General features: G+C 33.5%; 55 protein-coding genes (1 of these 55 running past the window's edge). 25 read left to right on the top strand and 30 right to left on the bottom strand.

Annotated features, from left to right (window positions below):
- Window positions 1–67: 67 nt before the first annotated feature.
- Together GXM17_RS16375 and GXM17_RS16380 are read right to left on the bottom strand one after the other, a co-directional pair.
- Complete coding sequence (locus GXM17_RS16375) at window positions 68–250, bottom strand: hypothetical protein (RefSeq protein ID WP_163400459.1); 183 nt, start codon at window positions 248–250, stop codon at window positions 68–70.
- A gap of 144 nt (window positions 251–394) precedes the next feature.
- Window positions 395–1,231 (bottom strand): DUF6929 family protein, encoded by an 837-nt coding sequence (locus GXM17_RS16380; RefSeq protein ID WP_163400460.1) that lies wholly within the window; start codon window positions 1,229–1,231, stop codon window positions 395–397.
- Between the two features lie 231 nt (window positions 1,232–1,462).
- On the opposite strand from GXM17_RS16380, the gene GXM17_RS16385 reads away from it, so the two are divergent.
- A complete protein-coding gene (locus GXM17_RS16385) occupies window positions 1,463–2,341 on the top strand; it encodes a PPK2 family polyphosphate kinase (RefSeq protein WP_163400461.1) in 879 nt (292 codons plus the stop codon).
- 92 nt (window positions 2,342–2,433) lie between these two features.
- Here GXM17_RS16385 and GXM17_RS16390 read toward each other — a convergent pair whose 3' ends face one another.
- Window positions 2,434–2,949, bottom strand: coding sequence for a hypothetical protein (locus GXM17_RS16390; RefSeq protein ID WP_163400462.1), 516 nt, complete (start codon window positions 2,947–2,949; stop codon window positions 2,434–2,436).
- Window positions 2,950–3,272: 323 nt separating this feature from the next.
- On the opposite strand from GXM17_RS16390, the gene GXM17_RS16395 reads away from it, so the two are divergent.
- From GXM17_RS16395 to GXM17_RS16405, 3 genes are all read left to right on the top strand, one after another.
- The gene (locus GXM17_RS16395; RefSeq protein WP_163400551.1) at window positions 3,273–4,643 is read left to right on the top strand and encodes an MATE family efflux transporter; all 1,371 of its coding nucleotides are present in this window, start codon (window positions 3,273–3,275) and stop codon (window positions 4,641–4,643) included.
- A gap of 41 nt (window positions 4,644–4,684) precedes the next feature.
- Entirely contained in the window at window positions 4,685–4,912 is a 228-nt protein-coding gene (locus GXM17_RS16400) for a hypothetical protein (RefSeq protein WP_026984926.1), read from the top strand.
- 341 nt (window positions 4,913–5,253) lie between these two features.
- A complete protein-coding gene (locus GXM17_RS16405; protein WP_163400463.1) occupies window positions 5,254–5,481 on the top strand; it encodes a hypothetical protein in 228 nt (75 codons plus the stop codon).
- Window positions 5,482–5,516: 35 nt separating this feature from the next.
- Here GXM17_RS16405 and meaB read toward each other — a convergent pair whose 3' ends face one another.
- From meaB to GXM17_RS16420, 3 genes are all read right to left on the bottom strand, one after another.
- The gene (meaB, locus tag GXM17_RS16410; protein WP_163400464.1) at window positions 5,517–6,605 is read right to left on the bottom strand and encodes a methylmalonyl Co-A mutase-associated GTPase MeaB; all 1,089 of its coding nucleotides are present in this window, start codon (window positions 6,603–6,605) and stop codon (window positions 5,517–5,519) included.
- 267 nt (window positions 6,606–6,872) lie between these two features.
- Complete coding sequence (locus GXM17_RS16415) at window positions 6,873–7,514, bottom strand: NAD(P)-dependent oxidoreductase (RefSeq protein ID WP_163400465.1); 642 nt, start codon at window positions 7,512–7,514, stop codon at window positions 6,873–6,875.
- Between the two features lie 58 nt (window positions 7,515–7,572).
- Window positions 7,573–7,980 (bottom strand): RrF2 family transcriptional regulator, encoded by a 408-nt coding sequence (locus GXM17_RS16420; RefSeq protein WP_163400466.1) that lies wholly within the window; start codon window positions 7,978–7,980, stop codon window positions 7,573–7,575.
- A gap of 298 nt (window positions 7,981–8,278) precedes the next feature.
- Between GXM17_RS16420 and GXM17_RS16425 the strand changes: the two genes are divergently transcribed.
- Together GXM17_RS16425 and GXM17_RS16430 are read left to right on the top strand one after the other, a co-directional pair.
- Window positions 8,279–9,199, top strand: a complete 921-nt coding sequence (locus tag GXM17_RS16425; protein WP_163400467.1) for an AEC family transporter — start codon at window positions 8,279–8,281, stop codon at window positions 9,197–9,199.
- A gap of 98 nt (window positions 9,200–9,297) precedes the next feature.
- Window positions 9,298–9,936 carry a peroxiredoxin gene (locus GXM17_RS16430; RefSeq protein WP_163400468.1) on the top strand — a complete coding sequence of 213 codons (639 nt, stop codon included), beginning with the start codon at window positions 9,298–9,300 and terminating at the stop codon, window positions 9,934–9,936.
- Between the two features lie 85 nt (window positions 9,937–10,021).
- On the opposite strand, the gene GXM17_RS16435 is transcribed toward GXM17_RS16430, so the two are convergent.
- The 6 genes from GXM17_RS16435 to GXM17_RS16460 form a co-directional block, all read right to left on the bottom strand.
- Window positions 10,022–12,256: a cation:proton antiporter domain-containing protein gene (locus GXM17_RS16435; RefSeq protein WP_163400552.1), complete on the bottom strand. Its 2,235-nt coding sequence runs from the start codon at window positions 12,254–12,256 to the stop codon at window positions 10,022–10,024.
- Between the two features lie 19 nt (window positions 12,257–12,275).
- Window positions 12,276–12,476: a hypothetical protein gene (locus GXM17_RS16440; RefSeq protein WP_163400469.1), complete on the bottom strand. Its 201-nt coding sequence runs from the start codon at window positions 12,474–12,476 to the stop codon at window positions 12,276–12,278.
- 17 nt (window positions 12,477–12,493) lie between these two features.
- On the bottom strand, window positions 12,494–13,840 hold the full coding sequence (purB, locus tag GXM17_RS16445; protein ID WP_163400470.1) for an adenylosuccinate lyase: 1,347 nt from the start codon (window positions 13,838–13,840) through the stop codon (window positions 12,494–12,496).
- 69 nt (window positions 13,841–13,909) lie between these two features.
- Complete coding sequence (locus tag GXM17_RS16450) at window positions 13,910–14,602, bottom strand: sterol desaturase family protein (protein WP_163400471.1); 693 nt, start codon at window positions 14,600–14,602, stop codon at window positions 13,910–13,912.
- Window positions 14,599–15,300, bottom strand: coding sequence for an SIR2 family NAD-dependent protein deacylase (locus tag GXM17_RS16455; protein WP_163400472.1), 702 nt, complete (start codon window positions 15,298–15,300; stop codon window positions 14,599–14,601). Before GXM17_RS16455 ends, GXM17_RS16450 begins: the two co-directional genes overlap by 4 nt.
- 12 nt (window positions 15,301–15,312) lie before the next feature.
- Entirely contained in the window at window positions 15,313–16,623 is a 1,311-nt protein-coding gene (locus GXM17_RS16460) for a BNR repeat-containing protein (protein ID WP_163400473.1), read from the bottom strand.
- Window positions 16,624–16,786: 163 nt separating this feature from the next.
- Here GXM17_RS16460 and GXM17_RS16465 point away from each other — a divergent pair, with 163 nt between their 5' ends.
- Complete coding sequence (locus tag GXM17_RS16465; RefSeq protein WP_163400474.1) at window positions 16,787–17,449, top strand: TrmH family RNA methyltransferase; 663 nt, start codon at window positions 16,787–16,789, stop codon at window positions 17,447–17,449.
- A 107-nt stretch (window positions 17,450–17,556) separates the two neighbouring features.
- Here the strand turns inward: GXM17_RS16465 and GXM17_RS16470 are convergent, their stop codons facing one another.
- The 13 genes from GXM17_RS16470 to GXM17_RS16530 all read right to left on the bottom strand — a co-directional run bounded on the left by GXM17_RS16470 (window position 17,557) and on the right by GXM17_RS16530 (window position 33,158).
- Window positions 17,557–19,155, bottom strand: coding sequence for a PepSY-associated TM helix domain-containing protein (locus tag GXM17_RS16470; RefSeq protein WP_163400475.1), 1,599 nt, complete (start codon window positions 19,153–19,155; stop codon window positions 17,557–17,559).
- Window positions 19,156–19,296: 141 nt separating this feature from the next.
- Complete coding sequence (locus tag GXM17_RS16475) at window positions 19,297–21,459, bottom strand: TonB-dependent receptor (protein ID WP_163400476.1); 2,163 nt, start codon at window positions 21,457–21,459, stop codon at window positions 19,297–19,299.
- Window positions 21,460–21,553: 94 nt separating this feature from the next.
- Window positions 21,554–21,802, bottom strand: coding sequence for a hypothetical protein (locus GXM17_RS16480; protein ID WP_244307421.1), 249 nt, complete (start codon window positions 21,800–21,802; stop codon window positions 21,554–21,556).
- Between the two features lie 165 nt (window positions 21,803–21,967).
- A complete protein-coding gene (locus GXM17_RS16485) occupies window positions 21,968–22,987 on the bottom strand; it encodes a cytochrome c peroxidase (RefSeq protein ID WP_163400477.1) in 1,020 nt (339 codons plus the stop codon).
- Between the two features lie 59 nt (window positions 22,988–23,046).
- Window positions 23,047–23,910 (bottom strand): MbnP family protein, encoded by an 864-nt coding sequence (locus GXM17_RS16490; protein ID WP_163400478.1) that lies wholly within the window; start codon window positions 23,908–23,910, stop codon window positions 23,047–23,049.
- A 210-nt stretch (window positions 23,911–24,120) separates the two neighbouring features.
- A complete protein-coding gene (locus tag GXM17_RS16495) occupies window positions 24,121–24,333 on the bottom strand; it encodes a hypothetical protein (RefSeq protein ID WP_163400479.1) in 213 nt (70 codons plus the stop codon).
- 4 nt (window positions 24,334–24,337) lie between these two features.
- Window positions 24,338–26,317 carry a TonB-dependent receptor plug domain-containing protein gene (locus GXM17_RS16500; protein WP_163400480.1) on the bottom strand — a complete coding sequence of 660 codons (1,980 nt, stop codon included), beginning with the start codon at window positions 26,315–26,317 and terminating at the stop codon, window positions 24,338–24,340.
- 4 nt (window positions 26,318–26,321) lie between these two features.
- The gene (locus GXM17_RS16505) at window positions 26,322–27,200 is read right to left on the bottom strand and encodes a hypothetical protein (RefSeq protein WP_244307422.1); all 879 of its coding nucleotides are present in this window, start codon (window positions 27,198–27,200) and stop codon (window positions 26,322–26,324) included.
- Between the two features lie 253 nt (window positions 27,201–27,453).
- Window positions 27,454–27,831: a hypothetical protein gene (locus tag GXM17_RS16510; RefSeq protein WP_244307423.1), complete on the bottom strand. Its 378-nt coding sequence runs from the start codon at window positions 27,829–27,831 to the stop codon at window positions 27,454–27,456.
- 133 nt (window positions 27,832–27,964) lie between these two features.
- Entirely contained in the window at window positions 27,965–31,309 is a 3,345-nt protein-coding gene (secA, locus tag GXM17_RS16515; RefSeq protein WP_163400482.1) for a preprotein translocase subunit SecA, read from the bottom strand.
- An 87-nt stretch (window positions 31,310–31,396) separates the two neighbouring features.
- Window positions 31,397–31,618, bottom strand: coding sequence for a DUF2795 domain-containing protein (locus GXM17_RS16520; RefSeq protein ID WP_007138072.1), 222 nt, complete (start codon window positions 31,616–31,618; stop codon window positions 31,397–31,399).
- Between the two features lie 205 nt (window positions 31,619–31,823).
- Window positions 31,824–32,393, bottom strand: coding sequence for a cob(I)yrinic acid a,c-diamide adenosyltransferase (locus GXM17_RS16525; RefSeq protein WP_163400483.1), 570 nt, complete (start codon window positions 32,391–32,393; stop codon window positions 31,824–31,826).
- A gap of 78 nt (window positions 32,394–32,471) precedes the next feature.
- Window positions 32,472–33,158 (bottom strand): ABC transporter ATP-binding protein, encoded by a 687-nt coding sequence (locus GXM17_RS16530; RefSeq protein ID WP_163400484.1) that lies wholly within the window; start codon window positions 33,156–33,158, stop codon window positions 32,472–32,474.
- Window positions 33,159–33,444: 286 nt separating this feature from the next.
- Between GXM17_RS16530 and GXM17_RS16535 the strand changes: the two genes are divergently transcribed.
- Complete coding sequence (locus GXM17_RS16535) at window positions 33,445–34,101, top strand: DUF6565 domain-containing protein (protein ID WP_163400485.1); 657 nt, start codon at window positions 33,445–33,447, stop codon at window positions 34,099–34,101.
- Between the two features lie 55 nt (window positions 34,102–34,156).
- Here GXM17_RS16535 and GXM17_RS16540 read toward each other — a convergent pair whose 3' ends face one another.
- The 4 genes from GXM17_RS16540 to GXM17_RS16555 all read right to left on the bottom strand — a co-directional run bounded on the left by GXM17_RS16540 (window position 34,157) and on the right by GXM17_RS16555 (window position 38,442).
- Window positions 34,157–34,939, bottom strand: a complete 783-nt coding sequence (locus GXM17_RS16540; RefSeq protein WP_163400486.1) for an O-methyltransferase — start codon at window positions 34,937–34,939, stop codon at window positions 34,157–34,159.
- Between the two features lie 52 nt (window positions 34,940–34,991).
- A complete protein-coding gene (locus GXM17_RS16545; RefSeq protein ID WP_163400487.1) occupies window positions 34,992–35,462 on the bottom strand; it encodes an FKBP-type peptidyl-prolyl cis-trans isomerase in 471 nt (156 codons plus the stop codon).
- Window positions 35,463–35,520: 58 nt separating this feature from the next.
- A complete protein-coding gene (locus GXM17_RS16550) occupies window positions 35,521–37,383 on the bottom strand; it encodes an ABC-F family ATP-binding cassette domain-containing protein (RefSeq protein WP_163400488.1) in 1,863 nt (620 codons plus the stop codon).
- A 93-nt stretch (window positions 37,384–37,476) separates the two neighbouring features.
- Window positions 37,477–38,442 carry a T9SS C-terminal target domain-containing protein gene (locus GXM17_RS16555; RefSeq protein ID WP_163400489.1) on the bottom strand — a complete coding sequence of 322 codons (966 nt, stop codon included), beginning with the start codon at window positions 38,440–38,442 and terminating at the stop codon, window positions 37,477–37,479.
- Between the two features lie 517 nt (window positions 38,443–38,959).
- Here GXM17_RS16555 and GXM17_RS16560 point away from each other — a divergent pair.
- The 16 genes from GXM17_RS16560 (at window position 38,960) to GXM17_RS16635 (ending at window position 55,916) form a co-directional block, all read left to right on the top strand.
- On the top strand, window positions 38,960–39,577 hold the full coding sequence (locus GXM17_RS16560; RefSeq protein WP_163400490.1) for a hypothetical protein: 618 nt from the start codon (window positions 38,960–38,962) through the stop codon (window positions 39,575–39,577).
- Between the two features lie 36 nt (window positions 39,578–39,613).
- Window positions 39,614–40,039, top strand: a complete 426-nt coding sequence (locus GXM17_RS16565; protein ID WP_163400491.1) for an adenylyltransferase/cytidyltransferase family protein — start codon at window positions 39,614–39,616, stop codon at window positions 40,037–40,039.
- Between the two features lie 6 nt (window positions 40,040–40,045).
- Complete coding sequence (locus GXM17_RS16570; RefSeq protein WP_163400492.1) at window positions 40,046–40,996, top strand: GDP-L-fucose synthase family protein; 951 nt, start codon at window positions 40,046–40,048, stop codon at window positions 40,994–40,996.
- A gap of 77 nt (window positions 40,997–41,073) precedes the next feature.
- The gene (gene gmd / locus GXM17_RS16575; RefSeq protein WP_163400493.1) at window positions 41,074–42,156 is read left to right on the top strand and encodes a GDP-mannose 4,6-dehydratase; all 1,083 of its coding nucleotides are present in this window, start codon (window positions 41,074–41,076) and stop codon (window positions 42,154–42,156) included.
- Window positions 42,157–42,159: 3 nt separating this feature from the next.
- Complete coding sequence (locus GXM17_RS16580) at window positions 42,160–43,449, top strand: oligosaccharide flippase family protein (protein ID WP_163400494.1); 1,290 nt, start codon at window positions 42,160–42,162, stop codon at window positions 43,447–43,449.
- Window positions 43,446–44,783: an O-antigen polymerase gene (locus GXM17_RS16585; RefSeq protein ID WP_163400495.1), complete on the top strand. Its 1,338-nt coding sequence runs from the start codon at window positions 43,446–43,448 to the stop codon at window positions 44,781–44,783. Before GXM17_RS16580 ends, GXM17_RS16585 begins: the two co-directional genes overlap by 4 nt.
- A complete protein-coding gene (locus GXM17_RS16590; protein ID WP_163400496.1) occupies window positions 44,783–45,745 on the top strand; it encodes a glycosyltransferase in 963 nt (320 codons plus the stop codon). The genes GXM17_RS16585 and GXM17_RS16590 overlap by 1 nt, the downstream gene beginning before the upstream one ends.
- Window positions 45,742–46,407: an acyltransferase gene (locus GXM17_RS16595; protein ID WP_163400497.1), complete on the top strand. Its 666-nt coding sequence runs from the start codon at window positions 45,742–45,744 to the stop codon at window positions 46,405–46,407. The genes GXM17_RS16590 and GXM17_RS16595 overlap by 4 nt, the downstream gene beginning before the upstream one ends.
- Window positions 46,408–46,425: 18 nt before the next feature.
- Window positions 46,426–47,523: a polysaccharide pyruvyl transferase family protein gene (locus tag GXM17_RS16600; protein ID WP_163400498.1), complete on the top strand. Its 1,098-nt coding sequence runs from the start codon at window positions 46,426–46,428 to the stop codon at window positions 47,521–47,523.
- A complete protein-coding gene (locus tag GXM17_RS16605) occupies window positions 47,510–48,505 on the top strand; it encodes a glycosyltransferase family 2 protein (RefSeq protein ID WP_163400499.1) in 996 nt (331 codons plus the stop codon). The genes GXM17_RS16600 and GXM17_RS16605 overlap by 14 nt, the downstream gene beginning before the upstream one ends.
- Before the next feature lie 206 nt (window positions 48,506–48,711).
- On the top strand, window positions 48,712–49,809 hold the full coding sequence (locus tag GXM17_RS16610; RefSeq protein WP_163400500.1) for a glycosyltransferase family 4 protein: 1,098 nt from the start codon (window positions 48,712–48,714) through the stop codon (window positions 49,807–49,809).
- The gene (locus tag GXM17_RS16615) at window positions 49,806–50,354 is read left to right on the top strand and encodes a WcaF family extracellular polysaccharide biosynthesis acetyltransferase (protein WP_163400501.1); all 549 of its coding nucleotides are present in this window, start codon (window positions 49,806–49,808) and stop codon (window positions 50,352–50,354) included. The genes GXM17_RS16610 and GXM17_RS16615 overlap by 4 nt, the downstream gene beginning before the upstream one ends.
- Window positions 50,355–50,367: 13 nt before the next feature.
- Window positions 50,368–51,114 (top strand): glycosyltransferase family 2 protein, encoded by a 747-nt coding sequence (locus GXM17_RS16620; RefSeq protein WP_163400502.1) that lies wholly within the window; start codon window positions 50,368–50,370, stop codon window positions 51,112–51,114.
- 41 nt (window positions 51,115–51,155) lie between these two features.
- Window positions 51,156–52,574 (top strand): undecaprenyl-phosphate glucose phosphotransferase, encoded by a 1,419-nt coding sequence (locus GXM17_RS16625; protein ID WP_163400503.1) that lies wholly within the window; start codon window positions 51,156–51,158, stop codon window positions 52,572–52,574.
- Between the two features lie 183 nt (window positions 52,575–52,757).
- Window positions 52,758–53,504 (top strand): polysaccharide biosynthesis/export family protein, encoded by a 747-nt coding sequence (locus GXM17_RS16630; RefSeq protein ID WP_244307424.1) that lies wholly within the window; start codon window positions 52,758–52,760, stop codon window positions 53,502–53,504.
- A gap of 24 nt (window positions 53,505–53,528) precedes the next feature.
- Window positions 53,529–55,916, top strand: a complete 2,388-nt coding sequence (locus GXM17_RS16635) for a GumC family protein (protein WP_163400505.1) — start codon at window positions 53,529–53,531, stop codon at window positions 55,914–55,916.
- A gap of 84 nt (window positions 55,917–56,000) precedes the next feature.
- Here the strand turns inward: GXM17_RS16635 and GXM17_RS16640 are convergent, their stop codons facing one another.
- Window positions 56,001–56,738 (bottom strand): tyrosine-protein phosphatase, encoded by a 738-nt coding sequence (locus GXM17_RS16640; RefSeq protein ID WP_163400506.1) that lies wholly within the window; start codon window positions 56,736–56,738, stop codon window positions 56,001–56,003.
- Window positions 56,739–56,913: 175 nt separating this feature from the next.
- Here GXM17_RS16640 and GXM17_RS16645 point away from each other — a divergent pair, with 175 nt between their 5' ends.
- A protein-coding gene (locus GXM17_RS16645; RefSeq protein WP_244307425.1) for a BamA/TamA family outer membrane protein crosses the window boundary here: on the top strand, window positions 56,914–57,671 show its 5' portion. The gene runs 427 nt beyond the window's last position; only the first 758 of its 1,185 coding nucleotides appear in the window; the start codon lies at window positions 56,914–56,916; its stop codon lies off the right edge, out of view.

A 57,671-nucleotide genomic window follows, 5' to 3' on the forward strand; every position in this document is an offset into this window, starting at 1 on the left:
GAAGTTTCCTCTCGGTCATACAAATATAAAAAAAATAGTAAAATAAATTAGGAACTAAAGATAGTACCTAGGACACTGTTGTCATCAGATGAATTTGAACGATTAAGTGATTTTTGTCTTTATAATTACTATTCCTCTTTAAAGCCTGATTTCCGTAAAGTGAAGTTGCATTATTACCTTTTAAAACCTGTATTTCTTCAATATCGTTCGGATTGTTTAGAAAATTGTTTTGAATTAATAATGACGCCATCTAAAACATACAAAGGCTCCAGTGTTTCTAAAATGCAATTATTTTTTGTGTTTCTCTGTAAAATTTTTGCGAATGTTTGTGTTATAATTTTATCGCAAAGATTCGCAAAGAAATTCGCAAAGGGCGCAAAGCGAAATTTTATATTTATTTAATTGGCAATGTCAATTTAAAAATCTTTGTTTCTAATAAATCTGTATCATTGTCATCGCAAAGCAGAAACTCGATTTTATTATTTTCTTTTTTATAAAGTGTCAAACCTTCAAATTTATTGGTCGAAGTGATTTTTTGGGTAAAATCGATTTTCATGGTTTTAAGATCGATGCGGCCAATGAAACTTCCCAGAACTTCGCCGTCATCGTAGGTTGATTTGGTGTCCTCGGCCGTAGAAAGGAAATAGATTTTGTCTTCGACTAAAACAGCATCTGTAAAACTGGAACGGACTCCTTTTATTTTTGGCAGTTTGTAATTGACAGAAATCAGGGCAAATTCTTCTCCAAGATTTTTGGCGTGAATCGTAAAAATGGTGTTTTTGTTTGAGATTCCGTTTCCGCGGTTGAATAAATACCAGTTTTCTCCATCAAAAACAGCGCCTTCCAGATTGAAGTCTTCCGATTTTATTTTTCCGAAGTTTTGCATCAAAGCATATAAATCGACCAGATTGTTTTTTTGTAAGACGGTCTTTGATTTCAGATCAAATTCAATCATTTTGTTGCGGTTTTCAGTTGATCCGGAACCAAAAATATAGAGCGTATCGTTATGATGCGACAACGATTCAAAATCAGGTTTTATGTTTTTCGGAATATTTTGCGTTGGATTGTCAATTAAAGCATGCTGGCTTAACTGTTGATTCTGCATATTGTATTCGTACAAAAATCCGCTGTTGTCGCCAATAACATAAAGTGAGTCGTTATTGAAGAATAATCCGGATGCTGAGCCGATTCCGATGATTTGAAATAATATTTCTAATGTGAATTTTTCCATGAAGATGTTGTTTTGAAAACGAATGCCTAGCCCTGATAGAAGTGAAAATCCTTTTGCTCCGCTTCTTTAGCGGGGTAAAAGATTGTAACGGATAGCAGGAATATGCTTCGTAAAAATAGTATATTTATGATATAAATTTTTGAAATATGAAATCGTCACTGACAAAATCCTTGTAAAAACAAAACAATCAGGCGATAAAGTATATTAACATAACAAATAAAATTGAGACCTATGCAATCAATAAACCCGAATGATTTTAAAGTTACAGCTAAAATAAAGTTAGCAAAGATTCCGACTTTGCTTGATATTGAAGCAACCGAAGACGAAAAAGAAGAAAAGTTAGATAAGGTGAGATCAAAATTGAGCGATTTGCAGGATGTCATGTATTCGCACAATAAATATGGTGTTTTAATTTGCCTGCAGGGAATGGACACTTCCGGAAAAGACAGTCTTATCAGGGAAGTATTTAAAGAATTTAATCCGCGTGGAATGGTAGTGCATAGTTTTAAAACGCCAAATTCCACCGAATTGGAACATGATTATTTGTGGCGACATTATATTGCATTGCCGGAAAAAGGGAAGTTTGCCATTTTTAACCGTACGCATTACGAGAACGTTTTGGTAACGCGAGTGCATCCTGAGTATATTTTGGCGGAGAATTTACCGGGGATTAATTCGGTTGAAGATATTAAGCCGAATTTCTGGAAAAAAAGAATTGAGCAAATCAATAATTTTGAAAAACACATAGCTGAAAATGGAACGATTGTCATAAAGTTTTTTATGCATCTGAGCAAAGAGGAGCAAAGACACCGATTATTACGCCGTCTTGAAGAAGGAAAACACAACTGGAAATTTTCGCCGGGTGACCTGAAAGAACGTGAACACTGGGATGACTACCAAAAATATTATGAAGAAGCGATTAATCATACTTCTACAAGCCACGCGCCATGGTATGTGGTGCCTGCAGATGACAAAGATATGGCACGCTATATTGTAGCCAAAATTATCTGGGAAGAAATGCAAAAATATACCGATATTAAAGAACCAGAGCTGGATGACGAAATTAAGGCGAATATTGAAATGTATAAAAACGTTCTTAGAAAGAAGTAATATTTTGTCCTATTAAAAAACTAAACCCGACAGAGTGAGAAATCCTGTCGGGTTTTACCAAAAAAAAAATAAAAATAACTCGAATTTATATTTTACAATTCAAAACCGTAAGCTAAACGAAGCCCAATCTGATTGGTGTTGAATTTGTCATAGTCTTCATAACGTAAGCTAATGTCGAAATGTTTTGTAGCGTATCCGATACTTGGAGCCCATAAAAGTGAGGTTTCATTATAACCATTCGTTACTGCGAAACCAGCACCGATTTCTCCCATAACATAAAACTGGTCTTCCCAAAAGAAAGCTTTAAAACCCGCTTTTGCAGGAATAAAACCTAAATCCGGAACATCATCCCCTACAAATAAATTAGTAAAACCTGTTGTAAGAGTTAAAGAAGTTCTTTTAGATAAATCATACTGAAGTCTTACATCCCCTCCAAGTGCAAAGTCATAATCGTCACCATCTGTTGGAATTCCGCCAGTTACTCCAAATCCTAATTTGAATTTTTGATCGTAGTTATCGCTATCTGTCATTTGAGCAGATGTTGTTGTCGTGTATACCATTGCAATTGCTGCAAAAAATAGGGTTCTGATGTTTTTTAAATTTTTCATGCGTGTATTTTTTTTAATTACTATGTTGTAAAAGTAGTTTTGCAGTATTGGTAAGTAGTTATATAATTTTTAAAAATCGTTACATAATGTGAAGATTGTTAAAATTCCGATAGGGTTGTATTAGTTGGGAAGCCTTGATTTTATTGGACTTTTAGATGTGTAAACATAAAAAAAAGGAATAAGATTTTAATATAAATGTTTAATTAAAATGTTAAAATAACTGTAAGTGTTTTTTACTTTGTTTAAAGTAGAATCTATTAAAATTGAATATTTCAGCAGAATCCAAAGCATCTGGCTATCTTTGCAAACTAAAAAGGTATAAAGTGAATTTAAAGCAGTACACAAAAGAGTTTTCCTATAATTTAAGACTTGCATATCCGGTTATTTTAGGGATGGTAGGACATAATTTAATAGGTATGGTTGATAATATCATGGTGGGTAAATTAGGAAGTACCGAATTAGCGGCAGTTTCTTTAGGAAATAGTATGATTTTTATTGCAATGTCTCTGGGAATTGGATTTTCTACAGCTATAACACCTATCGTGGCCGAAGGAGATGCTGAGAAAAATGACAATAAAATCCGTTCTGCCTTTCACCATGGTTTGTTTTTGTGTACTATTTTAGGGTTAATGCTTTTTGGGTTAATTGTTTTGGCGAAGCCAATTATGGAAATGCTGCACCAGCCTGAGGAAGTTATTGCGCTTGCCAAACCTTATCTTGACTGGGTTGCTTTCTCCCTAATTCCGTTAATAATGTATCAGGGCTATAAACAATTTGCAGACGGATTATCACTGACCAAATATTCAATGTACGCCATGGTAATGGCAAATGTGCTTCACGTAGGGATGAATTATGTTTTGATTTACGGAATCTGGATTTTTCCGAAGATGGGAATTATTGGAGCTGCTATAGGAACTGTGATTTCAAGAATATTTTTGGTGATGTTTATGCACATTATGCTGTCCAGAAGAAATGACCTTAAAAAGTTCTTTAAAGATTTCAGTTTTGAGGAAATTAAAAAAGAAACCGTACAAAAAATAATAAGTATTGGTTTTCCTTCGGCTATGCAGATGCTTTTTGAGGTAGTATTGTTTACGGCTTCTATCTGGCTATGCGGAAATATAGGCAGAACAAGTCAGGCGGCCAATCAAATCGCCCTGAGCCTGGCTTCGATGACTTTTATGTTTGCAATGGGATTAAGTGTTACTTCTATGATCAGGGTGAGTAATCAGAGAGGTCTGCAGGATTATAAAAAGTTAGTTATCGTGGCACGTTCCATTTTTTTGCTTGCAATTATTATAGAAAGTGTTTTTGCTGTTTTGTTTGTGGTCTTCCATCAATTCCTGCCACATATCTTTTTGAATATGGAAAACACTATACAGCTTACAGATAATACAGAGGTTATTGCGATTGCTTCTAAATTATTATTGATTGCAGCAGTTTTTCAGATTTCCGATGGGATTCAGGTAGTAGTGCTGGGCGCATTACGCGGATTGCAGGATGTAAAAATTCCTATGTATATTACATTTGTAGCCTATTGGATTATTGGTTTTCCTGTTTCGTATTATTTAGCAGAATATACTCCCTTGAAAGCAGCGGGGGTATGGATAGGACTTTTGGCAGGACTAACTTCAGCAGCACTTTTGCTCTACATCCGCTTTAATTACTTAACTAAAAAATTAATCAACAATTAACTTCAAATAACTACATTTGGAGCTTTTAAAATTAAATTATTATGGAATTACCTAAATTTTTACTTGGAGACAATACTGATTTTCCCGACGATATTTTTATCATACACCTTGATTATCCAAGATTTATCATCAACCTGAAAGATGATGAGGTAGAATTTCTGGAAGAGGCAGAAGATCTTGATGAAGCCGAATTAAATGCAGAAATGGAAGGCTTAATCGAAAAAGCAAATGATTTTTACGACCGTGAAATAAACCGTTACGAAGAGTAAAAATGCGCTCCAGTGCGTCTCTACCGGGCAAAATCAAGTTATGTAATGAAAAAATTGCGTTTTTTGAACCCGTTTTAAATTTATTTTAATCGGATTTCGGATCACTACTTTAAGCAGGATGTTTTCATTTTTAAAGACAAAGTAGTTGATACACAAAATTTCTGGTATATTTTTCCAATCGGTCTTCGAATGGAATAATTTGCGTCTCATTTTGATAATGAAAGCTGCTTAGATGAAAATTCTTCTTAGCAGCTTTTTTGTTTTTAATTTTTTTTACATCCGGACAGGTAACAAAAAATAAAGTTTGTTTATCTATTGTAAAATATTAAAACGTAATCAAAATGAAAAATTTTAAAAAAGCAATTTTTACAATGGCATTCGTATTGTGCTTAACAAACGTAAAGGCTCAGGATACTAAAAATCTAAAAGAAAAAGCGGCAAAATCCAATTCGGGCTCAGAGTTGAAAACTACTTTAGAACCGCAGGTTCCAACTGCTGTTGCATCAGATAAAAGACGTTTGAAAACGAAACATGATACTGCTAAGAATTCAGTAGGCAATATCCGTTGAAAGCAAAAAGTTTTCTATACTAAAAATAGAAAGGGTTATATTTTTTTGTACGTATCCAATAATAACTGAGCGGCAGCAAAAGGTGATATTTCATTATTCTGCACCGCTTTTTTTATTTGTTCCAATTTTCCAATAATTTCAGGCTTATTATAAAAGTTTGATTTCAATTGTTCATCAATGGTTTCCATCATCCAGAATTGATTCTGCTCTTTTCGTTTTACTTCAAAATAACCGGTTTGATTGATCAATTCAAAATATTCTGAAATAATATTCCAAACTTCTGAAATTCCTTCTTTGGAAATAGCACTGCAAGTTGTAACTTTTGGCTGCCAGGCTGATTTTTTAGAAGGAAATAAATACAGGGCTCTGTTAAATTCAACTTTGGCTACGTTTGCTTTTTTGATATTGTCACCGTCAGCTTTGTTGATGACAATGGCATCGGCCATTTCCATAATGCCGCGCTTGATTCCCTGAAGTTCGTCACCGGCACCAGAAATTTTAAGTAATAAAAAGAAGTCAACCATGCTATGTACAGCCGTTTCGCTCTGTCCAACTCCAACAGTTTCAATAATGATGGTATCAAAACCGGCTGCCTCACAAAGGATAATCGATTCACGGGTTTTTCTGGCTACACCACCTAAAGTTTCTCCTGAAGCGCTAGGTCTGATAAAAGCATTTTCGTCTTTTACCAAATCTTCCATTCGGGTTTTATCCCCTAAAATGCTGCCGTGTGAAAGAGAGCTGCTGGGATCAACGGCCAAAACAGCAACTTTTTTCCCTGATTGAGTCAGGAAAGTTCCAAAAGCCTCAATAAAAGTGCTTTTTCCAACACCCGGTACACCAGTAATTCCTATTCGAATAGATTTATTGGCTTTCGGAAGACATGCTCTAATAACTTCATTTGCTTTTTCAGTGTGTTCAGGATTCGTGCTTTCGATTAAAGTTATGGCCCGGCTTAAGGCTGTGCGGTTTCCGGAAAGTATTCCTGAAATCAGTTCTTCGGCAGATGGCTGTTGCCTGCGTTTGTTTTTAATTTGGCTGATAGCCGATGCATTGGTGATTTCGGGAGATGAAATTCCAGCTTTTTCGTTTAAACTGCCGGCATGCTTATTTGAACTTGACAAAATATTTTTTTTGATATTGTAAAAATACTGAAAACAAAAACAGTTTCAAAAAGTTAGTTAGCCACGACTTGACCGAAGGGACTGACGAAGTAATTACACGAATTCCCTCCAATTTGTTAATCTCAAAAAGAGTAAAAAAAATGCCACGAATTCACGAATGTTCTTTAAATAAACTTTATCTAATGTTATTCGAATTAATTCGAAAAAATAATCTCATAAATTTTAAAAACAAATCGTGAATTCGTGGCAAAAAAACTTAAAATCTTTTTAATATGCAGCTGTAAATCTCACCTGATGGTGTTTTGGAGTTTCTGTTTCATCAGCAATTGCAACTGCCAAATCTTCTACAGATAAAATACTTCTTTGTTCGTCATTAAAAACAGGATTTTCCAGACCTAAGCGATATTTTCCGGTTCTTCCTGTTTTAGTGCCCTGATGCATTTCAAAAGCCGGACTAAAAAATGCCCAGTCCAGTTCCTTTTCTTCTTTAATAATATTCAGATAATGTCTTGCTGCATTGGCACCAGGGTAAATTTCTTTCGGGAAATCAGGCGTATCTACCGCCTGTAAGTCAGGAGCAACAAATAAACTGCCTGCACCGCCAATAGTGATGAAACGTTTTACACCGGATTTTTTTACAGCTTCCTGAATCGCTTGTGAACCTGCTAAAAAGTCATCATAAATATTTGGATTCGTCCATCCCGGATTATAAGCATTAATAACGGCATCATGACCTTTTAAAATTTCTGCTAATGCATCGACATTAGAAATATCAGCGGCTACCCAGGTCGCATTTGAGTTGTCTTTTGGAGTTCTGGCAATAGCCGTAATTTCATGTTTTCTGTCTGCTAATTCGTTCAAAATAGCTGTTCCAACGAAGCCTGTAGCTCCAATAAGTGCGATTTTCATAATATATTAAATTTATTTAGTAATAAAAAAAGTTACAGTTTTGTATAAAAAAATAGTTTTAAAATTGAGCCGAAAAATCTTCAAGGGAAATACCCTCCAACTGCGAACATATTTTTTGGTTCATTTCTTTATATAAATCATCAAGGTTCTGATTGATTTTCTTTCCAACAGGGCAGTCCGGATTAGGCTGATTTTTGGCATACCCTAAACCGATATTTTCAAAAGTCATCTCAAATATTTCTTTAAGGGTAATATTAGCGGCGGCTTTAGATAATTTTGCACCTCCGTTTTTGCCTTCTTTGCTTTCTACAATATTGTGTGCTTTAAGGTTGGCAATTTCTTTTCTGACCAAAACGGGATTCAGGTTTATACTTCCTGCAATAAACTCCGATGACAAATAATCATTCGGAAATTTAGTGAGCAAAGTTAAAATGTGAACCGATATGGCAAATTTACCTGAAAGCATACTGTAATAAATTATGTTACAAATTTAGAATATTTTATGACACAAAAAATAATTTTAACGTTTTTATGTTTTTAGTCCTTAGTAATTAGTGCTTAGTCCTTAGTAATTAGTGATTAGTCTTAGTGATTAGTCTTTATACAGGTTCGTCTTTGATGGATAATTATTTGTGAACATTTTTATAGTATTTAATGGAGCTGTTTCTAAAATTTCACAATTACTAGTAACAAAGTGCTAATTACTAAGGACTAGTCACTAATCACTACAGAATAAATGCCTATTTTTGTAATCAGACCTTGATATGAACAACTTTATTTTAATATTCTTCTTTTTATTTTTAGGATTGCTTTTGCAAAGGGTGAAAGGTTTTCCGTCTCATACTTACAAGATTTTAAACAAAATTGTCATTTATATATGTCTTCCCGCGATTACATTATATCATATTCCAAAAATAAAATGGAGCAACGAATTGTTGTTTCCGATAGGAGCGGGCTGGATTACTTTTATTCTGGCGTTTGTATTTTTTCATTTATTAGGAAAGAAATTAAAATGTTCCAATAAACTGATAGGCTGTCTGATTTTGACTGCAGGATTGAGCAATTCGTCATTTTTAGGCTATCCGATTATTGAAGCTTTATTTGGAAAAAAAGGTTTAGAAACTGCAGTATTGGTAGATCAGCCGGGTACATTTGTCGTGGTTTCAACTTTAGGGGTTTTTGTGGCAGCATTTTATTCTAAAGGAAGCCCCAATACGTTGAGCATCATCAGGAAGATTTTATTATTTCCTCCTTTTTTAATGTTTGTTCTGGCTTGTTTAATGAATGTTTATGGCTACGATTTAGATGTGAATATTCAATCCGTATTACTGAAGTTAGGAAGTTTAGTAACACCACTTGCGTTATTATCGGTCGGATTACAGCTGAGTTTTGACCGAAAGAGCCAGCATTTGAAATTTTTAAGGCTTGGACTTTTCTTTAAACTTGTTTTAGTTCCGTTTGTCATTATGGTTTTATACGTCTTTATTTTCAACCAGCATTCAGAGCCTATAAAAATTACGATAATGGAAACCGCTATGGCGCCCATGATTACGGGCGCAATTCTGGCATCGACTTATGGCTTAAAGCCAAAATTGAGCAGTATGATGGTGGGTTTTGGAATTCCGATTTCGTTTTTAACCCTTGCTGTATGGTACTTAATCCTCAGTTTATTTAATACATCTTAATTATATAGGAAAAATAGAATTTTAACTTATTTTTAAATTTTGATTGTTTTCCGAATGCATTTTTTAGTTAATTTTAGAGGAACTAAAAAAAAATAATTATGTCAACATTACGATTAGGCGATATAGCTCCGGATTTTCAGGCCGAAACTACACAGGGAACAATCAATTTTCATGAATGGTTAGGGGATTCATGGGGTGTTTTATTTTCGCATCCTGCAGATTTCACCCCGGTTTGTACAACTGAATTAGGAACAGTAGCAAATTATGTTCCTGAATTTACAAAAAGAAATACCAAGGTTATTGCTTTGAGTGTTGATGGTTTAGATTCACATAAAGAATGGATTAAAGATATCAACGAAACTCAAAATACAGACGTTAATTTTCCAATTATTGCAGACGAAGATAAAAAAGTAGCGAACTTGTATGATATGCTGCATCCAAATGCAAGCGATAAATTTACAGTGCGTTCTGTTTTTGTAATCGGACCTGATAAAAAAATCAAGCTCACTTTGACCTATCCGGCTTCGACAGGAAGAAATTTTGACGAGTTGCTTCGTGTTATTGACAGTTTGCAGTTAACAGCAAATTACAGTGTTGCTACACCGGCAAACTGGAAAGACGGTCAGGATGTAGTAATCGCACCGGCAATTCCGGATAGTGATATCCCTGCAAAATTTCCAAAAGGACATACACCAATCAAACCGTATTTGCGCTTGACGCCACAGCCTAATAAATAATTTTCTTAAGCTTATAAGATGCTAGGTGTTAATTTTCTAAGATCATAATCCTGGAAAATTAGCACCTTTATAGTTTATTATACTCTTAGTGCTTTTTCAACAACTCAGCCATTTTTTTCTTATCTCCAACGACCCAGATAATATCATTTTGCTGTAAAATCAAACAGGATTCGGGGTTTAGGATGCGGTTTCCGTTTCGCTCTATCCCAACCACCATTCCACCGGTTTTTCCTCTAAACTGACCAATGCTTTTTTCTGTAAAGTTTTCGTTAGAAACTTCTAACTGGCGGAGTACAACTTCAGATTCTTCTATATTTTTAGGAGCTTCAATTTCATTCTGGGTTAAATATTTATTAAACTCTGTAATTTGAGCATCAGTGCCAATTACGCAAATTTCATCTCCCGGAAATAAACGCTCGGTTTTAGTTGGAATGGCAATTGTAACTTCGCCGCGTCTGATATATGCGATATTGATTCCCATTGATTCTCTAATACGTAATTCATCAAGTGTTTTTCCGGCTAAATTTGATTCCTTTCCTATATCAAATATAGACATGTGACCGTCCCAGGGCATTAAATTGGCATATCTTCGGTCAATCTTTTTGTTTTCACGGTCATTTAAATTTTTTAAAAAGTGATTTTCAATTTTATGATATTGCTCATTCAGTTTTTTAGGAAATATCTGATAAGCAGCTATAGCAATAATCAGTGCCACAAATGCAACAAGGGGAGAGAAAAAAATATTCAATAAAAAACCCACAAAAAACAATCCAAGGCTCATTCGGACTAAGATAAGCATTAAAAGTGCTCCGCGATATTTTCGTTCTTCCCATAGTATTTCAACCTCTTCCTGATCTATTCTTCGTAAAGAAAGCGCCCACAAAAAAGGGGCAATAATGGTTAATGTAATTAGGACTGCCAGGGTGTTTGCAAATCTCGTTTCTGCTACAAGAGGTGCTACAAAATTCGACGACAACAAAATAATAGCAATTATAATGATGCTATGTAAAACAATTTGTGTAATATAATTCCGAACGACTTTTTGCCACATTGTGACAGATCTGATTGCCTGCGCATTCATACTGTAGCGATTAATATTCTTAATCCATTTTCGGGGTAATTTTCGTTCCAGAAAATCAGAAAAAGGCACCGCATATTTTACCATAAACGGTGTTGTAAAAGTTGTGACGGCAGAAACTGCTACTACGACAGGATATAAAAAAGAACTTGTAACATTAAGTGTCATTCCTAAGGTGGCAATAATAAATGAAAACTCACCGATCTGAGAGAGGCTCATCCCAGTCTGAACAGACTGTTTTAGAGGCTGACCGGATAGTAGAGCTCCTATTGTTGAACTGACAGATTGACCAATTATGGTAACAAAAGTTAAAATAGCGACAGGTAATGCATGTTCGTAAAGCATTTTAGGATTTATAAGCATACCTACAGAAACAAAAAAGACTGCAGCAAATAAATCTTTTACAGGTTTTATTAAATGTTCAATATGTTCTGCCTGAGTAGTTTCAGCAATAATGGAGCCCATAATAAAAGCCCCCAAAGCCGGAGAAAAACCAACATTAGCTGCAAAACTTACCATTGTCAGACATAAGGCAAGGGAGATAATTAATAACATTTCATCAGTAAGTAATTTTTTGGCTTTTTTAAGAAGCGTCGGAATAAAGAATATGCCGCCTAAAAACCAGACTGTCAAAAAGAAAACCAGTTTTAAAACTGACATCATTAGTTCGCTCCCTGAAAATTGCCGGCTGACAGCAATTGTAGATAAAAGAACCATCATCAAAATAGCTACTATGTCCTGTACTATTAGCGAACCAATAACAATACCGGCAAATTTTTGTACTTTGACACCCAGTTCATCAAATGTTTTTAAAATAATAGTGGTTGAAGAAATTGATAAAATCACACCCAGAAAAATACTGTCTATTTGTGACCAGCCCATCCATTGTCCTACCAGATATCCTACAACTACCATAGTAATTATTTGCGTTATGGCAGTAATAGAGGCTGTTCCGCCTACTGTCATTAATTTTTTAAAACTAAATTCGAGTCCCAGACTAAACAGCAGGATGATAACGCCAATTTCTGCCCATACTTCTACACTTTTTATATCAGTTACAGATGGGAAAAAATCGAAATGGTTTCCGGCTAAAAATCCTGCAATCAGGTAGCCTAAAACCAGCGGCTGTTTCATTTTTTTAAATAGTAGTACTGCGATTCCGGCAGTCATCAGGATTAATCCCAAATCACTGATAAGAGGTTTAAGATGATGAGTGGCTTCGGCGGCATTTAAGGCAATCATATAGTAGAGGGTGTTTTTTTCAGGAGCCAATCCAGCTTTCCATTTCAAGCTTTTGATCAAAATGCCTATTTTTTGATGCCGTTCCAGGAGCTTCCGCTGGTCGCTCTGTACCTGCAAAAAAATATGGCTTTTTTCTCAAAAGGCTTTTCATTTTAATCTGGGCTAAACTCGGGTTTAAATAAAAAAAAGCTATCCCGATAAAGATAGCTTTTTTTGACAAAATATTTTAGGTTTTCTTTAAATTCCGGTGTAATTGCCAGGAGTTATTGCTAATAATTCGGCTCTTACAGAATCAGAAACTTCTAAAGTTGCAATAAAATTATGAATAGCATTTTTATCAATCGTTTCATTGGTTCTGGTCAATCCTTTCAACGCTTCATACGGATTTGGATAGGCTTCACGACGTAAAATAGTCTGAATCGCTTCTGCTACGACAGCCCAGTTTTTCTCTAAATCTTCAGCAAATTTAGCTTCGTTCAAAAGTAGTTTGTTCAAACCTTTCAAAGTCGCTTCAAAAGCAATAACAGTATGTCCAACAGGAACCCCGACATTTCTTAAAACGGTACTGTCAGTCAAATCACGCTGTAATCTTGAAATTGGCAGTTTCGCTGCCAGATGTTCGAAAATAGCATTGGCAATTCCTAAGTTCCCTTCAGAATTTTCAAAATCAATCGGGTTTACTTTATGAGGCATTGCCGATGATCCGATTTCTCCGGCTTTGATTTTTTGCTTAAAGTAATCCATTGAAACATAGGTCCAGATATCACGGTCTAAATCGATAATGATATTGTTGATTCTTTTTAAACTGTCAAAAAAAGCAGCAAAATGATCGTAATGCTCAATTTGAGTTGTTGGGAATGAATGCTGTAAACCTAAACTCGATTCAACAAATTTAGTTCCGAATTGTTTCCAGTCAATTTGTGGATACGCTACATGATGTGCATTGAAGTTTCCGGTAGCTCCGCCAAATTTAGCAGCAAACGGAATATTAAACAACAAACGCATCTGCTCCTCTAAACGCTCTACAAAAACCAGGATCTCTTTTCCTAAACGGGTAGGAGAGGCAGGCTGTCCATGTGTACGTGCAAGCATTGGAATGTCCTTCCATTCTACACTTAATTCTTTCAATTTAGAAATTAAAGCAATTAAGGTTGGCATATAAACCTGCTCAAAAGCTTCTTTCGTAGAAAGCGGAATGGCAGTATTGTTAATATCCTGAGATGTTAATCCGAAGTGAATGAACTCTTTGTATTGAGATAGCCCTAATTTTTCAAAAGCATCTTTGATAAAGTATTCCACCGCTTTTACGTCATGGTTCGTTACTTTTTCAGTTTCTTTAATCCAAAGTGCGTCTTCAGTAGAGAAATTTTTATAGATATTTCGTAAACTTTCAAATAAATTTGAATCTACGTCTTTTAGCTGTGGTAAAGGAATTTCGCACAAAGCAATAAAGTACTCCACTTCAACTAATACACGATATTTTATTAAAGCTTCTTCAGAGAAGAAAGGTGCTAAATTTTGGGTTTTACTTCTGTATCTTCCGTCAATTGGAGATATAGCATTCAATTCGTTTAGAGTAGTCATCGTTATGTTGTTTTTTCGAAAGGTGCAAATATAAGGTATTGTTAAAACTTCTGAAAGCTATATTATGCCTTAAATTATGGTTTTGAAAATTTTATCCCAAATCGTAAAATAAAAACCATAATTGCGGGATTCATTTTTATGATGGTCGTTATGGAATTTTGTAGTTGATATCCATTTTGTCAGGTGGTTTTTATACCAAAAATCCGGGAAAATATCAGTTTTTAAATGACCAAATATTCCGTACGACAAGTTTAAAACGAGGTAAACAATAATACTTAAAAAGTTAAATTTTAGAATCGTAATTAAAAACAGCCAAATAAAACCAAAGCCTAAAGTTTCAACTGGATGAAGCACATACAGACTGTAAACACTGGTTTCCACATGTGTGTGATGAAGCCTGTGAATCGGGTTGAACCATTTTAAGCGATGTGCCAGAAAGTGAAAGCAGAACATAAAAAAGTCCATTGAAATAATCAGCAGTAAAATATCAAATAAGAAAGACACAATTGATGCTGAAAAATCTATTTTTAGTATCCCTAAACGATACAATTCAAAGCCCAATACTGTTATAAATGTATTGCAAATGAGGGTTGAGAATACCCATTTACGATCAGACTTTTTTAAAACGGTGTTCTCAGGTTCGATTATTCGTCCGATCAAAACTGAAATATAGATTAAAACTAAGTTTTCAATCAGAAAGAAAATAGCCAGAGATACCAGATTGAATTCTGCTAATTGCTGCAGCCAGCTTTCAAAAATCATGTTGTCTTTTCTAATTTCAATAGTTTTTCTCTTAAGTCAGCCACGCCTTCAGAAGCAAATTTTGCAATCGTTTCAACCTTGTTTCTGATATTCGGAATTGAAATTGGCTTTGGATCAATATAAAAAACCGGTGTAATACTATAGGTGTAACTGATTAATCCTGCAGCGGGATAAACCTGCAAAGAAGTTCCGATTACTGCAAAATAGTCAGCGGTCTCCGTTATGGCAATTGCTTCTTCGAGTGCAGGAACATCTTCACCAAACCATACAATATGCGGACGCAGCTGGTGTCCGTTTTCATCTAAATCTCCGGTAATTAAATCATCAGTCCAGTCTAAAATTAAATCACGATTTTTGGTACTTCTAACTTTTAATAATTCTCCATGCAAATGTAAAACTTTAGAGCTGCCGGCCCTTTCATGTAAATCGTCAACATTTTGAGTGATGATGTAAACATCAAAATCTTTTTCTAATTCGGCTAAAATTTTATGTCCTAAATTCGGCTCCACTTCTTTAAGCTGCTGTCGTCTTTTATTGTAAAAATCCAAAACCAGTTCCTGATTTTTTCGCCAGCCTTCGGGAGTTGCTACTTCCATTACATCATGGCCTTCCCATAATCCGTCGGTGTCACGAAATGTTTTAATGCCGCTTTCGGCGCTTATTCCTGCTCCGGTTAATACCACTAATTTCTTTTTCATATTGTATTGCAATTATTTGGGTAATTGTTTCACTTCTAAAATCCGCACCATTGTCGGTTCTGATTTAGCCAGACCTTCTCCGTCAACCTGATTTACATTTTGAAGAAAGATATGAAGTTTTTTTTGCTTTTCCCAAAGTGAAATATCATAATTAGGTTCCCATTCTCCTATTGAAGCTGAGGTTAAATCAGTTACTTTCCAATTATTGTCTTTGCTTAAATTTGTGTAAGCCATTGAGACTTTGTTTTCTCTTTCGCTGTCTCTAAAAAGAAGGTACAAACAGCGATTTGTTCCTTCTTCTTTAATTAATAAATCAGGTCTGGAAATTGGGATTTTTTTGGTTCCGCCGCCTCCCAAAGAAAAAGGAGTTGTTCGAAAAGCTGTGTTTGTTTTTTTCCAAATTCCATTTTCTAAATAAACAATCTGAAACTGCGGAATGTTATTTTCGCTCCAATAATTAGCAATATAAGGATTTCCGTTTTCATCAGCCGTCATTGAAGTTTGGTTGATCAAACTCGATTTTTCCGGAATTTTCCACGCAATTTCTGCCGATGCAAGAGTTATGGACAAGTTGTATTTTTCTCCGTTTGATTTTTCCCAGCTCAAACCTCCATCAAAAGAGCGGGCATAACAAATGTCATGGTTAGTGGATACATCCCAGCTTTCTCTCCAGACCCATGAAAGATGGATAGTACCTTTTCTATCTACTTTGGCTTGCCAGTAAGCACTTCTTTTGTCTTCACCGTTTAATAAGTTGCTTTGAATTTGCGACCATTTTTTATCTTTTACAGCATATGAATTTATTATCATATTTCCCCTTCCCGAAGCACCGGAACGATAGAAGAATAATAAATTCCCGTTTGGTAAATTGTAAAACTCAGGATATGTTACTTTTTGTTCGGCAATTCCGGTCATGGATTCTTCATTACCTAAATCTAAACTTAATGGTGATTTGCTTTTTGCATATCGGAGTCTGGTGTCGTGATGATCCCAGCTTACATGAAGATATGCGTCTCCATCTATAGCAATACTAATGCTGTTATGAGCATCTTTTGCATTGCCTGTGTAAGGTGTTTTTACGATTTCCCAAGTTTCGGAATTTAGTTTTCTTTTGCCTAAAACTACTGTTCCATTTTCATTATAATAGGCGGTAAACTGAAGGTTTTTAAAAGTAGTTACAGCATTTTTTCTGAATTTGACTGTATTGACAGAATTATTGCTCCAGCCATAGCCAACAGGGATTTCTTTTGGAATTTTTGTTCCACAGCCAAAAAGGGCGAGGCATAAAGCAAACAAAAAGCTTTTGTAAAAAGGCTTGTTCATTAAGGTTATTTTATGAGGTAGTAAGTAGTTCGTAAAAATAACCGATTTTAAGAATAGTATGAATTAAAACATACCAGTTTTAGGTTCAAAAAGGTTTTGAGAGCTTTTTGACATTTTGCCCGATATGATAAAATATTATTATTTTTGCCGCAAACAAAACCAAATGATTGATTTAGATTACCTCGCTTTTCTTGAAAATATACTGACAGACAACCGCAAGGAACGATTTCTGCATGTTCTGGAAAATCGTACCAAACATTTTACAGTTGCCGTAGAAGATGTGTATCAAATGCATAATACAAGTGCAGTAATGCGCAGCTGTGAGGTTTTCGGAATTCAGGAACTTAATGTTATCGAGCAGCGTTTTGGAAAACGAATTGATAAAGAAATCGCTTTAGGCGCTCAAAAGTGGGTAGATATCAATCGGTTTGATTCGGTTTCAGGATGTCTTTCAGATTTAAAAAACAAAGGCTATCAAATTATTGCAACAACTCCTCACGAAAAAGACTGCATGCTGGAGGATTTTGACATATCAAAACCAAGTGCACTTTTTTTCGGAACAGAAAAAGAAGGATTGTCACAAGAAATTATGGACAATGCCGATGGTTTCCTGAAAATACCAATGGTTGGTTTTACTGAAAGTCTGAATATTTCGGTTTCTGCAGCTATTATAATTCAAAACCTAACCAACAGACTTCGAAGATCGGATATAAAATGGCAGTTGTCTGATGAAGAAATTTTAGCGAAACGTTTGGATTGGGCGAAAAACTCGATAAAAGATATTAAACGTATTGAAGCGCGATATTATCAGGAGAATCCCCGATAAATTTACTATTTCGGTTTCCTGCAAGGTTTTAAAACCTTGTAGGTGTGTTTATTGATGGTTTAAATTCCTGCAAGGTCTTTTTTTGACCTTGCAGGAATAAAACGATACTATTCCTTCAAAAACAAAATAAACCCAAGAACACTAACAATTAGAATCGTCAATGCAGCTAAAACCATCGTCAGGTCACGGATGTTTTTTCCAGCCCAGTCCATAAATAAAAATTTGTGCAGGATGGCAAAAGAATAACCTTCAACCCGGTCTGAGTTATTGATAACTGCGGCTAGTCGTGAGGTTGAAGTTTCAATAAAGTAAGTTGTTTTTTCGGGTGTGTCATACGCTAATTTTACTACTGGAAGTCTTTTATTGACAAATCCATACTCTCTGCTTTCAAAGTCGGTCAAAACTTTTGATTCAAGTAATTTTATATTTTCAAATGAAGGCTGAAAATCATCTTCTGATGTTTCAATCATTTCGCAGCATGAAGCTTTTGGTGCTCCATCGGTAAAATAATAAGCTAAAAATTCAGCGTATTCTAAATCCAGATTTGGCGCAATTTTATTTGTGGTTGCGTTGATGTAAATGACTTCAGATTTTTTATCATCTTTTTTGTTCCATTTTGAACCTGAATCGGCTTTTGGTTTTTTGAATTTCTCTTTTGCTAATAATTCGCAACGAAAATACGTCGTATCGTTTAAAGTGATAATACTTGCATTTAAAAAACGGCTCCAGTCTAAATTCAGCTTATTATTTGCTAAAGGGATTTTTTTAGTTTCAAAAGTTGGCTCATAAATCATTTTGTCCAAAGTATAAGGTTCCCATTTTGTGGTGGCATGATACGCACCGCTGAAAGCAAATGTCAATGTAAAAAGCGAAATCCAGATCCCAATTTGGCGATGGTATCTTCGTAATCCTTTTTTGGGAGCAAGTTTGTCGGTTTTTTTGAATTGCTTCCAGAATAAACCATAAATGACAATACCGCTTATAGATGAAAGAAAAATGATTGAAAGGAATAAAATCATGACAACAATGCGAATACTGTTATTGCTGATCCAATCCATAAAAGCCCAATTGTGAAAAACATCAAAAAACCATATAAAAGCTTGTCTGGATTTTGGGTTGAAAGCGGCTAGTTTACCCGAAGCCGTTTCTACATACACTTCCATAGCATCAGGGCGGTCGAAAGTTACTTTGTAAACAGGAAGGTAACGATTTACATATTTGTATTGCGAAGTAAATTCGGTTACGATATCTGTTTTAGCAATTGGGCTTTTTTGATCATCAAGAAAATAGCGAGAAAGCCAATGTGCATATTTTTGGTCACCGTTTTCTAGTTTTTTTGCATCCAAAGTATTGAAATACAATAAATCTCCAGTCACTGTTTTTACTTGGTAAAAAGTGTTGTTTTCGAACGAAACGATTTTGAAATTCCTAAAATCGGTTATATTGTTCTTTGCAAGAACTTCCTGAATAGAAAGGGTCAGTTGGGATTTGTCAATTGGTTTTATTTCCAGACGTTCGTTAGCAATTGTTGGCTTAAAAAAATGTGCCATAAAGGGATGCATCAATCCCGATAATGTCCAGAAAATGACTGGAATTATTGTAATTAATCCTATAATCCGATGCCAGGCGTAGGCCTTTTGTTTGATTTTTTTTATGAACTTGGAATCCTTCTTTTTGGACTTTTTGGCTGTTATTTCTTTGCTCATTTGTTCTGTTTTTTTAGCCCCGATTACTTCACTTAAAATTAATTTTAATCGGAGTTCAGTGAATTTTATTTGAAGCGATATTCTTTTGTGGCGGGGTTCGCCACAAAAGATAAAGCGTAGAGCGGGATTAGCTCCTAATTCTTATTTTTTTAATGAAAAATTATATTGTAAACCTATCAAAAATGTTCTTGGAGGCATAGCAGTATAACTTGACTGTGCGTTTGCTGTATTGGCTCTGGAAACATAACTAGAGTATATTTTGTCTGTTACATTCATAATGTTTCCGTATATTTCGATGCCTTTCCATTGGTAACCTGCTCTGAAATTGAAAATATCATATCCTGCGTATTTGAAAGTATTGATTTGATCCTGGTAATAGTTACCAACAGATTGCCATTCGATAGAAGTTCTGAATTTTGGCAACCATTTCGGGTAATACGTTAGTTCTGAATTCCCAGACCATTTTGGGGAAAGAGGCATTTCGTATCCGTCTAAATTTTGTATTGGATCGCTTGGTTTATCCGAAAGTTGAAAATCGATATAGGTGTGTTTAGAAACCGTTCCGCCAAAACGAAAATTGAATTGATTGTTTAGGAATCGGTAGTTTCCACCCAATTCAATTCCTTTGTGACTCGTTTCTCCAACCGAGCGATAATCCGTAGAGTTGTCGGCTATTTTTACACTCAATAATTCGTTTTTGCCTTCCATATAATAAACAGCATAATCGAATCGTAATTTGCCCTCTAATAAAGATACCCAGCCACCCATTTCATAATTATTGAAGGTTGCCGGTTCCAGGTTATAATAGAATTCGGCTGGAACTCCAGTATTTCCTCCAGTTCCAGGTCTGGCTCTAAAGATAGAAGTGATTCCAGGAGGAGCAAATCCTTGAGCATAATTAGCATAAACCCCAGTATTTTGTATAGGATTGTAGTTGATACCTGCTTTGAAGGTAAGTTTGTCATATACTTTTGTTCCTGTAGATTGGTCCATAGCATTTTTGTAATCTACATTCATATTATCATAACGAGCGCCGGCAGTTACAATTAATTTTTCGATAGGCTGAATGCTTATTTGTGCATAACCAGCCGTGTTATAAATGTCGGCAGTATAATCGGTTAATTTTACATCTGGACGTTCAGCAGTAATTTCGTAGTTATTTACGGTTTGTTTTCCTGGATCGCCCGGATTAAGATTAGCTTGCATTTCAACAAGGTATGCCCAATAACTAACTGGAGAATAATCATATAAAGCTCCGGCAACAAGTTGGGTGTTCAAAAATTCAAATTTTTGAGTGTGCTGACCAATGGCTCCATAACTTTTGAAATTATTAGAGTTGATTTCGCCAGTTGCTTTTGTTGGATTTACAGTAGGACTCCATCTAATTCCGTAGGAAGGGTTCTGTTCTAATGTATTGTCTCTTAAATAAACAGTAAGGTAACTATTGGCTTTTTCGTTCCAATCGTGTTCTAGTGTGAGTCTTGTTCTTAATGCTTCCGAATATCTGTAAGCAAACGGAGTGGTATTTTTGTATGTTCTGTGATAAAAGTCATATTCATTTACGCTTCCGTTGGTCGAAGAATCATAAATTCCCCACATGGTATTACTGATTAGTCGGGTTTTAGCTGTAATATTGTAGTCAATGCGAGCATTTAGGTTATTCTTGGTGTAATCAGAATTGATCATCCAGCCATCTTCTTGAACGGTAGAAATTCCGGCAACATGAAAACCAATTTTGCCCACAGTAGCACCACCAGCAGCTTGAAATCTTCTGTTTCCTTGATTATCACTCTGAAAACCGAATTTGAATTCCGGATCAATAGAAGGTTTTAAAGAAATTAAGTTGATTGTTCCTCCAACAGCTTCTGGGCCATATAAAGAAGAAGCAGGACCTTTTACCACTTCAACACTTTGAAGATTAAATTGATTAATCTCTAATAAGGCATTGTGATTAAAAACTCCCATTGGTCGAATTGGTAAACCATCTTCCAAGTATAAAAAATAGGCATTAGTCGTTATGGGCTGACGTATGGACATCATGTGCCCTTCGTTGGCAGCATTTGTCATTAATACTCCAGGAACTTTATTGATGATCTCGTTCATTACCGTTGCTTTGGTTTCATCAATTGTTTTGGCTGTCAATTTACTGATGGCAACAGGTGTTTGTTTGCGTTGTGTGGCAGTACGATTCGCGGTGACAAAAATATTTTCTAACTCTTGTGATTTTGTCGAATCTTTTTCGGTTTTATTTTGTGCAAAAACACATTGCCCTATAACCAATAGGGTAAGGTATATTTTTTTCATTTTTTATATAAATTTTTTAAATAATAAATTACCTCATTGATTTGAAACCAATGAAATAGGCTTTTCAAAAAAGTTTGAAAAGATCAATTAGAATTTATATAAAATTGGAAGGCGGTCGAAAATTAGATGAAATGACCGAGATTGGTTTTTTGTCCATATGATTATACTTATTTGGTAATGCAAATAAAGGTACAATTATGGTATAATCTGTTTTTGAAATTTCCTGCACATACACCAATTCTGTTTTTTGTTTCAGATGGTTGTTCATTCTTTTTTCATTATCCTCATATTTTTTTAAACTTTTCTGAAGTTCGCAGCGGCCGTTACAAGTATTAAAAATCATTTTGCGCTGTACACAGATGGTTTTTGAGATTTCTTGCTGGTTTAATTTGAATGAGGTATAAACAAAGAAATTACCAAAATGAGGCAGTAATAAAATAAATGAAAGTAATATGGTTAGTATTTTTTTCAGAGTATTTTACTGGTTATGGGTTAGTTTTTAGATAATTTATTGTTTAGTAAAATTGGTATCAGTTAATGTTTTCATAAATGCAATAAGATTGTTTTTTTCTTCTTCGCTAAGCGGAATTCTTTTTCCATTTTCTTTAAAAATCGGGTCAAGATTATCAGCTCCTAAAACACCATTGTCGAAATAATCTAAAACAGATCTCAGCGTTTCGAATTGTCCGAAGCTTCCATACGGAGCAGTCAAATCGATATTTCTCAAAGAAGGAACACGGAATTTCACATAATCTTCCATTTTTCCAGTAACTCTTGCTCTTCCGGCTTCGTTGGAGTCATTGTTTACAGGAAAACCGATGTTTCTGAAACTCTGATCCGTAAATAATTCTGTGCTATGACAGCTGGCACATTTTTGCTGAAAAGTTTGATATCCTTTTGCTTCATATTCTGTAAAAGTTTCGCCTTCATTTCGTTTCACTTTATCGTATTTGCTGTTGGAAGAAATCAATGTGTATTCGAATTGAGCAATGCTTTTATAGATTCTTTCAGGTGTAATATTTTCATCTCCAAAGGCTTTCCAAAATAAATCTTTGTATGTTGCATCATCTTTTATTTTTTCGATAACCTCCATAATAGAAGAATCCATTTCTTCATGCGTGATAATGGGTACCAAAGGCTGGTTTTCCAACTGTAGTTTGCTTCCGTCCAAATTATAAAACTTCAGAAATGCCAAATTTTGGATCGAAGGTGTATTTCGAAGACCAATTCTTCCTTCAATTCCAATTGCCTGAACATTCTGATCTGCAAAAGCATTTTCCTGAATATGGCAACTTGAACAAGAAATAGTGTTGTCGGCACTAAAGCGTTTGTCAGAAAACAGTTTTTTACCTAGTTCTACACCATATTTTGTTGGTTTATTGGTGCTTACAAACGAATTTAACTCTGGGAAATCCTGAGGAATGTCGAGACCAATTTCCGGATTTTCATACGAAAACTGTTCAGACTCATCATTGTTACAAGAAGTCAAGAAAAGTAGGGCAGTAATGAAAACAATTATTTTTCTCACTTAAATGAATTTTAAAAAAGAGCCGTCTTTTTTGATTCCGGACGGCTCTGTATTTGATATTAGTTTTCTACAGCAGTAACCGAAAACATTCCAGTAATATCGCTGGTTCCATTTCCTCCCAAATTATCTACAAACAGAACCATATTGGCAGCTGTATGGATACTTGAAGTTGCATTAGCACCCATACCAGTTGAACTTAATGTAATTGTATTCGTTTTTCCGCTTAATAATTTGTCAAAATCGGCTTTGATTTTGATTTTAGGAGCAGCACTTCCAACAATTGCATTTGTAGTAAGATTTAATGTAATATCTCTATAAGCATCTACGCCCTGAGTGTAATTTGGCGCTGTTCCTTCAATAGTGCTTCCGGTATGGATAGATAATTGTTTGTTATCTGTATCATAAAATCCTTCAATTTTAGTAAAGCGGTAACCAGTTCCCCATTCCCAATGCATTTCTGTGTCATTTGCGCCAGCAGCAGCATAAAATTTTGGGAATTTAGCTTGATCTAGCGTATTTAATTCGGTTTTAACTCCCAAACCAAATTTAATTTGCTTGTAAGTAGCCGATGGAATATTGCTTAAAACATAGTTTAAAGTTGCTGCTTTTGACTGGTCGATAACAGTTGCTCCGTTATCTAAATTATTGATGTTGTATGGAATTTCGTCTCCATTGTCTTTTACAAGGCGAATGTTGCTGATAACATATTTCAATTCTGAAAAATGATGTACTTGACTAGAAGCTGATGTATTAGTAGTAGCTGATGTTGAGGCAGCATCACCAAGAACAATTGTTTGGTTTTTGAACGTATTGTTAAACTCTAAAGTGACATTGTTTGCAACAGGGGTGTCATCATCATTAGAACATGATACTAATGCTAAAACTGCAGCTGCTGATAAAAGGTATTTTTTTAAATTTTTCATTTTGTATTTAAATTTTTGTATTTCTATTTAATAAGTAAGACGGATTAAGAAAGAATTACTGTAATAGGAGGTGGAACAAAAACTTTAAGAAATGGTTCTGATTGTTCACTTTGTTTGTAAAATACAGTAATATCAGAATTAATCTTTTTTATTTTTTTGAGTTTAAATTCGATATTCGAAGTCAAAACAATATCAATTTGCTTTTCTAGACTAGTAAGTGCTAAATTGGGGTTTTCTGAATTTTCCAGTTCTTTTTTTCAAATGGCATTTTCCGTGACATTGTAGTTCAGGTTTGGATTTGTTGATACAGAATTCCTGCTCAATTTGCTCCTGATTCAGTTTAAAGTGTACAATAATCAATGCCTGCTGGAAAGAAACCAACAGAAACAAGATAATCATTGTGATACTAAAAACTTTTTTCATTGTATTAAAGACTGAATTTTAAAGAAGCAAAAATATTGCGTCCCATTCTAGGAATATTTCCCCAGTCGGCATAAGTACTGTAATATTTATTCAAAATGTTTTCTGCGCCGATTTGTATCACGCTCTCTATTTTATTGATATTGAAAGTATAATCGGCTGAAAGATTCCAAATAAAGTAAGCATCGGTTTGGTCTTCACCATATTCCGGACTGTAATTAATTTGAGCCAAATCGCCATTAACAGAGGCCTGTATTCCGAAATTATTGTGCATAAAATGTAATGAACTCTGATAACTCAACGGACGAATAAAAGGCAGATTGCCACCGTTATTATCCATTCCTCTTGCATAAGTCAAATTACCTTTCCAATGCAAATGTTCTAAAATATCATAACTAACATTCATCGATGCATTAAAAAGTGTAGCATAATCTAACGAAGTGTAGCCTTTTACACCAACCGATTGGTAATTCATCGGACTTCCCATACTCAGAATTCGGCCTATGATGTAATTCTGGATGTAAAAGTAATTTACCTTCGCCTGAATGCTGAATCGTTCCTTATTGAATCCAGCACTTGCATTTCCTTCATACGAAATTTCATTTTTCAGATTAGGGTCTCCGATGTAATCATAACGGTCAAAACTATTATAAATGTAATAACCGTATCCTTCAGAGACCGAAGGTGCTCTGTGACCATAACCGGTTCCTGCCGAAAAATTAAAATTTTCTAAATCGAGATTATATCCTGCATGAAGACTTGGCAAGAATCGCGTTTTTTCTTGTGGAGCTCCCGGATGAAAAATCCAGTTGAACTCTACGTACTTGGAGTAATTGTAATTTACTCCTAAAGAACCTCCTAAATTCAGTTGACTTTTTTCGGAAATATCCCAGTTATTATTCATCGAAAGTCCGCCATATCGGGTCGTAACCCACGGCCAGCTGTAAGCAAACATCGTTCTTTCGCTGCGATCCTGAGGGTACATTCGCATTTCGGCAATAGAAACATTGTCGTAGGCATTCAATTGAATTTCTGATGAATAATTGTTTTTTCTTATGTTGGCTTTCGAAACCAAACCATAAGTAGTACTCCAGCCTGGCATATCCATATGAACTAAATTTTCAGGACGGGTTGTATCATCCATATAATGTTCAATGGCATTAAAATAAACTTTGGTGTCAATCACTCGTACCAGTCCATCTTCAAATAATTGTTTGTAGGAAGCCGAGGTAATCAAGGCACGCGAAAGCCATAAATCCATTGGTAAAGCTGGATAGCCAACATCTTTCGCCATATCAAAAATAGCATCAAATCTTACTGATGATAACTCACTTGTTTTGTATGCTAAACCTAATGAAGTATTGAATTTTTTATATTGTGAATGTTTTACTTCATCATTATTTCCATCAAAATAATCATCAGCTTTTCGGTAGGAAATACTTCCGTCTGCCACAAATCTATTACTGGAATAAGCAATATTTCCAAGGTTGAAAAACTGGTTGTTATTGAATTCAAAACCACTTTGATAAGAACCCATCCATTTTTTTTCTAAACTAAAAGCAGTACTTCTTCTTTTTAAATCAATACTTCCGGCAACAGTAGCACCATGCAGACTTCCTTCCTGACCTGATTTTATATCGATTGCCGCCAGATTATTGCTTTCTACATAAGAGGTAACCGGATCCATTTTGTCTGTACAGGCTCCAAAAATATGCATTCCGTCTATGGTAATAGTTGAGCGTTCAGAACTCATGTTGTTAAGCAAAGGTTCCCAGGCATAAGCACCACGTTTTATAAAACTGATATTATCTGATGAGGACAAAAACTCATCTACCGAAACAGCCATTTTCATTTCTGTTTCAATTTTATTTTTGGCGGCAGATTTGATTTCTACTTCTTTTAATTTTTCTATACTGTCGTTTTGTGTTTCTGTATTTTGAGCTGTTATTGTCAATCCCAAAAAAAGAAATAATAGTAGGTATTTCATATTTTTAGAATAAGGTATCAATAAAAAGTTCGCTTTTAACACCTTCAACGCCTGGTGTAAAATCAGTTGGGACCACAGTTCCTTTTATAATCAATCCGTTTTGATTTAGCATAATAAAATTCAAAGTCCAGTTCCCAGTCATCGTATAATTAACCACACCATGATACAAACCATCATCTTCTTGTGTCAGATCTTTATTATTTGGAGAAGAGTGATTTCCCATAGACGGTTCTGGCATTCTGGGATCTAATTTCAAGGTATAATTATCAACTTCTGAATACGAATATTGAGTTGGGTCAGGAAATGTACCCGCCGCAGTAGTTGGTTTGTTGTATTTGTAAATTCCTGCTGTAAGCGGATTTTCGGAAACGGTTGGTTTTTGAGGTGCTATTAATGCAATAAAATATTGTTCATTATCTTTTCCTGTAAAAGCCGTCATATTCAGATTCATGTTATTCTGTTTTTCTACAGTTGCAACTTTATCTGCTTTATAGGTTTGATTTGAAGCTGTAAAGCTGAGGTAGATTTTCCAACTATCAGCATTAATGCTTTCATTTATAAAAACAGAATAGCCAGAGTAATATTTATTTGTAGCATCATATTCAAAATTATAAGAATGAGGACAAGAAGTCGTACTTCCGTCAGTATTGCTCAATATAGGTAAAAATGTTACTTTCGATGAATTGATTTCTTCGTTGGTTTGTGTATTAATAACTTTCAGATGAAGCTCATTATAACCCTTGTAAAAAGTTCCGTTTAATGCTTCGATGCTGACTTTGTAAATACCGCTATTTACAGAAAAAGCTTCTTTAAATTCGTAATATTCCGGAACCTGAGAATCTATTTCGGCTTCGTAATCGGTTTTATCAATTGTGCACGACATTATTGTAAAAAATAGTACAATTGTGCAATAATTAAAAATTTTCATTTTTAATGAATGTTTAAAATAAATCACTAGAAATTATCAGTCTGATTTTAGCCTGATAATTATAACTAAATTTCTGGATTTCGTTTTTAGTGTACTTAAAACATAATTCTCTTTTTTGATTATGTTATAACCAAACAATAAAATGCTTTAACCAAGATTAGAAATTTGTAAAGCACAGAAAAAAAGGTTTCAGTTCGTATACTAAAAATTAAACCAAACAGGAAGGGGGATGAAAAGTCGTACTAGAAACAGATATAGGCTTCTCGTCTGAAAAACTAAAATTTTTTGTTTCAGATTCGATTGGGGTAACTAATTTGAAATTAGCTACAGGGGTATTTTGAATGTAAACAACTTCTACTTTTTCTTTCAGGTTGTTGTTCATTTTTCTTTCGTTATCCTGGTATTTTTTTAAGCTTTTCTGAAGTTCGCAACGACCATTACAGGTATTAAAAACCATTTTGCGCTGAACACAGATTGTTTTTGCAATTTCCTCCTGATTTAATTTGAATGAGGTATAAACAAAGAAACTGCCAAAAGAGGGAACTAATAGCATGCAGGAAAGAAATATGATCAATAACTTTTTCAAAAGTTGTTTCTTTGTTTTCGGATGCAAAAATACATTTTATTCGTTTCATAAAGAATAAATATTAGTTTTTTTGCATAAAAAAATCCCCAACTACTTTGTGATTGGGGATTTAGAATGTATTACTTAGAAATTGTTATTTAACCAAAACCCATTCACCATTTGCGATTAAAGTTTCAGCTTTTTTAAATTTCATTGTTTCAGTTTTGCCTGTAGCAACTTCCTGAACCGTTACGGTATCATTACGGTTGATTTTTGGCATATCTCGAACGATGGTTTCCGTCACCTGACGCTGTTGTGTTTCTCCTGCTTCACGGTTGATGCTCTCGCTGTTTGGAATTTCGTCTTTGCTTAATTGCAAGTTTTCTTTTTGGCGAACTTCTCTTGCTTCGTGAATTTCAGAACTAACGTTTTGAGCTGGCAAATCACCTTTGAACAAGAACGAAATAACTTCTTTATTTACATTATCCAGCATTGCTCTAAACAAGTTGAAAGCTTCCAGTTTGTAAATAAGCAACGGATCTTTTTGTTCGTGAACAGCTAACTGTACAGATTGTTTTAATTCGTCCATTTTACGCAAATGCTTTTTCCAGGCTTCATCAACAATAGAAAGCGTGATGTTTTTCTCGAAGTCAGCTATTAACTGAGTCCCTTGGCTTTCATAAGCTTTTTTCAGGTCTGTTACTACATTCAAAGTTTTGATTCCGTCTGTAAATGGAACCACAATTCTTTCAAAATGATTGTTTGGCTCCTCAAAAACGCCTTTGATGATTGGGAAAGCCTCTCTGGCACTTCTTTCTGTTTTTTCTGTGTAGAAAGCTAAAGCTTCTTTATACACTTTTCCGGTAATTTCGATTTCAGATAATTTTGAGAATTCAGCTTCATTAATTGGAGAAGTGATTCCGAAATAACGAATCAAATCAAATTCAAAATTTTTGAAATCATTGCTTACTTTGTTTTGGTCTACAATCAATTCGCACGTATCATAAAGCATGTTAGCAATATCCAGTTTCAAACGTTCACCGAATAATGCATGGCGACGACGTTTGTAAACTACTTCTCGCTGCGAGTTCATTACATCATCATATTCTAATAAACGTTTACGAACACCAAAATTATTTTCTTCTACTTTTTTCTGAGCACGTTCGATAGATTTAGTCATCATAGAATGCTGAATAACTTCACCTTCTTTCAATCCCATTCTGTCCATTACTTTCGCCACTCTTTCAGAGCCAAATAAACGCATTAGGTTATCCTCAAGTGAAACGTAGAATTGAGAACTTCCCGGATCTCCCTGACGACCTGAACGGCCTCGTAACTGTCTGTCAACACGACGAGAATCGTGACGCTCAGTACCCACGATGGCTAAACCTCCTGCTGCTTTAACTTCCGGAGATAATTTAATATCGGTACCACGGCCAGCCATGTTTGTTGCAATAGTTACAACTCCGGCTTTCCCGGCTTCTTCAACGATTTGCGCCTCTTGCTTGTGCATTTTAGCATTCAGTACGTTGTGTGTGATTCCTCTCATTTTAAGCATACGGCTTAATAATTCCGAAATCTCTACAGAAGTTGTTCCAATCAATACAGGTCTTCCGGCTTTAGAAAGTTCTGTTACATCCTCAATTACAGCATTAAATTTCTCACGTGTTGTTTTGTAGATGTAATCTTCTTTATCTTGTCTTGCAATTGGGCGGTTGGTTGGAATTTCAACTACATCCAGTTTATAAATCTGCCATAACTCGCCCGCTTCAGTAACAGCTGTACCTGTCATACCGGCCAATTTGCTGTACATTCTGAAATAATTTTGTAATGTAACAGTTGCAAAAGTCTGAGTTGCAGCTTCGATTTTTACGTTTTCTTTGGCTTCGATCGCCTGATGAAGACCATCAGAGTAACGTCGTCCATCCATGATACGGCCAGTTTGCTCATCGACAATCATAATCTTGTTGTCCATGATAACGTATTCTACATCTTTTTCAAATAAAGCATAAGCTTTTAAAAGTTGTGTAAGGGTATGGATACGTTCGCTTTTTACACCAAAATCCTGGAATAATCTTTCTCTTGCTTCTGCTTCAGCATCTTTATCCAGTTTTTGTTTTTCGATAGCAGCAATTTCAGTTCCGATATCCGGTAAAACGAAGAAATCGGAATCAGTATCTCCAGATAAATATTTGATACCGTTATCAGTTAATTCAACCTGATTGTTTTTTTCTTCAATCACAAAATACAAAGCTTCATCGACTTTATGCATTTCACGATTGTTGTCCTGCATATATTGATTTTCAGTTTTTTGAAGCAATTGTTTAATTCCTTCTTCACTTAAAAATTTGATTAATGCTTTATTTTTAGGCAAACTTCTGTAAGCTCTTAACAATAAGAATCCGCCTTCTTTAGTATTTCCTTCTTTGATCAGTTTTTTAGCTTCAGCTAGGAAACCATTTGCTAACTGACGCTGTTGTGCAACCAGATTTTCGATTTTTGGTTTCAATTCATTAAATTCATGACGGTCTCCCTGAGGAACCGGTCCCGAAATGATAAGCGGCGTTCTGGCATCATCAATTAATACCGAATCAACCTCGTCGACAATAGCAAAATTGTGTTTTCTCTGAACTAAGTCGCTAGGCGAATGTGCCATGTTATCTCTTAAGTAATCGAAACCAAACTCGTTGTTGGTTCCGTAAGTGATATCAGCATCATAAGCTTTTTTTCGCGCCTCTGTACTTGGCTGGTGGTTGTCGATACAATCAACAGATAAACCGTGGAATTCGAATAAAGGCGCTTTCCATGTACTATCACGTTTTGCCAGATAGTCATTCACTGTTACTAAATGAACTCCGTTTCCAGTCAAAGCATTTAAGTAAAGAGGAAGTGTGGCTACTAAAGTTTTACCTTCTCCTGTTTGCATTTCGGCAACTTTACCTTCGTGCAGTACCATACCACCAATCAACTGAACATCGTAGTGAATCATGTCCCAGGTGATATCTTTTCCGGCAGCATTCCATTTGTTTGCCCAGATTGCTTTATCGCCTTCAATAGTGATGTATGGTTTTGCAGCAGAAAACTCGCGGTCTTTTGGAGTTGCAGTAACTTCAATATGAGTGTTTTCTTTGAAACGACGAGCTGTTTCTTTTACAACAGAAAATGCTTCAGGAAGTAATTCAAGTAAAGTTTTCTCGGAGATTTCATATGCCTCTTTTTCAAGAGCATCTATAGCATCATAAATGTCTTCTCTTTTATCGATGTCTTCAATCTTTTCTACTTCCGCTTTAAGAGAAGCAATTTTAGCATCTTTTTCAGATCTTGCTTCTTTGATTCTATCCTTGAAGTAAACAGTTCTGCCTCTTAATTCGTCGTTTGAAAGACTCATTAAAGGAGCTTCGAATGCTTTGATTTTGTTTAAATATGGTTGTAAAGCTTTAACATCTTTCTGTGATTTATCACCTACAAAGACTTTAATAATACTGTTTATGAAACTCATGATTTATTGTATTTCTATTTATGTAAAATGTGTATTTGAACCAAAAAAAAAGCCTCTGTGATGAGACTTTTTCATTTGGTTTATTTTTTAATATTCATCCTCATTCCAAAGATAATCTTCGTCTGTTGGATAATCTGGCCAAATTTCTTCCATTGATTCATATATCTCTCCCTCGTCTTCAATCGACTGTAGGTTTTCTACTACTTCTAAAGGAGCTCCTGCTCTAATAGCGTAGTCGATAAGTTCGTCTTTGTTAGCAGGCCACGGCGCATCACTTAAATAAGATGCTAATTCTAATGTCCAATACATCTGTTGTCGATTTAGTTTGTGCAAAAATAAATTTTTTACTGAAAAAGACAAGTAAAAATTGATTTATTTTAATAAAATTTAAGAACGTATCCTGTTAAAATTTCAAAAACTAAATTCCAAATCCCAAAAAGGAACTAAAAACGCAATTTTTGCCAGGTTTAAACTTTGGAATTTGGAATTTAGAAATTTGGAATATTATGAAAATTTATTTTCTTGGAATCCATTTTACTTCCTCCGCTTGTAAGTCAGAGGACAACTTCCGTGCCAAGACAAAAAGGTAGTCAGAAAGTCGGTTTAAGTACATTATGGTAATTTCCGGAACATGTTCATTATGGCTTAAATGTACCGCCAAACGCTCTGCACGACGGCAGATACAACGCGCAATATGACAATGTGACACGGTTGGATGACCGCCCGGCAAAACAAAATGAGTCATTGGCGGAAGGCTTTCATCCATAGTATCAATTTCTTTTTCCAGCAATTCAATATCTGAGTCGATTATACCAAGATTTTCCAGACGGAGTTTTCCGTTTTTTAAAACCTCTTTATCATGAGGAGTTGCCAAAATTGCGCCAACGGTAAAAAGGCGATCCTGAATTTCGATTAAAATTGTTTTATAGTATGAATCAATTTCCTGGTCACGAATTAAACCTATATAGGAGTTCAGTTCGTCAACAGTTCCGTAACTCTCTATACGTATATGGTCTTTAGGAACGCGTGTGCCTCCAAAAAGAGCCGTGGTTCCTTTATCTCCGGTTTTTGTATATACTTTCATTTTTTAAGATACTAAGGTTCTGAGATGCTGTGTTGCTAAGTTTTTTCTTTAGAACAATCTAAATAAGAAATATAAAATTTATTTACTTGTGTCGCTTTCAATTAAACCATCTCTTAGTCGGATTACACGATGTGCGTAAGCTGCGATATCTTCTTCATGTGTAACCAGAATTACGGTATTTCCCTGAGCGTGAATATCGCCAAAAAGCTTCATGATTTCTACAGAAGTTTTGCTATCCAGGTTTCCGGTTGGCTCATCTGCAAGTATAATTGACGGTTTGTTGACTAATGCGCGGGCAATAGCAACACGCTGGCGTTGTCCTCCTGAAAGCTGGTTCGGCTGATGGTCCATTCTGTCTGCCAGATTTACTTGTTTCAAAACTTCTGTTGCGCGTGCATTTCTTTCAGATTTTGCATATCCGGCATAAATCATAGGTAAGGCAACATTATCCAAGGCGGTTGTTCGGGGCAAAAGATTAAAAGTCTGAAAAACGAATCCGATTTCGGTGTTTCTGATTCCTGCCAATTCATCATCGCGCATTTGGCTAACATCTTTTCCGTTTAATACATAACGTCCTGAAGTTGGCGTATCGAGACAACCCAATAAATTCATTAAAGTAGATTTTCCGGATCCTGAAGGTCCCATCAAAGCTACATATTCTCCTTTATTGATTTCTAAATTGACTCCTTTTAGTACATAAACGATTTCATTACCAAGTACAAAATTTCGTTTTATGTCGGTTATTTTAATTAACGGATTTGCCATTTTTTTTACAATTTTGGTTCTAAAAGTACAAAACACTTTTTAATAAAGTATATGTAGAACACAAACAGATTTGTTACAAAAAACTAAATTTATAAACAGCGCAGTAGATTATAAATTACAGCATAAGATTGTTTACATCTTTTTTTAATGAATTTGCATAATTAACACTTTTACCGGGGTTTTATATTTTTTAAATGTTTTTAATTTTATAAACATGATAATAATGTAATTTGCTGGCTTAAGTTTTGAGTAAATTTGGTTATATATTAATTCAATAATCAATATTATGAAAAACATACAAATTTTATCAGCAGTTGCATTAATTGCATTAGGTTTCGCATCATGTAAAGACGAAAAACAAGAACAGGCTAAAAAAACAATTGATTCATATGTAGCCTATGTGGATTCAGTAAAAAATGTGGCAGCTGACGATTTGAAAGCAGATTGGGCAAATGTTGAAGCTGAATATAACAGGAGAGCTGAAAATGCACAAATGGCCCTTGCAGATCTTAAAGACAATGAAGCTGAAACTGAAAGAATAAACACAAGTAAGGTCAAATATGAGGAATTTAAAAATGAGATGGCTGCAAAACTAGCTCCGCCGGTGAGTGAAAAACAGACATTGCGAAACACATTATTTGGAGAAGGAAAAATTGGTGACGATATGAGTTTTGCCTGGGTAAATGCTGAAAATATTCACAGTGTTTATCAACAATTTGTGCATACAGTAGAGAATAATAAGGATAATTACTCGAGAGAAGACTGGGATGAAATAAAATTATTATACGAAGCACTTGATACTCGTAAAAATACAGTTGAAAAAGAAGGGCTTTCATCAGAAGATAACAGAAAAATAGCAGGCTTGAAAATCAAGTTTGCGCCTATGTACACTGTGAACAGAATGGGGGCAAAATCAGGAGAAAACAAAGAAGCAAAAGAATAGGTTAGTTAGGTTTATTTAGTTTTGAAAATGGTAATCAGTAATGATTGCCATTTTTTTATGCACGAATAATAAAATGTTCTTTTTCCTGCTCGTATCTGAAGAAAACAAATCCCCATTGGAAAGTGTCGATTGTTACTTTTACTTTTGGGTGATTTTTTATCGTTTCCCAAGCTTCTTCCATCTCGGGAGACCAATGAATATCATCAAATATCCACACTGAATCATTATTGATTGTTGGCAGCAAAACTTCAAAATATTCTAAAGTTGCTTTTTTAGAATGATTGCCGTCGAAATATATCAGATCCCAGTCACAAACATTTGCAGAACCATCTTTTAAGAATTTGCTAAATTCTGAATTCACAAAGTCAAAGTTGAAACCTGGAAATTGTTGATTAAATAAATTTTCAGCAATTGATTGTGTGTTTTGACAACCCTCCAGACTAAGTAAAAAGGATTCTTTGCTTCCCAGTGCGATAGCTGAACTCGCTAAACCTAAAGAAGTTCCAATTTCTAAAACATTTTTTGGTTTAAAATAATTTGTAACTCTAAACAAGAATTCGGCACGTTTCGATGAAATTCCTGCAGTTTTTGCAATTTTTGCTATCTGTCTTCCATTTGATTTGAAAACTCTTGAACCCGCTCCAAAATCGGTTACTTCAATGAAACTTTTATTGGCTAAAAGTGTTTTTCTGTATTTTTTAAGAAATGCATATTCCGGTTTATCCTTCTTGTCATAAAAACATTTTGTCAACAAATTAAAAACAAACGGCGAATGAACTCCATGTTCGTTTTTGGATTTCCAAAGAAACTTCAGATATGATTTTATTTGAAACAGCATTTTAATTTTTCAGTATGAACCCTTTTGAATGGAGTCAATATTGATTTATAATTTAGTTATTTACTGAAATTAATTTTACATCAAATACAAGTACAGATCCTCCCGGAATCCCTCTGTAGTAATCAGGTCCGTATCCCAGATGCGATGGGATTAAAAGAATACCGCTGCCGCCTGTTTTAAAATAAGGAATGCCTTCTGTCCATCCTCGTATTACTTCGTTTAATCCGAACGAAACTCCTTCAGGTTTTCCCGGATCGAAGACGGTTCCATTAGTGTAGTATCCTTTGTAAATTACTGTAACATTAGAAGAAGCTGTTGGCTGGATTCCTTCGCCAGGCTCATTAATAACATAGTACAAGCCTGTACTGGTTTTTTGCGCTGTTAAATTATTTTTTGCAATATAATCAGTAATTTCTTTTTCGTTTTCAGAAGTAAAGTCTTTGGGTGGTGTATATGGTTCATTTTCAGGACTTAGACAGGAAAAAAATGTAAAAACTACTAAGATAGATATAATGCGTCTCATTTTTATGTATTTAGTTACTATTGTAATTTTTGTTTTAATGGGATTATTTCTTAAAAAACTATCCCTCAATTTTAGCTGAAAGTTCGAACCAGCGTTCTTCTTTCTTATCTATTTTATTAATGATGTTCTGTAGTTCATTTGCCTTTTTCTCAATATCGGCATCAGCAACTTTTCCGTCAGAGAATAATTGCTCGATTTTAGTTTTTTCGATTTCCAGGTCTTTGATTTCTCTTTCGATTTTTTGATATTCTTTTTGCTCGTTGAAAGTTAGGTGTCCGGCTGGGTTATTTTGTTTCCAGTCCTTCTTTTCTGCTTTGTTTTCTTCTTTCTGCATTATATCGGCACTATCTTCATAAGCCCTGAAATCCGAATAATTTCCTGGGAAATTTTCGATTTCTCCCTGTCCTCTGAAAACAAATAAATGATCGACAATTTTATCCATAAAATAACGATCGTGCGAAACTACCAGTAAACATCCGGGATAATCTAAAAGAAAGCTTTCCAGTACATTTAGAGTAACAATGTCAAGATCATTTGTTGGCTCATCGAGAATCAGAAAATTAGGATTCTGAATTAAAACGGTACATAAATACAAACGTTTTAATTCTCCTCCGCTTAATTTTTCGACAAAATCGTATTGTTTTTTAGCATCAAAAAGAAAACGCTCCAGTAATTGAGAGGCCGAAATGATTTTTCCTTTCGCAAGAGGGATATATTCTCCGAATTCTTTAATAATATCAATAACACGCTGACCCGGTTTTGGATTGATTCCGGATTGGGTGTAATAGCCAACTTTTATGGTGTCACCTTTTACAACACTTCCGCTGTCTGGAGGAATTGTTCCTGTCAGCAGATTTAAAAAAGTTGATTTTCCTGTTCCGTTTTTGCCAATGATCCCTATTCTTTCGCCACGCTGAAAATCAAAACTAAAATTATCCAGAATAACTTTGTCTTTAAATTTTTTAGAAAGTTTATGAAGCTCAATAATCTTGCTTCCCATTCTTTCCATATTAATTTCAAGCTCGACTTTATTCTCTTTTCGCCTGCTTTGCGCTTTTTCTTTAATTACATAAAAATCATCCTGACGTGATTTAGATTTGGTTGTTCGCGCTTTTGGCTGGCGTCGCATCCATTCTAGTTCTTTTACAAATAAATTTTTGGCCTTATCGATACTCGCATTTTCAGAGGAAATTCTCTCTTCTTTTTTCTCTAAATAATAAGAGTAATTTCCTTTGTACTGATATAATTTTCCGTTATCTAATTCCAGAATCTCATTGCACACACGTTCTAAAAAAAAGCGGTCGTGTGTTACCATAAACAAGGTTATATTTTCTTTGGCAAAATAGCTTTCAAGCCATTCAATCATTTCCAGGTCTAAATGGTTGGTTGGCTCATCCAGAATCAGTAAGTCTGGGCGATTAATCAGAATTATGGCTAATGAAAGACGTTTTTTTTGTCCTCCGGAAAGATTTTTTACTTTGAGTTTAAAATCTTCCAGTTTTAATTTAAATAAAATCTGCTTGTATTGCGTTTCAAAATCCCAGGCATTATGCTGATCCATTCCGTCAAAAGCTTTTTGATAAGCTTCTTCATCTTCCGGATTTTCAAGCGCTTTTTCGTAAGCTTCAATTATTTTTAAGGTTTCGTTGTCAGAAGCGAAAATACTTTCTTCAATAGTAAGTTCATCCTGAAGATTGTTATCCTGAGAAAGAAAAGCCATTCTGATCCCTTTTCTCAAAACAACTTGTCCTGTATCGGGTTCATCCAAACCATTAATAATGCTCATTATGGTTGTCTTTCCGGAACCGTTTTTGGCGATAAAAGCGATTTTTTGATCCTTGTTGATTCCGAATGAGATGTTGTCAAAGAGTGTTCTTTCACCAAAGGATTTTGATATATTTTCTACAGATAAGTAATTCACTTTGTAAATTATGAGTTATAAATTAGTAAGTTATGAATGATTTACAATACACAACTTTTTTGCAAAAGTAAACTATTAATCACGATTTACGAATTATTTATTGAGATAGGAATTCAACAATGCACTTAGATCAAAATAATGAATTTGTTGCCGGACATTAAGAATTGGTTTCCGAATTAATAATTCGTTTGTCAAATAATAATGTAATCCATCTTTTGTAGTAATTCCTTCTATTTGATGAAAAGAAAGTTTAAGATTGATTTTTCGTTTATTTCCTGATAAAAAATCATGATTTTTGAAATCATACAGAAGATATATAAAAGGTTTTCCTTTTGTTGAATAACCGCAAAGGGCAATTAAATTTTTAGATTCTAAATAAGTGCTTCCGGTAACCAACCCTTTTGTGTCTAATGTTTCTTTTAGTTGTGCGATATGATTCCCTGTTTGGTTTGGTAAGGCATAAATACTGGTTTGTAATGTTTTCCATTGTTTTGTAAACAGATAGATGCTGTCTTTTGTAACAATAAAGGCTTCACAGTCAAAATTAGTGGTATTCGGTTTTTTTTTAGAAAAATCTGCCTGATCAGAGTAAGTGAAAGATATCGTTTCAATGATAGGGCTTTCTTCTAAAAATGATTTTTTCTGAATTTTTAGGATTTTTAAATCATTTCTGTTACCTGAATAATTATTCCCAAAATCACCAATGTATAAAAAAGAACTGTCTTGTGAAATTTCCTCCCAGTCATGATTTATTGTATTTTCCAGAATTATTTTTTTTTTGATTTTTCCTAATGAATCTAATCCGTAAATAGTTTTATCATGATCATCGTTATGTGTCCATAATAATTTGTCGAATGAAATAAGCCCTGAGGTTTCTTTAAGTGAGTCATTTAATGGCTTTGAAAATCCTGGTTTTATATTGATGGTTTTATAGAGGCAGTTTGTATCATTAATGGTAGCATTTGGATTAAAATTTTTTGAAAGTGAATCCGTACAGCCAGAAATTTGACCATAAGTTATAGGAATGTAAAAAAAGAAGAAAAATAAATATTTGTTCATGACTAAAGGCAATAAACCAAAATTTTAAATGTTATGTTTTAGGATTTTGTTTCAAATTTAGGACATTAGAAAAAAAGAATACAAAAATTAAACACAAAAGAGTTGATGAAAGGTTTATTCATGTGGGAAATTTAACACTAAAAAAAACGATTGTATTTTTTTTATAATGTTAAATTAAATTAAAAACACTTTTTTGTTAAAATTACAAGCAAATGATAATTTATTAGTTATAGTATTTGTTTGATAATGAGATTAATGTATTTTTACTTAACGATTATTATTATTAGTACTTTGTTTTTACGAATAATTAATCAAAATTGTCAATACATTTGTGCAAAATTTTTTTCTCTTTACTCCCTAAATGGGACTATGGAATGCGAAGCTGTGTCCGGACTTACTCTTTTTTTATGATTTATAAAGAAAAATAGTATTATAGAAATCATAACTGATTATAGTGGTTTTAACATAGTCTTTAATTTTTTTTAATAATATAAACCCCCAAATAAATATCTATTTTATGAAAAAAATGTTTTTTGCCTTATTATTGATTTCAACAATTTCAAATGCCCAGTACAGGTTTAGATACGATAAGCTTTTTATGGAAGCTGGAGTCGGGATGGCGGTGCCATTATCCCAATTGTCACCTTCTGGAGAAAACACACCATTGTCTCTGGTTCATGGTCAGGGAGGATTTCGTTATATGTTTGATAAGAATGTAGGAGTTATGGGATCATTAAGTTTTGATCAGTTTAATAAAGGGATACAAAAGAGCGATCAGTTAGTAGGAGCTTTAGAATTGTGCTATAATTTGGGTAATCTGATTGAATTGTCAAGTAATACAGGAGGACAATTTGGATTACTTGTTCATGGTGGTGCAGGTGCAGGAGTGATGTCCAGTCAGTATTTCAACCGCGATAAGATAGGTGTTTTGATGATAGGTGCGAGACCTTTCATATTCATTAATGAAAAAGTTTCTTTTTTCGCAGATTTAACATATAAATCTACTTTGTCACAAAAAATTTATTATAACGGAAATTTAATTGGAAAAGATGTAACAGGCAGTAATCTGGGGCTTACTTTTGGTTTCATGGTGGCTTTGGGACAAAATCGTTTCCACGCAGATTCTGCATATTAACTGAAAAAGGAATTACCGCATTCATATAAAATAAAAATGAAAATAGGAATTACTTTCAGCGCCTTCGATTTGCTTCATGCAGGTCACATTACAATGTTAGAAGAAGCAAAGAGACAATGTGATTATTTAATTTGTGCATTACAAACAGATCCAACACTGGATCGACCGGAAAAAAACAGGCCTACACAAACAGTTGTAGAGCGTTACATCCAGTTGAAAGGATGTAAGTTCGTAGATGAAATTGTTCCTTATGCAACAGAACAGGATTTAGAAGATATTTTGAGATCTTTTAAAATTGATGTTCGAATTTTAGGAGACGAATACCGGGAAAAAAACTTTACAGGCCGGGAATATTGTGAATCTAAAGGAATTGAACTTTATTTTAATACCAGGGACCATCGTTTTTCAAGTAGTGGTTTACGAAAAGTAGTAGCAGAAAAAGAAGCATTAAAGGTAATTTAGATAAATATGAAAAGTAATACAAAAATTTATATTGCAGGCCATAAAGGAATGGTTGGGAGTGCTATTTGGAGAACACTTTCAGATAAAGGATTTACAAATTTGACAGGAGTTTCGAGTAGTGAACTTGATCTTCGTAATCAGCAGGCGGTACATGATTTTATAGCTGAACAGAAACCGGAAGTTATTATTGATGCTGCTGCACGAGTAGGAGGTATTTTGGCAAATAATGATTATCCGTATCAGTTTATTATGGAGAATATGCAGATCCAGAACAATCTTATTGATTCTGCTCTGCAGAATAATGTAGAAAAATTTATTTTTTTAGGAAGTTCGTGCATCTATCCAAAATTAGCGCCGCAGCCTTTAAAAGAAGACTATTTGCTGACCGATACTTTAGAGCCGACAAATGAATGGTATGCAATTGCGAAGATTACTGGTGTAAAAGCCTGTCAGGCAATTAGAAAGCAATTCGGAAAGGATTATGTGAGTTTAATGCCAACCAATTTATACGGCACACATGATAATTTTGATTTAAACACCTCTCATGTTTTACCGGCAATGATTCGTAAGTTTCATGAAGCTAAAGAAAATAATCATGTTCCTGTAACCCTTTGGGGAAGTGGGACACCAATGCGTGAGTTTCTATTTGTTGATGATATGGCGCAGGCTGTTGTTTTTGCTTTAGAAAACAAATTGCCTGATTATTTATACAATGTTGGTACAGGTGAAGATTTAACTATTAAGCATTTGGCAGAAACCATTCAGAAGATTACAGGACATACAGGAGAAATTATATGGGATTCAACTAAACCAGACGGAACTCCAAGAAAACTGATGGATGTAACCAAAATGCATGACTTAGGCTGGAAACACAAAATAGAACTTCAGGAAGGAATCCAAAAAACATACGATTGGTTTCTGGAAAATATAGATGCTTTTAAGCAGGTAAAAATGTAATTTTAGTTTAATAAAAGTTAGGAAGTAATGATGTAATATCTTAACTTGAACAGAAAATGTAACCAAAAGAACAATAAATGAGTACACAAAAAGTAGCCCTTATAACAGGAATCACAGGACAGGACGGATCCTATTTAGCCGAATTATTATTAGAAAAAGGATATCAGGTACACGGAGTTAAAAGGCGCGCATCCTCTTTTAATACACAAAGAATTGATCATATTTATCAGGATCAGCATGAAGGACATGTAAACTTTAGATTGCATTATGGAGATTTGACTGATTCAACTAATATCATACGAATAATTCAGGAAGTACAGCCGGATGAAATTTATAATTTGGGAGCGATGTCTCATGTAAAAGTATCTTTTGACTCTCCTGAATATGTGGCTAATGTAGATGGAATAGGAACTCTGAGAATATTAGAAGCGGTAAGAATTTTGGGTTTATGTGAAAAAACCAGAGTGTATCAGGCTTCGACTTCTGAGCTTTACGGGGGTATGACAGAAAACAAAAATGAAAAAGGTTTCTATGATGAAAATTCACCATTTTATCCTCGTTCTCCATACGGTGCAGCTAAGATATACGGTTTTTGGATCACAAAAAACTACCGTGAAGCTTATAATATGTTTGCCTGTAACGGTATCTTGTTCAATCATGAGTCTCCAAGACGTGGTGAAACTTTCGTAACCCGTAAAATTACGATGGCAACTGCTGCTATTGCAAAAGGAAAACAGGATTGTCTTTACTTAGGAAATCTTAACTCTCAAAGAGATTGGGGACATGCCAAAGATTATGTAGAAGCAATGTGGAGAATTTTACAACAGGACACTCCAGAAGATTATGTGATTGCAACAGGTGTCACAACTTATATCAGGGATTTTGTAATCATGGCTTTTGCCGAAATAGGAGTAACATTGACTTTTGAAGGAGAAAACGAAAGTGAAGTGGCAAAAGTGGCATCTTGTAATAACCCACTGTATCAATTAGAAATTGGCAAAGTAGTAGTACGCGTAGATCCGGAATATTACCGTCCTACAGAAGTAGATCTTTTGATTGGGGATCCTACAAAATCGAAAACCAAATTAGGTTGGGAACCAAAATACGACTTGGCTGCTTTGGTGAAAGAGATGGTAGAGAGTGATTTGAAAAACATTTAGTTTTTGGACTTAATAAAACAAAAAATATTGAATATTAAGACAAAAATTCTAAATAATAAATCTATTGTTTCGAATTTTTCGTACTTAACTTTGTTTCAGATATTTTCGATATTATTTCCTTTTTTTACCTATCCTTATTTATTAAGAGTATTAGGTTTTGATATTTATGGCAAGGTAATTTTTGCACAAGCAATAGCTACTAATATTTGTATTTTTGTAAATTTTGGATTCAACGTATCGGGCACAAATAATGTTGCTACCAGCCAAGAAAATTCATTGAAACTTTCAGAAATTGTTTCAAGTATTTACTCAGTAAAGTTTGTCATATGGTCTTTTTGTTTGTTGATTTACTTTGCGTTGATTCAAATTATACCTTTTTTGAGGGCGGATAAATGGTTGTATATTGTGGCATTTTTTATTTCTTTCAATGATTTGCTTTTTCCGATATGGTTTTTTCAGGGAATAGAAAAGATGAAGTATATTACATTTATAAATTTAGGAGTTCGCTCTTTGTTTGTAATACTTGTTTTTATTTTTGTTAAAAACCATAAAGATTACTTAGTTGTACCTTTATTAAATGCAATAGGAGCTTTTTTAGGGGGAATTGTAGCTTTATGGGTAGTTGTAAAAATTGAAAAGGTAAAATTGATGACACAACCTATTTCTACTTTAAGGAAATATTTAGTGGACAGTTTTCCATTGTTTGTTTCTTCTTTGTCGGTACAAATTTATATAAATGGTAATAAGCTTTTAGTTGGCTCTTTTTTAGGAATGACAGAAGTTGCAATTTATGATATGGGTGAAAAAATAACATCAATAATAAAAATACCAATTGCCATGATTTCACAGGCAACATTCCCTAAAGTAAGCCGTGAGAAAAATATTCGATTTATAAATAGACTCATGTGGAGTACATTGGTGTTTATATCATTTGTATATATTGTAGTTTTTGTTTTAGCTGATTTTATTGTTGTTCTTTTATCTGGAACTCATAATTTAGCGACAGTTGATGTTGTTAGAATTTTAGCCTTTTCAAGTATACCAGTAGTTTTTAATTATTTTTTAGGCACACATAGATTAATTCCTTTTGGATACAAGAAAACCTATTTAATAAATACAATTATAAGTTCTTGTTTTTTTTTATTAGGAGCTTTTGGAATTATTGGTTTCGATATTATTTCAATACATGCAATAGCTTATTTGGATTTGTTAACAGAAATAGTTGTGTGTCTAGTAAATTTATATAGTTGTTATAGATTGAAATTGTTGTGTGGAAGGGATGCTGATATATGAAATCTTTTATTATTTTGTTGTCATTATTTTTTTCTGTAATTGGATATTCAATTGTAGAAAAATCAGGGCTGCATATTTATATTTTTTATTTGATTTTCATTTGGTTAAACTGTATTCAGTTATTCTATATAAATAATAAAAATTATAAATATGTTATTCTATCTAATTTTACCTTTGTTAGTTGGACAATATATGGAGGATTAAACCTTTTTCGTCAATGCTGGATCGGACAAACAGATTATAATGGGACTTTGTCATTAGTGTATATATCCCATATTGTTGGAACTGTTTTGATGTTTATTGGATATAGGTTAGCAATGAAGCAAAAAATAAGAAAAGGCTTTAGATTTAGTGATAATATTATTGCTGAAAGAAGTTTTCTGATTATCAGTATTCTTTATATAGGATTGCAATTTTATATCATTCAGGCTTCAGGTGGTTTTAAGGCATATTTCCTTGCCGCGTATAGTACAAAAGTAGAGTCTTCACTGGTGACTTTTGCTTCTCTTTTTGGTGGAATTTTATCTAATGTAGGTTACTTAGCTGTTCCATTTTTTTTAAGTAAGAGCTATTCTATGGCATGGAGGATTTATGCTTTTTTCATTTTTATATTTTATATGGGAATGGGTGGGGTAGTTAATGGTAGTTCTATTAATAATTTGAATGCCATGCTTGCTGTTTTTTGTTTTTTACTATTTACAGTTAAGGACTTATCTTCTCTGAATAAATATAGAAATAGAATGCTAGTGCTTTTAGTTGCTGCAGGTGTTTTTGGGGTGGTAATTAGACAAAATAGAGGTAATATTGATAATGTTCAAGTCTATAGTATTGAACAGTCCGTTGATAATATTATGAAAATGAGTACATTCGATGGAGCTCAACATTTAACGTGGGTATATGAGAATTTAGAACCCAAATATACATTAGAGCAATTTATTCTTCCTTTTGTAAATCCATTACCTCGTAAGGTTTTTCCTTGGAAGCCAATAGATTTAAGCCGAATTGCTGGACAACGAACGGAAAAACTTGATTTAGAATATCAATTTGCAGTAATAGTTACTCCTATGGGTGAGTTTTATTATGATTTTGGAGTTATAGGTATTATTGTAGGTATGATTTTTATTGGTTTTGTAATAGGGTTTATACAAAAAAAAATAAATCTTTCAGCTCATACTAATATGACTGCTTTTATTCTAATCAGTTGTTGCATTTATTCAGAAATAATTGCCGGTTGGTACACTGGATGGGGGATTCGTATGGTGAGGTTTTCGATATTCGTAGCATTTCTTTTGGTTGTACAAAAAACGTTTAACTCTAATTTCAGAAAAGCGTAATGGAATTAATTAGTATAGTAGTACCGGTATATAATGTAGAAAAATACCTTCATGCCTGTATTGATAGTATCCTGGTGCAAACTCACAAAAATATAGAGGTTATTTTAGTAAACGATGGTTCGTCAGATAGAAGTCCTCAAATATGTGATGAATATGAGGCAAATGATACGAGAATAAAGGTTATACACAAAAAAAATGGTGGTGCATCCAGCGCCAGAAATGTGGGTATGAAAATCGCACAAGGACAATATATTGGTTTTGTAGATAGCGATGATATAATTAGCCCAGTAATGTATGAAGTATTATATAGCCAAATAAAAAAATATGATGCTAATGTTGCACATATAAAATCAACAAGTAAGTTAACTAATTTGTCTATTAAAAAAGACGTAATCAATAGTCAGGTAAAGATAGTTGAGAAAAATAATTTGCTTTGCTTTGCATTTGACTATTTGGGAGTAGCACAGTGGAGTGGACTGTACAAGCGAGACGTTTTAGATGGTTGCTTTTTTGTTGAAGGCGCACTAAACGAAGACATATTATGGTCATATAATGTGAGAAAACGAAGTAACAGATTGTTGAGTATTGATTTACCACTATATTATTGGAATTTAGAGCCAGTTAGTTTATCCCGTTCCGGGATTTCAACTCTTGAAAACCCTTATGATTACATTCAGGAAGATTTAATTAACTCTCAGTCTGATGAGCAAACCTTGCTTTCTTGTAAAATGAAAAGTATTGAATTTGATTTTCGTTCTGTAACGCGTTCAACAATACATGGCTTTAAAACTCCTGCTTTAGAAAAAAAGTATAAAGAAAATGAGAAACAATATATTAAAAATATTCGCCAAAATTTAGGCTACATTATTAGAAGTCCGTTATTTACCAAAACGGTCAAAGCGCAACTAATATTGTTGTCAATTAGTCCATCTGTATATAAATTATTAAGAAATACATTATGAGAAAAATAGCGAATATTTTGATATGTCTTCTTCCTTGGAAATTAAGAAGATTAATACTTAATAAATTCTATCATTTTGAAATAGATAAAACAGCTAGAATAGGGCTTTCTTATGTATTTCCGAAAAAATTAGTAATGAAGGAGTATTCATACATTAGAAATTTTACATATGTAACAGGAGATAAAGTTGTTTTGTCTGCATATGCGTCAATAGCGAGAAACTGTTGGATTTCTGGATTTACTGTTGGATCTAATGCAGCAGAATTTTCTACAGAGGTCGATAGAAAAGCAGAATTATGGCTGGGTGAGCATTCAAAAATAATAACTCATCACAGAATAGATTGTACGAATATGGTTAAAATCGGGAAATTTGTTACTGTTGCGGGGTATGACACACAAATATTAACACACGCAATAAATATCTATACTAACCGTCAAGAAAGTAAACCAGTAGAAATTGGAGACTATTGTTTTATAGGAACTAGATGTACTATTCTTCCAGGAGCAAAACTTCCAAGTTATTGTGTTCTTGGAGGAGGAGCAGTATTATCAGCTCATTATACTGATGAATACTTTTTATATGGAGGTGTGCCTGCAAAACCAATTAAGCAACTATCCAAAGATGAACCTTACTTTTACAGAATAATTGGCGCGGTTAAATAATTTTTGATAAAATTTAATATGAGTAAACTTAAATCTTACACAATAACTTGTCATCGACCATTAAACTATGGAGCAGTTTTACAGGCCTATGCTCTAAATACAAAACTTAGGTCATTAGGTGTTGATGCTAAGGTCATAGATTACTATCCTAGTTACTATAAGGCTTCAAATAAAAGCTTGCTGACAAGAGTTTTAAGACAGGTTTTTAGATTGCCAGACTGGATTGTTGGTAAAAAGAGATTTGGCAAATTTATAGCAGACAATTTGCCAATGACTGCAAAAACATATATTAATATTGAAGAACTTAATGCTGATATACCTTTAGCTGATGTTTATTTTGCTGGAAGTGATCAGATATGGAATTGTCATGAATTAGAAAATGGTAAAGATGATGCTTTTTTTCTGAGTTTTGCTCCAAAAGGAGCCAAGAAAATTGCCTATGCAGCAAGTTTGGCAATGCCTAAAATACCAGAGGAACAAGTAGAACGCTACAAGAGCCTTATAAATGATTTCGATGCCGTTGCAATCCGTGAAAAAGACGGTCTTGAATTGGTTAAGAGTATTGGAATTGAAAAGGCTGTTAATGTATTAGATCCAGTATATTTACTGGAAAGAATTGATTGGGACAAAATTGCAGATAAAGATAGCTTTCTACCTAAAGAAAAATATGTGCTTATATACGCCTTTAATAGGCAAAAAAATATTTTTGAATATGCCCGTAAAATGGCAAACGAATTAGGTATAAAAGTGTATTCTATAAACACAAATATTGAGGATTATATGCTCGATACTGATAAATATTTTTATAATGCAAGTCCTAATACTTTTGTGAATTTGATAAAGAATGCTGAAGCAGTTGTGACTAATTCATTTCATGGTCTCTCTTTTTCTGTAATTTACAATAAGCAATTTCATCTCTTCACAAGAAAAAGCAGTTCTAATTCTCGTATGGTTAATTTGTTGAGTGATTTAAACTTGTCTGGGCGTATAGTTGACTCAACAAATTTGCTAAAAAACGATATAGACTTTGCAGTTACAAATGAAATAGTTGATCAGAAAAGAATTTTTTCTGTGAATTATATTAAGAGTAATATTTTTAGTGATGGAAACAATTAATAGCAATCTACTGGTTTCAATCATTGTGCCTATGTATAATGTTGAAAAATATTTGGTAAAATGTTTAGATTCTATTACAAGTCAGTCTCATACAAATCTTGAAATATTATTGGTTAATGATGGTTCGCCTGATGATTCAGGGATTATTGCTGATAACTATGCTCAAAAAGATATGCGTGTTAAAGTGTTTCACAGGGAAAATAAAGGAGTTTCAGCTACTAGAAATTTTGGTTTGGAACAGGCTATTGGTGAGTATGTTGTTTTTGTGGATAGCGACGATTATCTGTCACCCGATTTTGTAGAATATATGTTGAAAATTGTAAGTCAAACGAAAGCAGAATTTTGTTTGTCTAAAAATATTTTTACTTCTACTAATATGAAGCAGGTAACTAATGATGAAATAAAAGTTTATTCACCAGAGGAGGCAACTAGCGCCCTATTATATCCAGGTATAGTAATAGGTAGTTGGAATAAGATGTTTAAAAGAAGCCTCTTAGAGGATAAAAATATTAAGTTTCCTACAGATTTTTTTATGGGTGAAGGATTAAATTTTATTACTACAGTTTCACAATTAGCCAACAAAGTAGGTGTAGGGGAAAGAAAAGTTTATTTTTATCGTACTGATAATGCAGAATCAGCTACTACTAAGTTTGATATAAATAAACTTTTTAATGCTTTTGATGCAATAAAATATATAAAGAAAAATCTAATTTTAAAATCACCGAATGTTATTGCGGCTTTAGAATTTCATGAGTGGTGGACATGTTTTTATGCGTTGGAAAGGATAATTTCTACTTCATCTCAAAAAAGATACCCTAATCAATACAATGATTATTCTAAAAGGCTCAAGAGTGGTGCTTTTAGAATGTTATTAAAAGCTAGAGTTTCAAAAAATACTAAATTCAAGATATTTAGTATTTGGATTAGTCCTAAGTTTATAACTAAAGCTTTTGTTACCATAAAGAAGTTATCTAAGAAATAAGACAATTATTTGGAAAAATCAAATTTGTGAAGATTTGAATATAATACTTGGTTAAAACATTATATGAATACAAAATTTGATTAGTGATTTTTTACAATTATATTTAAATAACTTCAAAACGCTGATAAATATTATCTCTATATTTGAAAAATAAATTATAAATTTTATACAATTAAGTTAAAAAATAATTTTCTAAAATATTTTTAATGAATTTATTACTAATAGGACCTTTTCCTTTTCCTGTTCATGGTTGCTCTATAGCTAATAAAGTTTTATTAGAACAATTAAATAGAAAAGAGGAATTACATGTTTCGATCATTGATACTAATTCCGAGAATGTTTCTTCAAAAGGAGTAGGTTCTTTCTCAGTTAAAAAAGTATTCGCTTTTTTAAAAAGTTATAAGCATTTAAGTAAAATTAAAAAGGCGGATGTTGTCTATACTACACCGGGACAAACTTTTTTAGGTATTGTTAAGTATATTCCATTTTATAGCCTTTGTTTAAAGTTTAATATTCCTTATATTATACATGTTCACGGAAATCATTTAGGTAATGAATTTCAAAGTCTTAAAGGATTTAAGAAAAATGTATTTAAATATTATATTGAACGAGCATCGGCAGGTATAGTATTATCTGAAAGTTTAAGATCTAATTTTGAAGGCCTGCTCTCTAAGGAGAAAATTTTTGTCGTTGAAAATTTTGCGGAGGATGCTTTATTTATAAATGGAACAATTAATAAGTGTCAAGATAAAATTAAGATTTTGTACCTTAGTAATTTAATGAAAGAAAAAGGTATAGTTGAAGTGCTAACCGCTTTGAAAAAATTAAAAAAATTAAGAATAGATTTTAAGGCAGATATCGCTGGAAAAATTGAGGATGAATCAAAAGAAGAAATTAAAGGTTATTTAGATGAACTTAAGGACTATGTTACTTATCACGGGGTAGTGTATGGTAAAACTAAAGAACATTTATTAAAAGAAAGTAATGTTTTTATTTTGCCTACTTATTATAAAATGGAGGGGCAGCCTATTGCTCTAATCGAAGCAATGGCAACAGGGAATATAATTATAACAACAAATCATGGTGGAATCCCGGATATAATTTCAGAAGAAAATGGTTTTTTTGTAGAGAAAGAAAATTATGAATCTATATTTGAAGTGCTTTTAACATTAAATCAGAATTTGGAAAGTAAGGTTTTTAATATTGGTTCTTATAATATTGAATATGCAAAAGAAAATTTTTCTGAAGCGAAGTTTGTAAATAAAATTTTAAAAGTAGTTTCTACTGTAATACTAAATGTATGACAAAAGTTCGATTAGACAAATTTGATGCTTCTGTTGATTTCAATAGAGGAGCAAATAAATTTAAAATGATTTCATGGTATTTAATAAAAACAACTTTTTTTCTTACTGCAATTCCTTATCCTTCCTCTTGGAAATGTAGTTTTTTACGATTCTTCGGAGCTAAAATAGGAAAAGGCGTTGTAATTAAGCCAAGAGTAAATATTCATTTTCCATGGAAATTAATTATTGGAAATCATGTGTGGATTGGGGAAGAAGTTTTTTTATTGAATTTCGAATTGCAATCAATAGGAGATAATGTTTGTATTAGTCAAAGAAGCTTTTTATGTGGAGGAAATCATGATTATAAAATTCCTTCCATGCCTTATCGGAATGGACCAATAACTCTTAAAAATGGTTCTTGGATTGGGGCAAGTTGTTTTTTGGGACCAAATGTTACAATTGGTACAGATACGGTTATTTCTGCAGGTTCAGTAGTTACAAAATCATTACCTGAAAATGGAATATACCGAGGGAATCCTATTGAATTTATAAAAGAACGCTGGTAAACTATTTTAAAATATGTTGGTTACAATTATTACAGTTTGTTACAATCGAAAAGCAACTATTGAACAATCCATAAAGAGTGTTTTGGATCAGGATTATCCTGATATTGAATATATAGTAGTGGATGGTAATTCATCAGATGGAACACAAGGTATTATCGAACGGTATGCGGATAAAATCAGCAAGTATGTTTCTGAGCCGGATAAAGGAATGTATGACGCAATAAATAAAGGATTAGCAATGGCTACAGGAGATGTAGTGGGTTTAATGCATTCTGATGACGTTTTTTATGATAATTCTGTAGTTTCAAAAATTGTAAATATTTTTAAGAATTCTCCAACTGCGGATGCTGTTTACGGTGATGGTATCTATGTTACGAATGATGAAGAACAGAAAATAGTACGTAACAGAATTGGAGGTAAATATAATTTTAAGAAATTAAAGTCAGGCTGGCTGCCTTTGCATCCTACAGTTTACATCAAAAAATCAATTATAGAAAAATATGGAAACTATAATTTAGATTTTAAAATTGCTTCTGATACAGAGTTTTTATTGCGATATTTATACAAATACAAAATCAATATTGTTTATCTCAACTCTTATATTGTGAAAATGAGAATGGGCGGTTTAAGTACGGATTATAAAAGAGCTTTTGAAGTATTGCGCGAAGATTATAATATATATAAATTTCACAGGTTATCAGGATTAAGAGCAGTTTTCCAAAAGAAAATGCTTGCATTGATGCAATATGTAAAAAAATAAAAAATGGACATAATAAATAGTAAAAAGTTTTTTTCAGGTTTATGAAGATTTTAGAAGCCTTATCACGTCATCGTTTTTCCCGCTACTTTAAGCTTCTGTTTGTAGTCTGGGATGTAATACTTTTAAATTTTTCTATAGTATTATCAGCCTGGCTACGGTTTGGTAATTTAGACAAGCTTTTTTTAAAGGAAGTACAAACTGTTTCTTTTTTAACTAATTTAATCTGGATTGCTTTATTGCTGCGCAATGATTCTTATCGGATAGTACGTATAGAACCTTTGGAATCTATTTTAAAACGTACAACAAAAAAATTCATTTTTCACATTGCGATAATTGCTTTTTTCGTACTTTTTTTAAAATACTCCCAGATTTCCAGACTTCGATTGCTGTATTTTTATACCTGCTTTTTTTGTTTGTTAATGCTGTCCCGCTTTTTATCAATGGAGGTTTTAAAATATATCAGGGCAAAAGGCTATAATTTTAAAAATGTTATTATTATTGGAGCGAATGATGCTGGTGAGAGAATGCGTAAAACATTGTCAAAAGACTTAACGTATGGTTATCGTTTTTTAGGTTTTTTTGATGAAAAAGTTGATCCTTTTGCCTTTATTTCATCACCGGTTTTAGGAGGATTTGAGGATGTTGAAAAATATTTGATTTCTCATCAGGTAGATGAAATGTATGTAGCCTTGCATATCGATAATGTAAGTGTAATTCATGACTTGATAAAAATTTGTGAACATCATATGGTTCGTATTAAGTTTATTCCTGATTTTCAGTTATATACAAGATCGAGTAAGGTTGAAATTTCATTTTATGAGAATACACCCGTTTTAATGTTTCGTACGGAACCATTGGAATATACAGTCAATAGATTATCAAAAAAAGCATTTGATATTGCTTTTTCTCTTGGTGTTATACTTTTGATTTTTCCATGGCTCTTTCCAATAATAATGATTTTGATTAAAATAGAATCGCCGGGGCCGGTTTTCTTTAAGCAGGAACGTTCAGGACGTGATAATGAATCTTTTTTTTGCTGGAAGTTCAGAAGCATGCGGGTAAATAAAGATGCGGATAAGCTGCAGGCTGGAAAAGGAGATCAGCGTATTACTAAATTTGGAGCCTTAATGCGAAAAACGAGTATAGATGAGTTGCCACAGTTTATTAATGTTTTTTTGGGTGACATGTCAGTAGTAGGCCCGCGTCCACACATGGTAAATCATACGAAACAATATACTGATTTGATTGGCAATTATCTGGTGCGTCAATATGCAAAACCGGGTATTACCGGCTGGGCTCAGGTTAATGGGTACAGGGGTGAAACCAGAGAATTGATTGACATGCAGAACAGGGTAGAATATGATATTTGGTATATAGAAAACTGGAGTATTTTATTAGATGTAAAAATAATCATAAAAACTGTTCTCAACATTTTCAAAGGTGAAGAAAATGCTTATTAATTTCGTTTTTTTCTTGTAATTTTATTTTAAAAGTAGTAATTTAACTTTACAAAAATTAAAATGTTTAGTTCTAAATTCTATCAGTAAATAATAAGTAAAGTTATAGCTTTATATTTGCTCAGTAAATCAACAATTCTAATGAATTTCAATTCTTCCACTTTTTTAAATAAAGGCATACTTTTTATGCTTTTATCTTTATTTTTTTCCTGTGCTTCTAAAAAAGATATTGTCTATTACCAAAATATTGATAATACAGGCAGTTCCCAGAATACTACTTCTTATGAGGTCAAAATACAGCCGGATGATTTATTGATGATAATAGTTTCTGCTGAGGATCCTGAAATTGCTCTTCCTTTTAATTTAACAACCATAACTGTACCCAATGGATCGAATATACAAGCGACAACAGGTCAGCAAACCATTCAGTCTTATTTAGTTGATAGAAATGGAAACATTGAATTCCCTGTTTTAGGAAGAGTACAGGTTGGAGGTTTAAGTAGAACAGAGGTTTTGCAGAGTTTAAAAGACAAAATTGGAATTTATATTAAAAATCCAATCATTAACCTGCGAATAATGAATTTTAAAATTTCTTTACAAGGTGAAGTTAACGTTCCAGGAACATATTCTGTTACTTCTGAAAGAATTACTTTGATTGAAGCTTTAAGTATGGCAAAAGATTTAACTATTTACGGAAAAAGAAATAATATATTGGTGATACGTGAAATTAATGGAGTAAAATCATACAACAGAATAGATATTACCAAAGCAGATTTTATCAATTCTCCTTTTTATTATCTGGCTCAAAATGATGTAATTTATGTTGAGCCTAATAACACGAAAGTAAATGCAGCAGCAGTAGGGCCGAATACTTCAGTTATAATTTCGGCGATTTCTATTTTAATATCGCTTTCTGTACTGCTTTTTAAATAAAAAATAAACAAACATATAATACAAATGCAGGATTTTTATAATGAAGTTATAGAAGATGATATTAATGAAGTAAATCTTCGTGAGCAGCTGGATAAATATTTAGTCCACTGGAAATGGTTTGTTTTGAGTGTTTTTCTTTGTTTAATTTTAGCTTTCTTATATTTACGATATACGACACCAAGTTATGAAGCCAGTACTTCTATATTGGTTAAGGATGAAAAAAAAGGAGGTATGCTTTCTGAATTATCAGCCTTCTCAGATTTAGGATTGGGTGGAGGTTCTGTAAATAATGTTGATAACGAAATTGAGATATTGAAGTCCAGAACTTTAGTTGAGTCGACTGTCAAAAAACTCAATTTGAATCTAAGTCTACTGGTTGAAGGCAATGTGGTTGACCGTGATATTTATGGCGATGCGCCTGTAAACATTTATTTTATTAACAAAACAGAATTATTTGAGAAAGCAAATGCAGTTTTAAAATTAGATTTAGTTTCAAATGATACTTTCTCATTAGAAAATGTGTTAGAGAGTAATGATGCCGTGAAAAATATTATTTTGTCACCCAAAAAACAATTTAAATTTGGTGAAAAGATTCCAACTATCTTAGGGACCCTGATTGTCGGAAGAACAGAATTTTATAAGCAAAATACTCCTGGAAGAGATAAAGTAATTCGAATTACAATTAGCCCTGTTGAGAATGTAACGGCAAGTTACAGGGGGAGATTAAAAGTAGAGCCTATTAGTAAAACCAGTAGTGTAGTTAATGTGTCAATAACAGATCCTGTTCAGAAAAAAGCTGAAGATTTTCTGGATACTATGATTCAGATTTATAACGAAAATGCAGCTGAAGATAAAAATTTTATTTCTGAAAATACCTCTAAATTCATCTCTGAACGTCTGGCATTAATTACACAGGAATTAGACGGTGTAGAACAGGATGTAGAAACTTTTAAAAAATCAAACCAATTAACAGATATTGAATCCGAAGCCAAGCTTTTTATTGAAGGATCAAATGAATATGATAAAAAAGGTGTTGAAACTGAAATCCAGCTGAATGTAGTTTCGTCTTTGCTGGATTTTATAAGAAAAAGTACTAATTCTGATTTACTGCCAACAAACATCATAACTGATAGTGGAGAAGCCGGAGGACTGATTACTTCTTACAACCAGTTGGTTTTAGATCGTAACCGAATTTTAAAATCGGCTACTACTGAGAACCCTTCCGTAATAAAATTAGATCAGCAAATATCATCTTTAAAAGCAAATGTTGCTGCAAGTTTAAAAAGAATGCAGTCTAATTTACAGATTCAAAATCGTGATTTAAAAAGCCAGGAAAGAATTTTGAATAGCAAAATTGGGAAAATCCCGGTACAGGAGCGTCAGTTCAGAGTAATCGCCAGACAACAAAAAGTAAAAGAAGAACTCTATCTTTATTTGTTGCAGAAAAGAGAAGAAACGGCAATTTCATTGGCTGCTACAGAACCTAATGCGCGTATTATAGATGCTGCAAAAGCAAATAAAATTCCGGTTAGCCCAAAGAAAAAAGTTATCTACCTTGCGGGATTGCTAATAGGTCTTTTGATACCCTTTGGAATTATATACGGACATGATTTATTAGATACCAAAATAAAAAGCAGACTGGATCTGGAAGGAAAAACCCAAATACCTTTTATTGGGGATATCCCTACATCTGAAAATGCGAATGAATTGATTAAAACAGAGAGCAGGACGAGCTCAGCTGAAGCAATACGGATCGTAAGAACGAACCTTGAGTTTATGCTGACAAATGTTCCTGAAGGTCAGGCTAAAACGATATTCGTAACTTCTACTTTTCCCGCAGAGGGTAAAACTCTGGTGTCAGTAAATCTTGCCGCTACATTTGCTTTGTCCGGCAGAAAAGTTTTATTGATAGGGATGGATATAAGAAACCCAAAATTTATGGATTATTTTGCGATGCCAAATTTTGGATTGACTAATTATTTATCTTCAAACGATACAGATATAAACAAGTACATTATTAAACATAATGATTACGAAAATTTCTACATATTGCCTTCAGGTGTAATTCCTCCAAACCCTGCAGAGTTGTTGATGGGTAAAAATGTAGATACACTTTTTGAAACACTAAAAAAAGAATACGACTATATTATTGTGGATACAGCTCCTGTAAGTTTGGTAGCGGATACATTGTTGGTTGCTAAAAACGCTGATACTTTCGTGTATGTAATGCGTGCTAATGTCTTAGAAAAGCGTATGCTTTCTATAGCCAATACTTTTTATAGAGAAAAGAAACTACCAAATATGTGCTTAGTACTTAATGATACTGATTCCACTAAAGGGTATGGTTATGGATATGGATATGGAGTTAAAACAGAAAAAAAATCATGGTTTAAAAGATCAAAACAGATATAAACTAAAAACCGGTTTTCTACTAAAAAAATTAAGGTTCAAATATTCATATTTGAGCCTTTTTTTATGTAACAGGAAAATGAAATACTAAAATTTAAAAAACTGGTTGTTGGATATTACTTTTTTTAATGCGTCAAGGGTATTAATTTTTATTTTTTGTTCGAATGCAGCTATATGATTGTTATGATGTACATCTGTACCGGCAAAATCGTACATTCCTTTTTTTAGTAAATGCTCAGAAATTTTTGTAATTTCTTCGCCATAATAACCTACTACTGCCAGTAAATTTATTTGAAACAGACACCCCGCTTTTTTTAGTCTTTCATATTCGATTAAATTTTTATGATAAAACAAATATCGCTCCGGATGTGCTAAAACAGGTGTATATCCTGCTACCTGTAAATCAAATAAAATTTTATATAGCTGTATTGGGGCATTTATATATGACATTTCAACCAATACATAATTATCTTTTAAAGTAAGAAGCTTTTCATTTTGAAAATGCCTTTCAAACCAGTCATCCATAAAGTATTCTGCGGCAGCCAGAAAAGGTTTTGTAATATTACTTTCAGTTAAAAGTTTACTTGTTTCGGCATGATTATCCTGAATGGCATGAGGTGAATTATTCCATATATAATGACTAATATGAGGTGTTGTTATAAATTGGGAAACCCCAATTTTTTCGAACGATTTTATTAATTTCTCAGTATCAGATATTGTTTTTGCACCATCGTCAATCCCTGGTAATAAATGAGAATGAATATCGATGTAATTGCCGGATAAAAGATCCTTTAAGTAAGGTTTTTGTTTTAAGAATGATAGCATAGCACAAAAATAAGAAAAATGAAACAAACCTGAGAGTAATCCAAAGTATTTAGCATTGATTTTAAAGTGATAATATATTTATTGATATGGAGATTTAGGCTTTATTTATTTGATAATTAACGTGTTGTAGTTGTATAATGTTTAAATTTGTAAGTAAGAAATCTTATGGATAAGTATGGGTTCAAGTTATAAATTTTATAAAATCTGGATTTTTTTCTTTTTAGTGCCATTTTGTTATAGCCAAAATGATACACTTATAAGCAATGAAAAAGATATTTTAGATATAATTCATAAAGTCTTCAATAAAAATGACACTTTAAAAAAAAACAGGAATAAAAAAATTACCTTTTCGTTATTACCCGCTCCTGCAAATGTTACTTCCAGTTCAGGATTGGTGATTTCATTTTTAACAACTTTTTATTTAAGCGATACTGAAACAACAAAAATGTCTCAGGTTTCCTTCGCTCCTTATTTTAGTTTTACCAATCAGTATGTTTTTCCAATTCAGTCCTATATTTATACTGAAAATAATGAATGGAGTTTTATTGGGGATTATCGGTTTTTAATTTACCCACAGCCTACATATGGACTCGGTAGTCATTCTACAGAAGAAGAAATGTCAACATTAAATTATCAACAATGGCGTTTTTATCAGTTTATAACAAGAAAAGTGAAAGGTGATTTTCAAATTGGTTTAGGTTTCTTATTTGATAATTATCAAAATATTAGTGAAGAATCTTATATTGAAACAGAAACTGACTATTCAAAATATATGAATAATGATTTTTCAGATACCAGTTCTTTTGGTTTTGCGATACAGGCTTTGTATGATTCCAGAAAAAATATCATAAATCCTGAACAGGGCGCATATATTGAAGCAGACCTGAGAATTAATACCAGCGGAGTAGAAAACAGGAAGTGGAAATCTATATA

Origin of the sequence: Flavobacterium fluviatile (genome assembly GCF_010645065.1) — a bacterium.
Taxonomy (GTDB): domain Bacteria; phylum Bacteroidota; class Bacteroidia; order Flavobacteriales; family Flavobacteriaceae; genus Flavobacterium; species Flavobacterium fluviatile.

Coding starts and splice junctions, on each gene's coding strand:
- GXM17_RS16605 (WP_163400499.1), top strand. CDS start 47,510: ATGGAAACAATTAATAGCAATCTACTGGTTTCAATCATTGTGCCTATG.
- GXM17_RS16455 (WP_163400472.1), bottom strand. CDS start 15,300: ATGAAAAAGAAATTAGTGGTATTAACCGGAGCAGGAATAAGCGCCGAA.
- GXM17_RS16565 (WP_163400491.1), top strand. CDS start 39,614: ATGAAAATAGGAATTACTTTCAGCGCCTTCGATTTGCTTCATGCAGGT.
- GXM17_RS16420 (WP_163400466.1), bottom strand. CDS start 7,980: ATGCTTTCAGGTAAATTTGCCATATCGGTTCACATTTTAACTTTGCTC.
- GXM17_RS16430 (WP_163400468.1), top strand. CDS start 9,298: ATGTCAACATTACGATTAGGCGATATAGCTCCGGATTTTCAGGCCGAA.
- GXM17_RS16570 (WP_163400492.1), top strand. CDS start 40,046: ATGAAAAGTAATACAAAAATTTATATTGCAGGCCATAAAGGAATGGTT.
- GXM17_RS16590 (WP_163400496.1), top strand. CDS start 44,783: ATGGAATTAATTAGTATAGTAGTACCGGTATATAATGTAGAAAAATAC.
- GXM17_RS16450 (WP_163400471.1), bottom strand. CDS start 14,602: ATGATTTTTGAAAGCTGGCTGCAGCAATTAGCAGAATTCAATCTGGTA.
- GXM17_RS16505 (WP_244307422.1), bottom strand. CDS start 27,200: ATGTCGTGCACAATTGATAAAACCGATTACGAAGCCGAAATAGATTCT.
- purB (WP_163400470.1), bottom strand. CDS start 13,840: ATGACTACTCTAAACGAATTGAATGCTATATCTCCAATTGACGGAAGA.
- GXM17_RS16375 (WP_163400459.1), bottom strand. CDS start 250: ATGGCGTCATTATTAATTCAAAACAATTTTCTAAACAATCCGAACGAT.
- GXM17_RS16425 (WP_163400467.1), top strand. CDS start 8,279: ATGAACAACTTTATTTTAATATTCTTCTTTTTATTTTTAGGATTGCTT.
- GXM17_RS16585 (WP_163400495.1), top strand. CDS start 43,446: ATGAAATCTTTTATTATTTTGTTGTCATTATTTTTTTCTGTAATTGGA.
- GXM17_RS16600 (WP_163400498.1), top strand. CDS start 46,426: ATGAGTAAACTTAAATCTTACACAATAACTTGTCATCGACCATTAAAC.
- GXM17_RS16470 (WP_163400475.1), bottom strand. CDS start 19,155: ATGAGCAAAGAAATAACAGCCAAAAAGTCCAAAAAGAAGGATTCCAAG.
- GXM17_RS16635 (WP_163400505.1), top strand. CDS start 53,529: ATGCAGGATTTTTATAATGAAGTTATAGAAGATGATATTAATGAAGTA.
- GXM17_RS16390 (WP_163400462.1), bottom strand. CDS start 2,949: ATGAAAAATTTAAAAAACATCAGAACCCTATTTTTTGCAGCAATTGCA.
- GXM17_RS16640 (WP_163400506.1), bottom strand. CDS start 56,738: ATGCTATCATTCTTAAAACAAAAACCTTACTTAAAGGATCTTTTATCC.
- GXM17_RS16560 (WP_163400490.1), top strand. CDS start 38,960: ATGAAAAAAATGTTTTTTGCCTTATTATTGATTTCAACAATTTCAAAT.
- GXM17_RS16540 (WP_163400486.1), bottom strand. CDS start 34,939: ATGCTGTTTCAAATAAAATCATATCTGAAGTTTCTTTGGAAATCCAAA.
- GXM17_RS16625 (WP_163400503.1), top strand. CDS start 51,156: ATGAAGATTTTAGAAGCCTTATCACGTCATCGTTTTTCCCGCTACTTT.
- GXM17_RS16610 (WP_163400500.1), top strand. CDS start 48,712: ATGAATTTATTACTAATAGGACCTTTTCCTTTTCCTGTTCATGGTTGC.
- GXM17_RS16460 (WP_163400473.1), bottom strand. CDS start 16,623: ATGAACAAGCCTTTTTACAAAAGCTTTTTGTTTGCTTTATGCCTCGCC.
- secA (WP_163400482.1), bottom strand. CDS start 31,309: ATGAGTTTCATAAACAGTATTATTAAAGTCTTTGTAGGTGATAAATCA.
- gmd (WP_163400493.1), top strand. CDS start 41,074: ATGAGTACACAAAAAGTAGCCCTTATAACAGGAATCACAGGACAGGAC.
- GXM17_RS16465 (WP_163400474.1), top strand. CDS start 16,787: ATGATTGATTTAGATTACCTCGCTTTTCTTGAAAATATACTGACAGAC.
- GXM17_RS16435 (WP_163400552.1), bottom strand. CDS start 12,256: ATGATTGCCTTAAATGCCGCCGAAGCCACTCATCATCTTAAACCTCTT.
- GXM17_RS16500 (WP_163400480.1), bottom strand. CDS start 26,317: ATGAAATACCTACTATTATTTCTTTTTTTGGGATTGACAATAACAGCT.
- GXM17_RS16495 (WP_163400479.1), bottom strand. CDS start 24,333: ATGAAAAAAGTTTTTAGTATCACAATGATTATCTTGTTTCTGTTGGTT.
- GXM17_RS16555 (WP_163400489.1), bottom strand. CDS start 38,442: ATGAACAAATATTTATTTTTCTTCTTTTTTTACATTCCTATAACTTAT.
- GXM17_RS16595 (WP_163400497.1), top strand. CDS start 45,742: ATGAGAAAAATAGCGAATATTTTGATATGTCTTCTTCCTTGGAAATTA.
- GXM17_RS16385 (WP_163400461.1), top strand. CDS start 1,463: ATGCAATCAATAAACCCGAATGATTTTAAAGTTACAGCTAAAATAAAG.
- GXM17_RS16630 (WP_244307424.1), top strand. CDS start 52,758: ATGCTTTTATCTTTATTTTTTTCCTGTGCTTCTAAAAAAGATATTGTC.
- GXM17_RS16520 (WP_007138072.1), bottom strand. CDS start 31,618: ATGTATTGGACATTAGAATTAGCATCTTATTTAAGTGATGCGCCGTGG.
- GXM17_RS16415 (WP_163400465.1), bottom strand. CDS start 7,514: ATGAAAATCGCACTTATTGGAGCTACAGGCTTCGTTGGAACAGCTATT.
- GXM17_RS16380 (WP_163400460.1), bottom strand. CDS start 1,231: ATGGAAAAATTCACATTAGAAATATTATTTCAAATCATCGGAATCGGC.
- GXM17_RS16615 (WP_163400501.1), top strand. CDS start 49,806: ATGACAAAAGTTCGATTAGACAAATTTGATGCTTCTGTTGATTTCAAT.
- GXM17_RS16525 (WP_163400483.1), bottom strand. CDS start 32,393: ATGAAAGTATATACAAAAACCGGAGATAAAGGAACCACGGCTCTTTTT.
- GXM17_RS16480 (WP_244307421.1), bottom strand. CDS start 21,802: ATGATTTTTAATACTTGTAACGGCCGCTGCGAACTTCAGAAAAGTTTA.
- GXM17_RS16405 (WP_163400463.1), top strand. CDS start 5,254: ATGAAAAATTTTAAAAAAGCAATTTTTACAATGGCATTCGTATTGTGC.
- GXM17_RS16490 (WP_163400478.1), bottom strand. CDS start 23,910: ATGAAAAATTTAAAAAAATACCTTTTATCAGCAGCTGCAGTTTTAGCA.
- GXM17_RS16475 (WP_163400476.1), bottom strand. CDS start 21,459: ATGAAAAAAATATACCTTACCCTATTGGTTATAGGGCAATGTGTTTTT.
- GXM17_RS16535 (WP_163400485.1), top strand. CDS start 33,445: ATGAAAAACATACAAATTTTATCAGCAGTTGCATTAATTGCATTAGGT.
- GXM17_RS16620 (WP_163400502.1), top strand. CDS start 50,368: ATGTTGGTTACAATTATTACAGTTTGTTACAATCGAAAAGCAACTATT.
- GXM17_RS16400 (WP_026984926.1), top strand. CDS start 4,685: ATGGAATTACCTAAATTTTTACTTGGAGACAATACTGATTTTCCCGAC.
- GXM17_RS16545 (WP_163400487.1), bottom strand. CDS start 35,462: ATGAGACGCATTATATCTATCTTAGTAGTTTTTACATTTTTTTCCTGT.
- GXM17_RS16530 (WP_163400484.1), bottom strand. CDS start 33,158: ATGGCAAATCCGTTAATTAAAATAACCGACATAAAACGAAATTTTGTA.